Source organism: Haliscomenobacter sp. (assembly GCF_041740695.1).
Lineage (GTDB): Bacteria > Bacteroidota > Bacteroidia > Chitinophagales > Saprospiraceae > Haliscomenobacter.
This window is the reverse complement of sequence record NZ_JBGSLK010000123.1, coordinates 1-40,501: the sequence shown is the minus strand read 5'-3', so window position 1 is coordinate 40,501 and position 40,501 is coordinate 1. Positions and strand designations below refer to the sequence as shown.

Below are 40,501 nucleotides of genomic sequence, written 5' to 3'. Positions count from 1 at the left end.
CGATAATCAACAGCAGTTGATTGATCACAACGTGGCAGCCTTCGACTGTTTTTGGTAGCTCCAACTCAATGTTTTTGATGCCCTAAGATACTTTTTATTTTCATATTTAGCAGCCGCCGAAGGCGGCTGCTAAATAGTTACATTCATTCTTAAATTTAATTTTTTCAAGTATTACCTCTCCCACCAATACATCCTCCCCTCTCATCTTCCGCTCCAACAAATCCGCAATTTTTTTCACCCCCGCACCCGCCGCCTCAGCCCATTTGCCCAGGCCCAGGCTAGTGATTTGTTGCTCGGCCACCTGGCTGCCCATACCCGTCAGTATATCTTCCAGTTCCAACAATTCAGCAGGTGGCAGGGTACCATTATCCGGCAGACGCAGTTTCCAGCGCAGCTTGAGTGAGCGCCCGTCGGCGGCCACTTGCCAGACCATGAGCAGGTAGGCATTCAGGTTCAGTTTGCTGCGCAGAATGGGTTGGCGCGCAGCCGGAATTACTAGATCGGCTGGTGAATGGGCTGAAGCGGTTTTTGTGAATGACGAATAGTTCGAATGACGAATGACGAATTTGATGTTGCCCAATATTCGTCACTTCACAACACTCGCTCCAAAGCCATCCCTCTCGACCCCTTGATCAAAAAAGCTTTATTCTCCCAAACCAGTCCGGTAAACCACCCCTTCAACTCCTCCACATTGTCAAAATGCAAACAACCCAATTGCTGCGCCGCCGCTGCAAAGTGTTTACCAACCAAAACCACCCGTTCAAAACCCAAACTATTGGCCAATTGTGCAATCCGTTCGTGTTCGATCGGAGCAGCATCGCCCAGCTCAAACATATCTCCCAGGATAACCACCTTGTTTCCTGAACCACTCTCAGCAAAAGAACGCAGCGTAACTTCCATACTACTAGGATTGGCATTGTAGGCATCCAGCAAAATTGAATTGCTCCCCCAAGGCACCCACTGCGAGCGGTTCATATTGGGATGGTAATTTTCGATGGCAGCTTTGGTTTTTGCACCAGGGACTTTAAAGTATTTGCCCAGGGTGACCGCCGTTTTGATGTTTTGGAAATTGTGCCCCCCCATCAATTTGCTGTCCACTTCAATCAACTGTTCTTTTTCATCTAAAAAAGCTACCCGAATAAAGGGTTGTAATTGTAGCAGTTTGACTTCGTAGGGTTTGTGGTTGGGTGCAGGATTTTCACTTAGTTCATAAAAAATTCTTTTCCTAACGGGGGTAGAAAGTTCCAATAAAAAGGCTTCATCATTGTTGACAAAGGCCAATCCATCGGTTTCGGCCAAATAGCGGTACAATTCTGATTTGCCTTTTTTCACCCCTTCTATTCCACCAAATCCTTCCAGGTGGGCTTTGCCGATGTTGGTGATCAAGCCGTGGGTGGGTTCTGCAATGCGGCACAATTGGTCGATCTCCCCCTGGTGGTTGGCCCCCATTTCAATTACCGCTACTTCAATCCGGGGATCAAGTTGCAGCAAGGTCAGTGGCACACCGATGTGATTATTCAGGTTGCCTTGGGTATAATGCATCGGGTACTGACTGCTCAATACTGCGGCAATGAGTTCTTTAGTGGTGGTTTTGCCATTGCTTCCAGTAATGGCAATCATTGGGATGTGCAATTGGCGACGGTGGTAACGCGCCAAGTCCTGCAGGGTTTTGAGTGCATCATCGACCACTATACATTGGGCATGATTTGCCAATTCTGGATCGTCCACTATGGCGAAACTGGCACCTTTTTCCAGGGCTGCCAATGCGTATTGATTGCCATTAAAATTGTCGCCCCGCAGGGCGAAAAATAGGCATCCGGGCTCAATTTTGCGCGAATCGGTGGATACTTTGCCAGCACTAAGAAACAGTTGATAAAGACTTGAGATTTCCATGTCGTTAGGGTACACGCTATTCAGAGGGGAAAATTAAGTAAGGTTTGGCAAACTTAGTAGTAGGGCAAAAATAAATGTTCATTTTTCTTGAGCCAGAGGATTAGATGAGACACTTAAAATGAACCGTTTACTCATCTAATCCTCTGGCAAAATGAACACTTATTTTTTTATCGCCCTTACCTTACTTTGGGGAGAGATAATTTAAGAAAGTAAAAAGTGAATAGCAAGCGACAGCCTTGGGGGTAACGAAGGCAGTTGAGCAGCATACATCATGCTACTCAACTGTCGAGGAATGAGTTATTTCACACATTCAAATCCAGTGGCCTTTGAAGGGCTATCTTCCGCGGTTTGTTTGACTACAGAAAAATTCTGGTTTGATTTTAGACTCAATTGGTAGGTACCAGCACCGCCACAGCTGGTGCCCCACTCGCGGGTAATGGCAAACAAATAAATGCCATTCTGTGGTACGACAAAATCATTCACCACTTCTCCTGCCATATAATCCTTACAGCTTGTTCCTGCCGTGCAGCGACGCTCCTTCGACGACATGGTGAATAAATTGGTACTCCCCAATGCGGTACCTGGCAGATACAGGGCAATCTGTGCAACGGAACCCTCACTCACTGAGTTGACAGTAAAACTTACTTTTGCTCCTTTTTCGAGTTCCACCTGGAATACATCCTGGCAGTCGGTTCCAGAAGCGCATTCCCAAGCATAGGAAGCAGTGTAAGACTTGGTTTTTTCGGCGATAAAATCTTCACTTTCCTGCTTTTTACAGGCAAGTGTGCAGCCCAACAACAAAACCAAAGAGATGGTAGAGGAAAAACGAAAATTACTTGACATTGTCATTTTAAATTAAAGTTTTTAGGTATTTCTTCTAAGGGCGATAAAAAAATAAGTGTTCATTTTGCCAGTGGATTAGATAAGTAAGCGGTTCATTTTAAGTGTCTTATCTAATCCATTGGCCCAAAAAAAATGAACACTTATTTTTGCCCCACTACTATGTGTCAATAGCCCTATGAATCGTTCCAGAATTTTTTCAAAAAAAAAAGGAGACCATGAATGCACACGGTCTCCCTTTTTTCTGATCAAAAGATCAATGTTTATTTATAGCGACGGTCAACACGTCTTTGTTTTACTTTGAATTGGTTGCCACCCGGCTTGTCGTTGGTAGCAGAACCACCCATGCGACTCATGGCACAACGGAAACCAAGCGTACGATCGGCATCGTCTTCATCCTTGAAGCGGCGAGCACCTGGAGAAAGCCAGTAAGCACGATCGGCCCAAGAACCACCTTTGTAAACGCGAGCTTTATCACTCACAAGGGTGTGTTGCTCAAAATCGTAAAAAGCTTCGGATTCTTTGTCACCATCCCGGTAATCCAGCGCATTGCCGCGGCGAATGTTGTCGCGGGTAGCCAATTCGTCGTCTTGGAAGTAGCGGTATTTGATACGACCCAAGCTGTCTTTTTCAACTGGACGGCCATCTTCATCGGTCTCAACCGTTTTGTATTTATTACCCCGAACTGGGTTCAAATCGTGGTTGTCGGCATCACGCAGGGTTTGGCTGGTCAATGGACGATAAACGTCGACTACCCATTCGTTGACGTTGCCAGCCATGTTGTACAAGCCAAAATCGTTGGGCAAAAAGCTGCGTACAGGAGCAGTTACCGCAGCGTTGTCGTTCAACTTACCGGCAATACCCATGTAATCCCCGGCTTCTTTTTTGAAGTTGGCCAACATTTGTCCCTGGTACTTATCGTGCTTTTGATAGCGCACAGTTTGTCCGTTCCAAGGATAGTTGCGGCGGTCGGTATAGTTTTCGTCGCCTTCAGCAGATTGGTTGCCACGCAGCGCCAAAGCTGCGTACTCCCATTCTGCTTCAGTAGGCAGGCGGTATTCTGGCAACATGATACCGTCCTCAAAACGTGCTGGGCGCTCTTCGCCAGTACGGAAGTCTTTGAGGTTTTTGCGTACGTTACCTTCATACTGGCCTACTAGGTAAGAACCAGTGCTAAAGCTATCGTCGTCTTTTTGTTCGTTGTTTTCGTTCAGGATGCCTCGCTTGATGAGCAACATTTCGTTCACCCTGTCAGTACGCCAAAGGCAATATTCACTTGCCTGAGTCCAGGTAACGCCTACCACGGGATAATCGTCAAAAGAAGGGTGGCGAAAATAAGTGTTTACCATTGGCTCGTTGTACGACAAATCATCGTACCAAACCAAGGTATCTGGCACGGCCTTGCGGTATACCTCAGGATAAGTTTCGCCATACACACGACCTACCCAATAGGTATATTCGCGGTAATCGATGTTGGAAACTTCTGTTTCATCCATGTAAAAGGAAGAAACCGTAACGCGTCGAGGGACGTTGTTCCACTCATACATCACGTCTTGCTGGGTTTGCCCCATCGAGAAAGTACCACCCTCAATCGGAACGAGGTTGGGACCCGTGATTTGACCCTCATAATTCAGCTTCTCGAAGCCTCCCCATTTGGTATCATTGTAGTTCCAGCCGGTGGTGGAAGAAGTGTCCTTGCTCTTACAGGAGGTGAATATCACTGTGGCGACAAGGAGGTAAGCAGCAAACTTCAACAAGTTTTTCATTATCAATGACCAATTTTTTTTAGAGAAACGACCAACCTGAATTGGCATTATCTAAGAGCTTGTATAAATTTTCTTTCCGGGCTACAAAGACCCTCTTTTAAACAAACTCCAACTACATTCATTTGACTTTATACCGAACGCTGTGTTCGGCGAATTAGTATACGACCACAAAATTTTTGTCTTTTGTAGTTGACATTTAATTGAGGGCCAAAAATAGAGAAAATATTTATCTAAAGATTTGAAAACAGTCGTTGATGTTAACTTTTTTCCGCCGCCTTTGATTGGCGCGGCTTTCATCGAGGGTAAAGGAGAGCGAAATTTCGTGGCTACCCCCCGTACGATTCAAAGCCAGATTGGACAAAGTAGCGTCAAAGCTATACCCCAAGCGCAATACGCCATAGCGATAACCAATCAATCCTACGGCTGCATCGGGATTTTTGCCACTGTTGCGGTACCAAGCTCCGGCAAACACGGGGCCAAAGCCCCAATAACCGCCCACCATGACCTGCGAGAATTCAGCCTGCCGCACGTACAAAAAATTGGGGGCAAAAAAAACGGCATCGCCATTGCGGCCACTTCCACCCAGGTCAAATTGGCCACCACCATGTACAGAAAGCCGCATTGGGTGTCCCACCAAAAGGGAAGAGCTACCTGATGTGAGCAAGTTTTCATTAAAATTATTGAGGTGCTGTAGCGCTATCCCGCCGTAAAATTTTTTACTAAAAGCCAACAATCCAGCTGAAAAATCAATTTGATTGTTGCCCAGATTATCCGGGCGCAACTCCTCGGTACTGTTGCCCTGGCCATTGCTGCCCAAACCATCAATTGGGTCGAGCTGATCGCCAAAAACCAGTTTATCCCAAGCCAACTGGGAGCGAAAGGCTCCGGCTTCAATGCCAAATTTCAGCGCCAGATCATCGTTGGCTTTCAATTGGTAGCTGTAATACAAACTAAACTGGCGCGTTTGGTAAATGCCGTTTCCAGCGTCATCAGCAGTGATGCTTGCTCCAATCCCGCTGTTCAAAAAGGGCAGGGATTGTTCATACGCAATGGCATAGGTCTGGTAAGCATTGGGCCAGGAAGGCCATTGATTGCGGTGATTGAGCATAATGCGCGGCGCATGTGAAACACCAGCAAAGGCCGGATTGAGATGTAAGGGCGCAGCAAAAAACTGGCTAAAGACGGGATCTTGGGCAAAAACCTGCGTGATTAGCATGCTTGAAAAAAGAAAAAGTAGACTTATGCGCATAGTATGTTTTTTTTTAATCAACATTTTACCTCATTAGGGTGTCAATCAGTAGTGTACTTGACAATCCAAAAATTTGAATTGGATTACCTTTGGGAATCCAAATAGCGAAGCTGCTGTACTTATGCACTGAAGCTACTGTACTTATGCATTGAAGTTATGGTATGCATTCGCTAAATTGTCACTTCTTGTAATCAATAATACTGCGGAAACGTTTGAAATTTATGAAGAATTTCGCGATTACCTCCATTTTGACATTATTCTTAGGTCTGCTGTACGGCAATTCTCCATTTTTCATTCGAGAAGCCCTCCAGTGGAAAGCCGAGACCATGTCCACATTGCCCAAACCACTGCCCAAAGAACGTTGGGGTTTCAAGGGGGCGGTGTACGGCAAACAAAACCCCGAGCAACCCTGGTTCATCCAGGAATTTGTCGTGGATGGCCCCGGACAATTAGACATCGAATTGCTCACAGTGCGTTGGGAAGAGTTTCCTGCCCCACCCCAATGGGCAGTGGAAAGTGTGGGTGAAAGCCTGAAATTTTTCAGTCAGGTAGAAAAAGACCGGCGGCAGTTTTTTGGAAAAGTGTATTTCGTCCCGGTCATTCGTCAAGGGGGTCGATTTTTGCGGGCAGTTGAATTTGAGCTAAAAGTTACGCTGCGTCCGCAGACTAGCCCAGAGTTGCGCGCCGATCCTTATGCTGAAAATTCTGCGCTGCGCGATGGGCAAATTTTCAAGCTCGCAGTGACTCAAAACGGCGTCCACCGCCTGAGCTACGATTTTTTAAAAAACCAGCTCAAAATCGACATTGACCGTGTTGATCCGCGCAACATCAAAATATTGGGCCAAGGAGGCGGCATGCTGTCCATGGGGGTAAACGAAGCACGTTTGGATGATTTGGTCGAAAACCACGTGTTGGTCGTAGGAGAAGACGATGGCAAATTTGATTCAGGCGATTACATCCTCTTTTACGCGGAAGGCCCCGACCGCTGGGATTACCAGGCCAGCAGCCAGCGTTTTGACCTGAACAAAAACATTTACGATACCCGCAACTATTATTTTGTCAAAATTGCTTCTGAACGGGGTTTGCGCATCAGCGCCCAAAATTCGCTTGGCACCACGGCGTATACCAGCAATACTTTTGACGATTACGCCCGACTGGAAGAAGACAAAATCAACTTGCTCGAATCCTGGGAAAGCAACGCCAACAGTGTGAGCGGCTCGGGTCGCATGTGGTTTGGCACTCATTTTCGGGTGGCACGGGAAAATACCTTTACCAAAGCTTTTAATTTTCCCAATCTGGTTACTGATCAGGATGTGAAAGTAAGTGCCCGGATGGCGCTGCGAGCTTTGGATCCCACCTCCTTTAGCCTGGAGCTCAATGGAACCCGGATAAACAGCGCCAATGCAGCCAATGTATTTTACCTGGATGGCTCTGCTGCCACCGAAGTAGAATACGCCAATTGGGCCGACTTGCGCAGCAACATCCGTTTGACCCAGGATGCTGTAGATGCCATCGTTCGTTATCCAAATGTCAGTGCGGGCAGCGAGGGTTGGCTGGATTACATCCAATTGCAAGCTCGTCGGAGACTGATAATGAGCGGGGATCAAATGGCTTTTCGAGACCTTAATACACTCCAATATCCTTCAGCCAGTTATGAACTAGGCAATGCCAGTGCCGATGTTTTGGTCTGGGACATTAGTGACCCTCAACGGCCTAGAGCACAGGAAGGCACCCGGACTGCAACCCAGTTTAGCTTTGGGGCCAGCGCTGGAAGTAACTTACGTCAGTTCATTGCTTTTAATGGCAAACAAGGGTTCCTCTCCCCGGTTGCGATAGGCAAGGTTGAAAATCAAAACCTACACAACATCCGTTCGGCTGATTTGGTGATCATTTACGACGCGGCAGGAGAATTTAATGAAGCTGCACAAAAATTGGCTCAACACCGTCGGGAACATTCCAAGCTGGAAGTTCAAGTAGTCCGTGTAGATCATATTTACAATGAATTTTCTTCGGGCCGGGCCGATCCCAGTGCGATCCGCGATTTTGCCCGGATGCTATACCAGCGCGATCCCCAATTCCGCTATTTGTTGCTGGTCGGTGATGGCTCTTTTGACCAAAGGGATGTGTACAAATATGGCAACAATTTTATTCCTACCTTCCAGGAGGACTCTTTTAATCCACTGTATGCCTTTCCAGCGGACGACTTTTATGGCATCCTGGAAAACAATCAGCCCTTTGACCCACTCAATGGGCGGCTAAATGTGGCGGTGGGCCGTCTGACTGTAAACAAAGCCCAAGAAGCGCTTCAGGTAGTAGACAAAATAATCAACTACGACCTTTCACCCCAATCCATGAGCGACTGGCGCAATCGAGTACTCTTCGTCGGCGACGATGAAGATGGCAACCTGCATACCCGCGATAGCGACGATATTGCCCAAGAGATTGCTGAAAAACACCCTTCACTCAATCCTGACAAATTTTACCTGGACGCCTTTCCGCAAGTAGCTTCCGCAGGTGGGAATTTTTACCCTGCTGTCAACGAAGCCATCAACAATACCATCTTTAAAGGGACCTTGGTCATGACCTACCTGGGGCACGGCGGCCCCAATGGCTGGGCACAAGAGCGCATCTTGCAAGTCCGGGATATTCAAAACTGGACCAATTTTGAACGCCTGCCACTGGTCGTTACTGCCACTTGTTCCTTTACCGGATACGATGACGCGAGCAACTCAACGGCTGGCGAAGAAGTGTTGCTGAACCCACGAGGAGGCGCAGTTGCCTTGTACTCTACCGTGCGTGCGGTTTATGCTTCTGAAAATGCATCCTTAACCCGCTTGGCACTATTGGAACTCTTTGAAGCTGAACCAGGCAGCAGCATTGGCGACGCCATGCGCAAGGCTAAAAACCAACTAAGCGGCGGCACCTTGACCAATTCTCGAAAATTTGCCCTGATTGGTGATCCTTCCATGATCCTGGCACTGCCGCGCTACAGTGTACAAACCACCACCATCAACGGCAAAGCGGCTCAAAATAGCACAGATACCTTGCGCGCCTTGCAAAAAGTGACCATCGAAGGCCAGTTGGTTGATGGACAAGGCACCTTGCTGAACGATTTTAACGGCATAGTGTACCCCACCGTATTTGACAAAGCTTTCAAGGCCGCAACCCTGGGGCAAGACCCCAGCAGCCCCAAAGGTTATCAGTTCGAGGTACAAAAAAACGTCATTTTTAAAGGCCGGGCCAGTGTGCGCAATGGCCGGTTTAGTTTCACCTTTGTAGTGCCCAAAGACATCAACTATGCTTTTGGTTTGGGAAAAATCAGCTACTACGCCGCCGATACCGTGCGCATGGTGGATGCCACTGGAGCTTACAAAAACATCAACATTGGCGGCAATAGCCCTGGCGGTTTGGCTGATGACCAAGGTCCAGTGGTGGATGTGTACATGAATTCACTTGACTTTGTCTTTGGGGGCATCACCAACCCCGATCCCCTCTTGTTGGTGCGTTTGCGCGACGACAATGGCATCAATGTAGTGGGCAACAGCATTGGGCATGATCTGGAAGCAGTGCTGGATGACAACACCCAAAATAGCTTACTGCTCAATGACTTTTTTGAGTCCGAACTGGATGATTACACCAAAGGACAAGTGCGCTATCCAATTGCCAGTTTGACGGAGGGTTTGCACAAAATCCGGGTCAAAGCCTGGGACATTGCCAACAACTCCAATGAAGGGTACACCGAGTTCGTAGTGGCTTCCTCTGCCGATATCGCGCTCAAACACGTGCTCAATTACCCGAACCCTTTCACCGATCGCACCTGCTTCCAGTTTGAACACAGCGCCAACAACCAGCAAATCGACATTTTGGTACAAGTGTATACCATCGCGGGGCGTTTGGTCAAAACCATTGAGACCTCCCTTCTATCGGATGGTGCCCTGCGCCAAGGTGATTGTATTGAGTGGGATGGTCGGGATGATTTTGGCGATCGCCTAGCCAGGGGCGTATATTTATATAAAGTTAAAGTGCGAGCAAATTTGCCGGGTGGAAGCACCTTGAAAGGAGAAAGTAAGTTTGAAAAGTTGGTGCTGCTAAAATAAGATCGCCATTTTTTCGTACAATGAGTAAATTGCACCTTTTTTTTAACGGAACGATAACACATGATGAGAAAACGGCATGAAGTTTGTTTACTAGTTCTTGTGTATCGATCTAAAAAGATTTTTAAAATAAAAATCTCATGAAGAACTTAGTACTTCGTTTGGCAGCCCTTTTGATGCTCGTTATTGGCTCAACAAGTATCGTTGAGGCGCAGTGTTTTGCTGACGCAAATGGAAATCTTGTCAACATCGATGGAACGCCTTGTACAAACACGGTGACCTCTGCAGTTCCATTCCTGCGGATTGTAGCGGATGCGCGCTCCGGTGCCATGGGCGACGCCGGCATTGCTATCTCTGCGGATCCCAATGCCATGCATTTCAATGCTTCCAAACTGGCTTTTGCGGAAGACAAAATGGCCATGTCGGCTACTTACACGCCCTGGTTGCGCTCCTTGGGCCTCAACGATGTCTACATGGCTTACCTGACGGGCTACCGCAAACTGGACGAGCAAGCGCTGCAAACCCTCGGTTTTAGCTTGCGTTACTTCTCGTTGGGTAGCATTCAGTTCACTGACATCAATGGTACGGCGCTGAATACTGGCCGCCCGAATGAATTTGAGGTATCCATCGCTTATGCCCGTAAATTGACCGAAAAAATGTCGGCTGCGGTAACGGGTAAATTCATCTATTCCAACCTGGCTGCGGGCAACGTGGTCGGTGGGGATGTGATTGAACCAGCGATTGCTGGGGCAGCAGATTTTTCGCTGACCTACAAATCACCAATCGAACTCAAAAACGGCGATGCAGATTTGACCGTAGGTTTGGCGTTGTCCAACATCGGCAACAAGGTATCTTATACCAATAGTACTGACCGTGACTTTTTGCCTGCCAACTTTGGTTTGGGTGCGGCTTATACCATGAATCTGGATCAGTACAATAGTTTGACCTTCACTACAGATGTCAACAAATTCCTGGTACCAACCCCTTGTCAGGGTGGACCTGAAGTATGTGATCAAGACAATGATGGCACGCCTGATTACAAACAAGAATCGCCTATTGGTGCCATTTTCTCCTCTTGGGGGGATGCTCCTGAAGGGATTTCGGAAGAACTGCGTGAGTTTATGTTCTCCTTTGGTGCCGAGTACTGGTACGACAAGCAGTTTGCGGTACGCGCTGGCTATTTCAGCGAACACGTACGCAAAGGTGCCCGCAAATACCTGACGGTAGGTTTGGGCCTGAAATACAATGTGTTTGGTTTGAATTTCTCTTATCTGGTTCCTACAACCAACCAACGGAATCCATTGGACAATACGCTGCGGTTTTCGCTGTTGTTCAACTTTGCAGACCTGGAAGAATAAGAGTGAAGAGTGAAGAGTGAAGAGTGAAGAGTGAAGAGTGAAGAGTGAAGAGTGAAGAGTGAAAAATTAGGCGGTGGAATCCAAATGGTGTACCCGCTTTTCACTTTTCACTATTCACTTTTCACTCAAAAAAGTTTGCCGCAAACCGATAAGCCGGATTTTGTTCCAATACCTTGCGGTACCAGCCCCTATCATTTATCTAGTCCTGTCCTTGCGGCGCAGGATCCATCTGCCTACCCTCCTCAACATTCTTGCGAAAACAAAACGAGCAGCTTCGCCGGGCAAGCCCGATTGAGGTATACTTGACATTTCAACCCACAAGGTTTATCCACACCCGATATTGCTACCGAGCCGCGTGTGCTCTTACCACACGTTTTCACCTTTTCCGCCCCGAAGGGAGGTAGTTTCTTTTCTGTGACCCTATCTGTCCACTGTTCCAAGCCGAAGCTCAAAGCAGCAGCCCATCCGTTAGATGGTGTGGCGCTCTACGTTGTCCGGACTTTCCTCACGCTCATTTGCACGAGCCCGCGATAGAGTGGTTTGCGGCAAGGGGCAAAGATAGGAAGTGAAAAGCGAAAAGTGAAAAGTGAATAGCAGATCGCTAACGGAGAAACAGCAATGGTGTACCTGCTTTTCACTTTTCCCTATTCACTTTTCACTTACAAGACTAGCATCTTCTGCACCAGCACTGCATTTGGCGTGCGTAAGGTGTAGAGGAAAAATCCTTTGGCGTTGCCAAGTTCATTGCGTTGGAGTAAAATTTCATTGCGACCGGTGTTGCCATTCAATTGACGGGTGAGCACCCGGCGGCCTTGCTGGTCGTAGACGTTAAATTCAACATTGCCAGACTGTTGCAGGTCGTAGTAGATGAGGGCTTCTTTGTCTACGGGGTTGGGCAAGTTAGGGTGCAAAATGTCCTTGCCTCTGGGCAAAGGTGGCGCTCCTGGCAGTTGAATGAGCGGTGGGTTGGGCCGATCAACACCATTGGAGGAAGAAACGCTGACCTCTGTTTTGCAAGTATTAAAAGCTCCTACCCTATCGGTGCCCCACAATTCGACGGTGACACTGGTCAGGGTATCAACAGGGAAAAATTCCACTTGGCTTTGTAAGGGTGTCCAATACCGCGCACCCCGGCGTTCGATGTATTCACCCAGGTCGTTAATGTCGCCATCTTTGTTGAGGTCGAAGCCGTCCTGTTGATCCAGTTTGCCGTCGCCGTTGGTATCGTAACCCGCTTCTATCATGGTGGGGATTCCGGCGGGATAAAAGGCGCGTCGTACCCTGTACTGAAGAAAATGGCAATTGTCTTTGCTGCCCTTGTTGAAAAACTCGTGGTCCAGGGTCACTGCTTCGCTGCGCAAACCTGTGCTGCCCGGCAGCGTGAGGTTGAGGGCAGATGCGCAGAGCATGGTCGGCTGGCTGAGGTCTTCAATATCAAAATAAAGGGTGTCCTGGGTTCTTTGGCGGCAGCGATCCAGCAGGTTGATCACCAGGCGAAAGCGGCCAACGTTGCGGATTTCGGATTGGGTCCGGTTTTCAGAGAGGATGACCCAGCCTTCGGGTTGTACCAAAACACCTTTTACCCAGCGCCCCCAGGAGGACAATTGCACATTGCTGGACAGATAACCGCAGGGTGTTTTGAGTTCCACGCCGAAGTTTTGTTGCAAAGCTTCGGGCGTGAATTGCATGTCCAGGCCACATACATTGCTTTGTGCAGCCAGTTTGAACACCCGATCCGGGATGACAATTTCAGGCTTGGTGGAGTCCACCACAACGACAGTCGAAAAGGCTTGAAGACTAAAAGGGAGGCTAAAAAGGGCAACAATCGTAGTAAACCTGTGGCTAGTTTTTTGGTAGAAGTTTCGTGTTTTCATAAGATGGTAGATTTTTGAGTGATCAAAAAACTACCGGGCTGGAAAAGAGGTATGATTGTGGGAATAAATATAAGGGGATTAGATGTAAAAAGGGAGGATTGTGTTGGATTTTTTTGTCGGCATCCTGCCACTTTTCCCACGAATAAATTCGTGGGTTGGGTTATTGGGTTGGCTCCCACGGATGAATCCGTGGGTTGCCTCGGTTGCTCATGGGTGTCCCACGGATTAAACCATTGGCTTGGTGTGGTTAAACTGTCTGAAGAGGTACCCTGCCCGAAAACCACAACTATAGTGTCGAAGCGCTGGATAAGTATCCCCAAACAACTAAACAAGTAAGCCTTCAGACACGAACAACCAGCGGCACTAGCCGCGAAATGTCACTAGAAAGCAGCATCGAGCGTGGTTTTGGAGGTGCAGCGCACCGAAACCCGTCGAATGCTGTTCCGGTGCTCTGCACCTCCATCGACATCCTTTACCCTTTTGCTAGTGACGTTGCGCGGCTAGTGCCGCTGGTCGTAAGCTCAAGGTTAATTCTCTCTTAGTAGAAAATCCTGCCAATTCACAAATTCTCCTCTCCCACTGTAACCTTTCCCCCCACTTTTTCGTACAACCCACCAGGCATCACCAACTGGACAACTGTAAAAACATTAAGCGTAGCGTACACGCTTGGATTAGGGTTTATTTCATGAAAAAACAACTACTGACTGCCCTCGGCATTTACGCCAGTGGGTCGCTGGGTTTGAGCATTTTGGCCTGGATCATCAAGGAGGTTGTACAAAGGTATGGGGCGGATTGGAGCCTCGAACAACCTTACTTCTTGTACTGGCAAAGTTGGGGCATCATGCTGGCTTTGAGCTGGTTGTTGATGGCACTATTCGTATGCCTGTACCGTTTGGCCAAGCTGGCGCGGGGGCAAAACATTTCTTTTCACCAGCGTTTAGCTTTGATGGCGCTGGGCTCTTTGTTGGGTTTTGGCTTACACCTGCTGTTTAGCCTGAGCATTCCCATCATCGTTTTACCTTTCTTGACTTTCGCCTGCTTTTTGTTGCTGGACATGTACCTTGACGACGACGAGTTGAGTTTGACCTGGATATTGGTTACCCTCGTGATGTTGGCTGGAGTCGGTGCGGGATTTAGCGCATCCACTTTGGGCGTCACGAAGGCGCAGTTTCCACTCGTATTCACCTTGTTTGCTAACCTGTTTTTGCTCATCATTGGGCATTTGCCCATTTGGGTCTTCAGCACGGCGCGGCGCGAGGGCATTAGTTGGGGTTTGCGCATCCAGTTGGCGATTTTTTCGCTGGTAGCTGGAGCCTTGATTCTGGTATTTTTGGTGACTTATTTTTATTTCCAAAAAACCACCCAGGCCAGCGTCCACGAATTTTTGAACATCCTCACCGCCAGTTACATCTTTTTCCTCTTCATTGCCGCCGCCGTGTCCATTTGGGTGGCGCGAAGCATCACGGCGCCAATCAGTGAGATTCGGGTGGGTTTGAGCCAGTTGATTTTGGGCCAAAACCAACGCCTGACTTACCAGTACCGCGATGAACTGGGCGATCTGGTCGATGCCTACAATCAAGCGCTCAGCGACCTGGACGCCAGTGTAGAGCGCCTCAAACAAACCGAAAGAGAAATGGCCTGGCGCGAAATGGCCCGTCAGGTCGCCCACGAAATCAAAAACCCACTCACGCCCATGCGCCTGAGTGTGCAACATTTGCAAAGGGCACAAAAGCTGAGTCCAGCCGATACCCCCGAGCTGGTCGAGCGCATGAGCAAAACCCTGCTCGAACAAATCGACTCCCTCACCCGCATCGCCGATGCCTTTTCCAATTACGCCCAAATGCCCAGCCCCGCGCCCCGGGAGTTTGACCTGAGCGATTTGTTGCGCTCCATCCATACCCTATACCAACAGCAGGAACAGGGTCAAAACAACATCAACCTCCACTTGCCTGAAAAACCCGTCAGCGTTTTTGCCGACCGCGATCAATTGGCGCGGGTGGTTTCCAATCTGCTCATCAATGCACTGCAAGCCATTCCGCAGGATCGCCCAGGTAAACTAACGATCGCCTGCACGGCTGATAAAACCGCCTTGTTGATGGTGGAAGACAATGGGCGGGGCATTCCCGCAGGCATCCAGGACAAGGTATTTTTGCCCAATTTCACCACCAAGTCATCGGGCATGGGCCTGGGGTTGGCCATGTGCAAAACGATGGTGGAAAATGCGGGGGGGAAGATGGGTTTTAGTACGGTGGAAGGTGAAGGGACTAGGTTTTGGGTGGAATTGCCACTTAACCAATGAGAGTTATCAGTTGATCCAGTTGAACTACTTAAAACAGAAAAGATTTCTTGACTATGTTGTGAAATACATTGATTGATTACCCAAAAGTCAAAATGGGTTTTCAATTACTAAATATCCAGGTTGCAAATGGTCAAAATCATGATCTAAAGTAAGCAGCTTTGAACCTGTTGCATATGCTGTTGCTGCAATCCACAAGTCATTTTTTCCCATATTCTTCGATGAAAAGTGGCTAGGATAAGGTACATCAGCTAATTTACCTTGAGAATAAGCATCAATTTTAGCGTAGGTATTGATGATGCTTTTTACTTTAATTGGAATGATAATCAGGGTACCTAATACACGATTTAGTTCTTGCTTTTTCCGCTCTCCCCAATTCCACTGAAGCGCTAAAGATTCCAACTCGCCTTGAACCACAACTGAAATTGCAAACAGGTTATCTTGATCCGTATATACTTGTTTAAACTTCTCTTTCAAAGTGCGATCTCGAATCAAAGCAATCAGTATATTCGTATCCAATAATACCTTTTGCATAATCAAGCAGTAAGAGATTCGAGTAATTCTTCCAAAGACTGTTCGGCGAAAAGCTGCTGGTCTACTTTATTCAAAGCTTCAAAAAAACCTGACGTAGAATAATGTTGACCTATCGCTAGTTGCACTAAATCAATATGATCAGGAGTAACCTGATTTTTAGACCACTCATATATGTCTTCCTTTTCTACCAAGTGATCTTCTTCAATTTCCTTGATGAAAGCCTGAATTTGCAGCAATATTTGAGCATCACTTAGCTCAGCAATGTGTTTGATCAATTTTATTTTCTCGTCCTGGATATCGATCATGTACTTTAAGTTTTTTACTTTGGCAATTTAAACCAAATAGATTAATACTCCAAATAAAAACCTTCTCTCCCCATTTTTGTTACCTGACCAAAAACATCCACTTTGAAAATTGCCATTATTGGAGCCGGAATTGCGGGTCTTGCCTCCGCAGCACGGATGGCCATCCGGGGGCATGAGGTAGAAGTCTTCGAAGCCAACAGCTATCCCGGCGGCAAACTCTCCCAATTTGAACTCCAGGGTTACCGCTTCGATGCTGGGCCCTCCCTGTTTACCATGCCGCAGTATGTCGATGCGTTGTTTCAGGAAGCTGGACTCAATCCTGCCGAACATTTCCGTTACCAGCGGCTGCCCATCGTGTGTAACTACTTTTGGGAAGACCAAACCCGGCTCTCCGCCTATGCCTATGCCGGAGATTTTGCCACAGAAGTAGAAGATAAACTGGGCGTCAAAGCGGAAAAGTTACAAGCTTCCCTGGCCGATAGCCGCCATAAATACGAACTCAGCGGACGGATATTTTTAGAAAAATCCCTACACCGCTGGGATACCTGGCTCCAGTGGGATGTCCTGAAAGCCATGCTAAAAATTCCGCAGTTTGACCTCTTTACCACCATGAACCGGGTCAATGAACGGATGGTGCAGCACCCCAAGCTGGTGCAATTGCTCAATCGTTTTGCTACTTACAATGGGTCCAACCCATACAAAGTGCCCGGTTTGTTGACCATCATTCCTCATTTTGAGCACCAGATCGGTGCCTTTTACCCCGAAGGCGGCATGTACAGCATCACCAAAGCGATCCATCAATTGGCGGAATCGAAGGGGGCACGCTTTTTTTTCAACTCCACGGTGGAAGAAATTTTACTGGATAAAAACAAAGCCATTGGCCTGCGGGTAAACGGCACGGATCGGCACTACGATCAGGTCATCAGCAACATGGATGTGTTTCACGCCTACCGCCGCTTGTTGCCCAAGGCACCACAGCCGGAGAAGGTGTTGCGACAGGAAAAATCTACTTCGGCCTTGATTTTTTACTGGGGTATCCAGCGCGATTTTCCAGAGTTGAACATGCACAATATTTTGTTTAGCGAAGATTACCGCCAGGAATTCCAACTCCTCAGCAAAGGACAAGTCAGTGATGATCCCACGGTGTACATCAACATTACTTCCAAACACAGTCTGGGTGATGCGCCAGCGGGTTGTGAAAACTGGTTTGTGATGATCAATGTGCCTTACAATGCTGGGCAGGATTGGGATGCCATAATCGCCCGTTCCCGCCGGAACATCATCGCCAAAATCAATCGCATCTTAAAAGTGGATTTGGAAAGCCTGATCGCCTGTGAAGAAGTATTGGAACCACGGAGCATCGAAAGTAAAACCTGGTCGCATCTGGGCGCTTTGTACGGCACCAGTTCCAACCAGCGCATGTCCGCCTTCATGCGGCACCCCAATTTCAGTACCAAGATAAAAAATCTTTATTTTGTGGGGGGCAGTGTACACCCTGGCGGCGGCATTCCACTTTGTTTGTTGTCGGCAAAAATAGTGGATGATATCCTGCATAAACTTTGAATCCATGCGCATCAGCAAAAGTAATCTGGGCATCTTTTACCTTGGCGTCATTTATCTGGTGGGCATCGTGGGGATTTTGCTGCCCATACATCCTGAATTCATTCGGCTTACGCCACTCAATCTGCTGGTTTCCTTGGGAACAGTGCTCGTTTTTCACCCACATTGGAGCAAAAACACAGGGATCGCCTTGGGTGCTTTGCTGGTGTTTGGCTTTTTAGCGGAAGTATTTGGCGTCAATACGGGTCTATTGTTTGGCACCTACGCTTATGAAGAAGTCCTGGGGTGGAAGCTCTGGAACACCCCCTTGATGATCGGAGTCAACTGGATGTTGCTGGGCTATTGCTGTGGCGTGACAGTCAATCAGTTTTTTCCCAAATGGACCTGGTGGCAAAAAGGGCCACTGGCCTCAGCGATGATGGTTTTCCTGGATTTGTTCATCGAACCCGTAGCCATTCAGTACAATTTTTGGGAATGGCCCGGCGGAGTAGTACCTTTGCAAAACTACATTGGCTGGTACTTGGTGTCCTTGCCTTTGCTCTCACTTTTTGCCTATTTGCAGGGCCAAATTCGCAACAAAGTGGCCGTTGCCCTGTTGTTTATGCAATTGCTCTTCTTTGTAATTTTGACTTTTTTTTGAACACAAACACACTTTACATGCAAGTGCTCATCTATATTGGAATCACCCTACTGACCATTCTAGGCATGGAGTTCGTAGCCTGGACGGCGCACAAGTACCTCATGCATGGCTGGTTGTGGATTTGGCACGAAGACCACCACAAACCACACCATGAGAAACATGGTTTTTTTGAAAAAAATGACTTATTTTTTCTGGTTTTTGCCATTCCCAGCGCCATTTCTTACATAGTTGGTTTGGCTACTCCGCAGCGTTGGCTGCTATTCGTCGGCATTGGCATTTCCATTTACGGCTTGATTTATTTTTTGATCCACGATGTGTACATCCACCAACGTTTCAAATGGTTCCGCCAATTGGACAGCAAATACTCCCGCGCCATTCTGCGTGCGCACGGCGACCACCACTCCAAGACATTCAAAGAGGATGGGGAGTCATTTGGGCTGTTGATCGTCAATCCGAAGTATTTCCGCAAGCGGAGCGAGTGGAAAGCGAATAATAGAGATGAAAGATGAGAGATGAAAGATGAGAGCGGTAACTCCAAACTCGTGTCATCTTTCATCTTTAAGTATTCGCTTTTCGCTTAATAGCGCTTATCTTTGTGCGTTAAGTATACCACTAACGCATGGCACGCAACCGTTTATTAGACGCTTTCAATGAAGCCCGGAGTATTTCCCGTCAGGAGATGCCCGAGGCGGAGGACATGCAAAAATACCTCGACATCATCATTCCGCAGGTGCGGCAATGGGGTGAAGACCTGCGGGAAGACCATTTCTACGTAGGAAAATCCTGGATGGAGTTCAGAGATGACGACGGCTTTCACGACCAGGTGCTTCATTTTTTCAATGACGGTGGAGAGTACATGCGCATCGAAAACGGCGATGTAAGCAATGGCAGTTGGCGTTTGATGGATGCACCCAACCGGATGATTCTGGACTACGAAAGCACCGAGATGTACGAGTTGTCCTTTATGAATGAAAACTTTTTCATCCTGCAAAAACACGGGGATCAACTGCGTTTGGGACGGGACAAGTATTTCGTCATGGTCAACGAAAAACTGGGGAAACGCCTCCAGTGGCCCGATGCGATGGAATTGCTCTTCCGCATTAAATATGAACACAGCCGTTTTTACCAAACCCTTACTGTGATTGTACTGGTGATTGTAGTCATTGTCCTTATCTACTCGCTCATCTAATACACCATGCCTTCCAAAATCCAAGCCATCATTGATTGTGATGTGCACAATACTTACCGTTCTCAAGTTGAGCTTTATCCGTATTTGCAGGAGCCCTGGTTATCGCGTTTGAAAGAAAAAGGCTTTGGTTATCCTCTGGAAACATTTTACAGCAGTGTACACCCCAAGAGATTGGATGCCAGACCTGAAAATGGCCCCGCTGGTTCAGATTACACCTTTATGAAAGCTCAATTGCTGGATAAATTTCCCATTAATTACGCAGTGCTGACTGGCGAAGGCATTTCTGGGCTTTCTTACATGCCCGATGCGGATTACCCCGCAGCATTGGCCAGTGCATACAACCAATGGCTGGTGGAAGAATGGCTCAACAAGGACGAACGTTTTTTAGGCTCCTTACACCTCGCCATTCAAAACCCGGAAGCTGCTGCTGCCGAAATTTATCGTTGGGGAGCCCATCCCAAAGTCGTTCAGGTGAGTATTCCGACTGCCACTACCCTACCCCTTGCCCATCCTTTTTACCGCCCCATTTTGCGCGCCGCTGCGGAAATGGACTTGGTAATTGCCCTGCATTTCCGCCAACCCGGCCCAAATGCTCCCGACATTACACCGGTGGGCATGCCATTTAATTATCTGGATTATCACGCCTTGATAAGTTTGCCCTACCTATCACAATTGGTGATGTTGGTGTCTTCGGGCGTTTTGGAAGAACTACCCAAGCTGAAATTCTTGCTGATGGAGGGGGGATTCATCTGGGTCATTCACTTGTTGTGGCGTTTTGATAAGGACTACAAAGCACTACATCGTTTGGCTCCGGCACTGAAAAAATTGCCCTCGGAATACATTTACCAACATTTCAAGTTTGGGGTTCAACCCATTTACGAGCCCCGTGAGGCCAACAGGTTGCAACAAGTGATCGAAGCGGGCGAGTTGCAACACAATCTGGTTTTTGGCAGCGACTACCCCCATTGGGATGCCGATGAGCCTGATTTTATCCGGCGCTTTATCCCTGAGGAATGGGAACAAGGCATTTTTTACGACAATGCCGCCGCCTGGTACAAATTTTTCAAACAGCCCGGCGTATGAAAACCAAACACTACTTCGCTGAATTGGGGGCGCTGGAGGAAGGTCGGTTTGTCATTCGTGAGGTAGGCAATCACTCGGTGGGAGCAACTTTACTCCAGGGAAAACCAGTGGTAATATTCAATAACTGCCCTCACGCCGGAGCCCCTATTTGTCAAGGCAAAATCGTGCCAAAGCAGGTGCTTGAAGCGCCCCATCTGCTTCATCTGGATGCAGAACACCCAGTACTGCGCTGCCCTTGGCACGGCTGGGAGTTCAATTTGGAGAATGGAATGGTCAATGGTTTCGCATCGCGGCTTCGCCTGGCGCGAATTCAGTACGAACTTGAAAACGATTCTTTATACATTTGGATATGATTCATCACTCCTAATTCCCTAAGTTTTGTCCAAAAAAATCATCATCATCGGCGGCGCTGGCAAAGGCGCCTTGATCTCCCAGGTCGTTGAAGACAATCGCCATAATTTTGGCGACCTAGAATACGAAATTGCCGGGTATTGCAACGATTACGATATGGGGCAAATCATCCATGGTTATCCGGTCTTGGGTACAATTGCCGAGATTCCCCGCTTCATCGAAGAAGGCTACTACTTTGCTTTCACCATCCACATGACGAACCGGAATTACCTCACCGAGGAGGTCTTCCTGCGTTGCAATTTACCCGATGATCGCTTGCCGAACATCATCAGCAAACGCGCCTTTATTGCCCCCACGGTGGAATTGTCCCCTGGTGCTTGTGTAATGCAGTTTGCTTCCATTTCTCAAAATGCAAAAATCGGCAAATGCACTATTGTCTCCACCCATACGCTGGTGGGGCATGACACCCAGATCGGTCCACTTTGCCACATCACCGCGACCTGCGTAGTCGGCTCCCGCATTACCATTGGTAAAGCGGTAACCATTGGGCTACATGCTACGGTGATTGAGTTTTGTAAAATTGGCAATTATGCACTGGTTGGTGCTTCCGCATTGGTGATTAAAGATGTACCGGAGGGGCAAATTTGGGCGGGGCAGCCAGCGAGGTATTTTCGGGAGGTGAGGAGAGATTAAAAAGAGATGAGAGATGAAAGATGAGAGATGAGAGTGGTAACATTTCATCTCTCATCTCTCATCTTTCATCTCTTTCATTTTCTTTCCGCAACAAAAATCCCGGCCTCCCCTTCACCTCTTCATAAATCCGCCAGATGTATTCGGCTACGATTCCCAAACAAAAGAGTACCAGTCCATTAAAAAAAGCGACCAAAGTAATGATGGTCGTCCAACCGGGGATGGCAAAGCCAAACAATTCACTTTCGGCAAAAAAACGGGCATAGATCAATAGAGGGATGGCTAAAAGGCACAATAGAGAGATTCCCAGTCCGAGATAAGTGATGGCCCGAATGGGAAAAGCCGAGGAGGAGAAAAAAGTATCCATGGCCAGACCTACCTTTTTCTTCCAGGTCCAACGCGATTTGCCCGGGCGCGAAGGGCGGTCGTAAGGCACAAATACCGGATCAAAACCCAATCGCAATACTTCCACTACCGATGAAGTATGAATTGGGCGGATGCGGGTATTCATGATGTCGATGATTTCCCGATCGGCCAGAAAGCCATCTGCACCACCAGGCGGAAACGTCACCTCCGATAGGGCGTTCATGATGCGGTAATAGGTATTGGAAAAAAGATCGTTCAACCAGCCGTCGTTGCGGGAGGTGCGGTAAGAAACGACCAGTTTGTGCCCACGTTCCCAAATGCGGTAACATTCCACCATGGTCTCCAGGGGGCGTTGCAAATCGTCGGGCATAAAGGTGATACAGGCGCCCTGGCACACCGACATCCCGGCAAAATGCACGTAAGGAGAGGTGTAATTGCGACTCATTCGAAAGGGGCGCACCCGCGAATCTTCCGCCGCCAGGGTTTGCATCAGTTCCCAGGTATTGTCTTTGGAACCATCGTCGATGATGAGCATTTCAAAGGGGATGTTTTCTTTTTCCAAACAATCCCGCAGTGCCTCATAGGCTGGTCGGAGTCGCTTTTCACTGTTAAAAGCAGGAATCAGCAGCGACAATAACTTTGGATGGGTTTCGGTGTTCATGGAAAGATTTTTTTGGTTGAGGGAAGTTGAGATGGTTGAGGAAAGTTGAGGCTACCGCACGTCAAGTTGACAATGTCGCGTGCGGTAGCCTCAACCTTCCTCAACCATTCTAAACCTTCTCAACCTCTTCACAAACTATATCTTTAGTCCTCGCAAACCATTAACGATCAGCAGCCAACTAAAAAATATCAGCACTGCAGCCAGCCAAAACGGTGCGGCAGGCAACTGGATTGGAGCAGCGGCGGAAGTAAAGTAGCCAAACAATTGGGTCATGATCAAGGGCCCAACAACCGAGGTGAGGCTCATCACACTGGTGAGTGCGCCCCGCAATTCGCCCTGTTCATTCATCGGAACCTGGTTCGACATTACTCCCTGCAAAGCGGGCATAGCGATCCCTCCCAGGGAAGCGAGGGCAGTGACGGCGAACATCATCCAACCTTGATTGGCCATGGCATACAACACAAAACCAATGCAGTACAAGATCAAACCCACTGAAATGGACCGGTAATTGCCCAACTTGGGAATGATCGCCCGGGTAAGGCCACCTTGTACCAGTGCGGCCATCACCCCCACAAAACCAAGGGACAAGCCCACCATTTTTTCAGACCATCCAAATTTGTCCATGCAGTAAAAAGTCCAGGTGCTTTGGGTCGCAAAACCCGCGATCATGATCAGGACATTGGGGAAAACCAGTCCAAGCACGATGGGATAACGGCGCAAATTCAACAAGGAATTGATTGGGTTGGAACGGGACCATTCAAAGGGGCGGCGATTTTCGGGCAAAAGGGATTCTGGCAGTACAAAGTAGCCGTACAACCAGTTGATCAAAGTGAGCCCAGCCGATACAAAAAATGGGACTCTTGCCCCATATTCGCCTAAAAACCCACCCATCACCGGCCCCATGATGAAGCCCAGGCCAAACGCAGCGCCAATCAAACCAAAGTTTTGGGCCCGTTTTTCGGGTGGACTTACATCGGCAATATAGGCACCTGCGGTAGTAAAACTAGCTCCGGTAATCCCTGCAATAATCCTGCCTACAAACAACCAGCCCAAAGTAGGAGCAAAACCTAAAACTATATAGTCAATTCCAAAACCCAGCAACGAAAAAAGCAATACCGGCCTACGCCCATATTGATCACTCAATCCACCCAAAATCGGCGAAAAGATAAACTGCATGGATGCATACGCAAAAATCATCCAGCCGCCATAACGGGCAGCCGAACTCAAACTTTCTCCACTCAGCTCCATGATGAGTTTGGGCATTACCGGAATGATGATGCCCAGGCCCGTTACATCGATGAGCATGGTGATAAAAATGAAGGTAAGTGCAGAGCTTTGGCGTTTTTGACTCATGTAGCGTGCTTTTGGGCGGTCAGTTAACGAGGTGAAGATAAGCAGCGAATAACGAAAAGTAAAAAATGAGTAAGGGGCGATAAAAAATAAGTGTTTCATTTTGCCAAAGGATTAGGGAAAATGAACACTTATTTTGCCCCACTACTACGCGGATAAAACAACAAGAGCGTAAAGGTGCATTGCTACACCTTTACGCTCTTATATAAATGAATCGAAGTTTAATTATCTTCCAAGTGCTTTCAACACGGTACTCCCCAAATCCGCTGGAGAATGCACCACATGAATACCACACTCTTCCATAATTTTCATCTTTGCCTCAGCCGTATCTTCATCACCACCGATGATCGCACCTGCGTGGCCCATTTTGCGGCCTTTTGGCGCAGTTTGGCCAGCGATGAATCCTACTACAGGCTTGGTGCCATATTTTTTTACATAACGGGCCGCTTCAGCTTCCATACCCCCACCAATTTCACCAATCATGATGATGGCTTCGGTTTCAGGGTCGTTCATCAGCAGTTCAACCGCTTCTTTGGTAGAAGTCCCTACGATGGGGTCGCCACCGATGCCGATACAGGTCGATTGGCCCAGGCCAGCTTTGGTCACTTGATCCACCGCTTCGTAGGTCAATGTGCCAGAGCGGGAAACAATACCAATGCTCCCTTTTTTGTGGATAAAGCCGGGCATGATGCCACACTTGGCTTCATCTGGCGTAATTACACCTGGGCAGTTTGGTCCAATCAGGCGGCAATCGCGGTTGGCGATGTACGCCTTTACCTTCACCATATCCTGTACTGGAATCCCTTCCGTGATGCAGATGATAACTTTGATGCCCGCATCCGCAGCTTCCATGATGGCATCCGCAGCAAATGCAGGTGGCACAAAAATCACCGATACGTCGGCTCCCCCTTGCTTTACCGCTTGTTCAACGGTATCCCAAACTGGTTTGTCCAAATGTGTTGTTCCACCTTTACCCGGAGTAACTCCACCGATCAGGTTGGTCTTGTACTCCAACATTTGTGTGGCGTGGAAGGTGCCCTCCTTGCCTGTGAACCCCTGTACAATGATCCGGGAATTCTTATTAACGAGAACCGACATATGAATGAGTGTTTGGGGGATAAAGTGCTCTAGCTTCACCCTCATCGGTCACTGAGCGAAGCCGAAGTGCCGATGAGGGTGAAGCTAGAGTACTTTATCCCTTGCTATTTATTTTTCTTCTTCAATGATGAACACATCCTCCCCTTCCTTCTTCATGTAGTACTTTTCCCGGGCAAACTGTTCGCCATTTTTCTGGAGGTTTTTGCGTTGCCGCTCGGCCTCTTGAATTTTTTTAGCGTAGTAAGCCTTATCCTGCTCCAACTTGTCTTTGGTTTTTTGCAATCGCCATTGCGTGATCACATCGTGTTTGTCGATGAAGATCATCCAAAAGAAAAAAACCGTCAACACCAAAACGTAGCGATTCCGAAATGGGCCAGGAATCAGATTGATGAAGGGTTGGATTGGGTTAGTGCTCATGAATTTTCAGGTTTTATTGTTGGGGCGGCCCTTTGTGGCCGCCCGGTAGGGGCAACCACTTAGGGGCAACCACTTAGGGGCAACCACGTAGGGTTGCCCTTACCGCCAGCGGAAAATGCCCGCACCTGGATAGATCGCCGCCTCAGCCAATTCCTCCTCAATGCGCAGGAGTTGGTTGTATTTAGCGACCCGGTCAGAGCGCGACATTGAGCCCGTTTTGATTTGTCCGGTATTCAATGCAACGGCCAAATCGGCAATGGTAGTATCTTCGGTTTCGCCAGAGCGGTGGCTCATGACGGAAGTATAGGCATTACGGGTCGCCAAATCAACCGCCTGAATGGTTTCGGTCAAAGTACCAATTTGGTTGACTTTGATCAAAATCGAGTTGGCTGCATTTCTGGCAATCCCTTCACGCAAGCGCTTGGTGTTGGTCACAAAGAAGTCGTCACCTACAATTTGCAGGCGGCTACCCAATACCCTGGTCATTTCTACCCAGGTATCCCAATCGTCTTCAGCCAAACCGTCTTCGATGGATACAATCGGATATTTATCCACCCAGCTTTTCCAATAACTCACCATTTCGGATGAAGTCAACTTGTCGCCGCTGGATTTGTGGAAATGGTATACTTTTTCTTCTTCGTTGTAGAACTCGGAAGCCGCAGCGTCCATCGCAATTACGATGTCTTCGCCGGGGCGATAGCCAGCTACTTCGATCGATTGCAGTACAATCTCGATGGCCTCTTCGTTGGACTTGATGTTGGGGGCAAAACCACCTTCATCGCCTACGTTGGTAGAGTAACCGTTTTTCTTGAGTACCGTTTTCAGGTTGTGGAACACTTCTGCTCCCCAACGCAATGCCTCAGAGAAAGTGGGTGCACCAATCGGCATGATCATGAACTCCTGGAAGTCGATGCTGTTGTCAGCATGGGAACCACCGTTGAGGATATTCATCATGGGTACTGGCAGCGTAGCGGCATTTACTCCACCGATGTAGCGGTACAGCGGTTGGCCACAAGCTTCAGCTGCGGCTTTGGCTACCGCTAGGGAAACGCCCAAAATGGCATTTGCGCCCAATTTGCTTTTATTTTCGGTACCATCCAGCTCAATGAGCAGTTTATCGATGTAAACTTGCTCGGTAGCATCCAAGCCAATCAGCTCATCCGCAATTTCTTCAATTACGTTGCTTACTGCCTTGTTTACACTTTTGCCAAGGTACTGGCTTTTGTCATTGTCGCGAAGCTCTACTGCTTCGTGTTTGCCCGTTGAAGCACCGGATGGAACGGCAGCACGGCCAAAATAACCGTCTTCAGTGGTTACTTCCACTTCTACCGTTGGGTTGCCGCGGGAGTCGAGAATCTGCCGGGCGTGAACATCAACAATGGTACTCATAAGTCCTTGTGTTGTTTGGTGAAAAAGGTACGCCGAAAACTGGAGTTGTTCCAATAAAAAAACAACTTCAATACCGGCAGGTGTTTGTATTACTGCATCAATTTGACAAACTCGTCAAACAGGTAACGTGCGTCGTGTGGCCCAGGAGCTGCCTCCGGGTGGTATTGTACCGAAAAAGCTTTTTTACCCTTGACCCGAATCCCCTCAATGGTATCATCATTGAGGTTGATGTGGGTGACTTCCACGGTTGCTTCTTTGTCGCGAATCGCCTGAGGATCTACCCCAAAACCGTGGTTTTGGCTAGTGATCTCACAATGTCCAGTCAGCAGGTTTTTCACTGGGTGGTTGATGCCCCGGTGGCCGTTGAACATTTTGTAGGTTGGAATATCCAGTGCCAAAGCCAACAATTGATGGCCCAAACAAATCCCAAAAATGGGTTTTTCCTGCTTCAGGATTTCCTTGGCCGTGTTGATGGCGTAATCCATCGCGGCAGGGTCGCCAGGGCCATTGGAGAAAAAGAAGCCGTCTGGATTGAATTCCTGCAATTCAGGCATAGTCGTTTTGGCCGGGAATACCTTGAGGTAGCAGCCGCGATCGGACATACACTCCAGGATATTGCGCTTGGTGCCAAAATCCAGTACCGCCACCTTGTGCTTGGCATTGGGATCACCAATGTAATAGGGCTCGGTGGTACTCACTTTGGACGCCAGTTCCAGCCCATCCATGGAAGGCACTTTTGCCAACACTTTTTTCAATTCCACAATATCCAAAATTTCGGAAGAAATAATGGCATTCATGGCACCTTTGTGGCGGATGTGCCGCACAATAGCACGGGTATCCACGTCGGAGATGCCTACGAGGCCTTCTTTTTCGAAATAATCCTGGATGTTGTCGTCGGCTTGGTCGCGGGAATATTGAACGGTGAAGTTTTTGCAAATGAGGCCGGCAATTTTGATGCTGCCTGACTCTACTTCACTGGATTTGGTGCCGTAGTTGCCAATGTGTGCATTGGTGGTCACCAACAATTGACCGAAGTAGGAAGGATCCGTAAAAATTTCCTGGTAGCCCGTCATTCCGGTGTTGAAGCAGATTTCGCCAGTGGTGGTGCCAATCTTTCCGGCAGCCTTCCCGTGGTAAACGGTACCATCTTCCAGTAATAGAATCGCGGGGGTATAATTGGGTTCTTTACTGAACTTCTCTTCCATTGCTTTAATTTGGGTGCAAAATTAATGATTGATGGGGAAAAAGGGGAGGAAAAGTGAAAGATTGAGGATTTTTTTTTCGGGGATTACAACTTCTAATTACCCTCACAACAAAAAAGGCGACACCAGGTCTCCCCGGCATCGCCCTTTCCTGAATAATCCGTATTGGTTTATTCCTTATCTTCTGCTTCAGTAGCAGTTTCTTCAGTTGTTTCAGCAACTTCAGCAGTTGTTGCAGGAGCAGCAGCAGCTTCAGTTTTTGTCTTTGCACCACGGCCACGACGGCGACGTTTGCTATCCGTTTTGGTTTCAGCACCTTGGTTGTACAAGTCGTTGAAGTCTACGAACTCAATGATCGCCATGTCGGATGCGTCACTACGACGGAAACCAATCTTGATGACGCGCAGGTAACCACCGGGGCGATCGCCAACCTTTGGTCCAACTACATCAAACAACTCCTTGAGCGCCTCCTTGTTCTGGAGGTAGCTGAACACTACGCGGCGGTTGTGCGTAGAGTCATCTTTGGCTTTGGTTATCAGCGGCTCCAAATGCACACGCAGTGCTTTTGCCTTGGCCAATGTAGTGGTGATGCGCTTGTGAGTAATCAGCGCGATGCTCAGGTTCGCCAATAGCGCCTGGCGGTGCTCAGCCTTACGGCCAAGGTGGTTGTGTTTTTTTCCGTGTCTCATTTTATTGAGTTCTTGTCTTCGCAACACGATCGCGGGAAGCGACGGTTATTGCAAGGTGCGCGACCGAGATCACGCGGGTTACCAATCACCCACGGCAAAAGCCATGGGTTGTATCGTATGTGGGCTCCCACGGTTAAAACCGTGGGTTGCCGTACCTAAGGCTGAAGCCCTGGGCTATTCTTCGTCGAGTTTGTACTTGGACAAGTCCATGCCGAAGGTGAGTCCCTTTTCTTGGAGGAGTTCTTCGATTTCTACCAAAGACTTCTTACCAAAGTTGCGGAACTTGAGTAGCTCGTGGGTATCGTAGTGTACCAATTCGGCCAGGGTGTTGATCTTGGCAGCTTTGAGACAGTTGTACGCACGAACGGACAGGTCCAGATCTTCGAGAGAAGTTTTCAGCAGCTTACGCATGTGGAGGATGTGCTCGTCCACAATGTTGTCTTCGCGGCTGGAAGCGTCATCGAAGGTGATGTTTTCATCGGTGATCAGCATCAGGTGCTGAATCATGATACGAGAAGCTTCCTTGATGGCGTCTTCGGGGTGGATGGTTCCGTCCGTTTTCACCTCAATGGTCAACTTTTCGTAGTCGGTACGTTGCCCTACCCGGGTATTCTCGATGCGGTAAGCCACATTTTTGATCGGGGTATAGATGGCATCAACCGGAATTACGCCGATGGGTGCATCTTTAGGCAGGTTGTCGTCGGCAGGAACGTAGCCACGGCCCTTGGTGATGGTTAATTCCACCTCCAGGTTGACGAATGGCTCCATGGTGCACAACAACAGTTCAGGGTTCATCACCCGGAAAACGTTGGTGTGGTCTTCGATATCACCAGCACGAAACTCTTCCTTACCGTTGATGGTGAGGTAGACTTTTTCGGTGTTGATGTCGTCATCACCCATCATTTTCTTCAGGCGAACTTGCTTGAGGTTCAGGATGATCTCCACTACATCTTCTACAACGCCACGGATGGTACCGAACTCATGGTCGACACCAGCGACGCGCACTGCAGAAATTGCATAGCCTTCCAGGGAAGAAAGCAATACCCGGCGAAGGGAGTTGCCTACAGTTTGACCGAAGCCTGGTTCAAGGGGTTTAAACTCAAAAAGACCTTCAAAATCGTTGGCTTTTTGCATTACGATCTTGTCCGGCTTCTGGAAATTAAGAATGCTCATATGCGGATAATGGACTTTGAGAAGGATGAATTGACCGGTCTCTACACGTCAGAACGTCTTCCAACGTTGATCTTCAAACAAAGTATGTTGAAGCACTTAAAGGCTTTATTTTATACCTTCGAATTGTTCATTCTCCAGCTATAAAATAAAACCTTTAAGCACCTAAACGTTGCGATTACTTAGAGTACAATTCGACGATCAGCTGTTCATTGATCTTCTCTGGAATCATGTCCCGAGTAGGATATTCAATGAAACGACCCTCTAGTTTATCTGGGCTGAATTCCAGCCAAGTGTATCTGCGTGATTCTGGGTTACGGTTGGCAACGCTGTCCTTGATCACATCCATGCTTTGAGATTTTCCACGTACGGAAATCACGTCGCCGGGGCGAAGCTGGTGAGAAGGACTGTTGGATACGATACCGTTTACCAGGATGTGTTTGTGGCTAACCAATTGACGCGCACCGCTGCGAGTACGTGCCAAACCGATTCGGAAAACCACGTTATCCAAACGAGCTTCGAGCAACTTGAGCAACCATTCGCCGGTTACTCCGTGCTTGGCAGTTGCTCTTTCAAAGGTGCCGCGGAACTGACGTTCCAAAACACCATAGATATATTTAGCTTTTTGCTTTTCAGTTAACTGAACTGCGTAATCGGAACGCTGTTTGCGTTTGCGACTTGTGCCGTGCTGCCCAGGAGGGAACTTGCGCCGTTCAAAGTACTTATCAGGACCGTAAATGGCTTCTCCGAACGATCTTGCTTTCTTGGTCTTTGGACCCGTATATCTTGCCATTGTGATAAATTGCTTTTAAGGATTATACACGTCTACGTTTCGGAGGGCGGCAGCCATTGTGGGGTACCGGCGTTACATCTTTAATTTTCGTAACACGGATGCCAGCTTGGTCAAGCGCGCGGATAGCGGCTTCACGGCCAGAGCCCGGACCTTTAACGAAAACTTCAGCAACACGCATTCCTGCATCGTAAGCTACCTTACCTGCATCTGTCGCAGCCACCTGAGCGGCATAAGGGGTGTTCTTTTTTGAACCTTTGAACCCCGACTTACCTGCTGAAGACCAGGATATCACCTGGCCAGTTTTGTTAGTTAACGAGACAATGATGTTGTTGAACGTAGCCTGTACGAATGCGTACCCTTCCGATTCAACTTTTACATTGCGCTTCTTAACTTTCTTGTTCGCCTTTGCCATTTAATAAAAATGTTTTTGAATCAGGCACATAAAAGAACGCTGAAGGTATTTTGAAGGTTATTTTCCCACGATTGAAATCGTGGGTTGGCTCCAAAAGCTTCGACTTCTTCTATGCCGATATTACTTGGTTGCTTTCTTCTTGTTAGCCACCGTTTTACGTGGTCCCTTACGCGTACGAGCATTTGTACGAGTGCGTTGTCCACGCAGAGGTAGTCCTTTACGGTGACGCAATCCGCGGTAGCAGGCGATATCCTGCAAACGCTTGATGCTCATCGTAACTTCTGTTTTCAGTTCACCTTCTGTCTTGTACTGGGAAGTGACAATGCGAGAAATCTCGCGAATGTTGTCGTCAGTCCAAGCTTCTACCTTCGTGTCTTCACTTACACCAGCTTCAGCCAATACTTTACTAGCGGTGGTTGCACCAACGCCAAAGATATAAGTAAGGGCAATAACGCCGCGCTTGTGTCTGGGTAGATCGATACCTGCGATACGAGCCATCTTCGTGTGCTTTTAATGATCCTGGCAGCAACGGGGATTAACCCTGGCGCTGCTTAAGCTTAGGATTTTTCTTGTTAATGATGTAAACCTTGCCCTTCCTGCGTACGATCTTACAATCTACGGATCGTTTCTTAACAGATGCTCTAACTTTCATGGTTCGAGTTGTTTATCAGGTATTCCAAACAGCGGACGGCAGTTACTTGTAGCGATAAATGATGCGCCCCCGCGACAAATCGTAGGGAGACATTTCCACCGAAACTTTGTCACCTGGGAGAATACGGATGTAGTTCATACGCATTTTCCCGGAAATGGTGGCAATGATCTGGTGATCATTTTCGAGACGCACTCTGAACATTGCATTAGAGAGTGCTTCTTCAATAATTCCGTCTTGTTTGATCAAATCTTTTTTAGCCATGGTCCGATTTCGGAGTGCAAAGATAAACATGTTTGTTGATCTTTCTCCTCATTCCTTGAAAAAAATTACAGTTAATGGGCAATAAGTCAATTTAGGCGGGTTGTAACACCCCTACACCCTTTAAACTTACCTCCCTTACTTCACTATTTTTGGCAATTGCAGCCTCAATAGGTACGTGACTGGAAAGAATGTCTGCTTTTTGACGGCGGACCACCACGGTATGTTCGTAGTGAGCCGAAGGGAGGCGGTCCTTAGCGGCAACCGTCCAGCCATCTTTGGCCGTCATCACTTCTTTTTTTCCCAGGTTCACCATCGGTTCAATTGCAATGACCAAGCCGTCCAGCATTTTTATGCCTTTGCCTCGTTTGCCGTAATTGGGAACTTCGGGTTCTTCGTGCAAATTACGACCAACCCCATGTCCAACCAATTCACGTACAATACCGAGATTGAAACCTTTCTCTACGTAATTTTGAATAGCAAAGCTGATGTCACCTACGCGGTGGCCAACAACAGCCTGTTCAATCCCTTTGTAAAGCGAGGTTTTGGTTATCCGGCATAGTTCCATTACTTTTTCGCTGACATTGCCCAGCGGAAAAGTATAGGCCGCATCACCAAAAAAACCGTTCCATTGCACCCCACAGTCGACAGAGACGATGTCTCCATCGTTAAAAATGATGGATCCCGTAGGAATGCCGTGGACTACCTGCTCATTGATGGAAACACAAAGGGTGGCTGGAAAGCCACGATATCCTTTAAATGCAGGTACTGCACCGTGATCGCGAATCAATGTTTCAGCAGCGGTATCAATCTCTTTGGCGGTAATACCCGGACGAATGATAGAGGCTACATGAGCTAAAGCGTCACAAACCAGGAGACAACTTTTGCGGATGTATTCTACCTCTTCATCTGTTTTGTAATATACCATAGAGTCATTATTGAGTATGGTCAACAGTAAAAAATGACCAATTGCACTCGATCACTAGCAATTAAAGGCGACTGGCCAATTTACCAACCGCCTTTAATTGAGCGAAGTTTTGGATAAAACTCGTCTAGATTGAGTCGCCAATACCTTGGAGGCGGCTTTGTGTGGAACGGCCTTGAATCCGTCCAGACTTAGTCAAACCTTCGTACTTGCGCATCAACAAATGGCTTTCAATTTGCTGCAGGGTATCCAGAATAACGGAAATCATGATCAGCAAGGAAGTACCACCAAAGAACACAGCGAAGTTACGGTTGATGCCGATTGCAGCTGCAAATGCAGGCAGAATCGCAATAATTCCCAGAAATACTGCACCAGGCAGGGTAATGCGGGAAGTAATGGCATCGATGTAATCAGCAGTTGGTTGCCCTGGTTTTACCGAAGGAATGAAAGCGTTGTTGCGCTTGAGGTATTCCGCATAATTTTGCGGGTTGACGATCAGAGCGGTATACACATAGGTGAAAACAACGATCAACAGGAAGTAGACTACGTTGTAAGGCACACTAGTGAAGTCGTTTAAAGCAGCCAGAATACCGGTAGTTGCAGTACCACCCGTTGCACTGAATTGAGATGCCGTGGTAGGCAAAAACATCAAAGCCTGTGCAAAGATGATGGGCATAACGCCGGACGCGTTCAACTTAAGCGGAATGTAGTCCTGCTCGGAGCGCATACCAGTACCATCGTTTCTCCCGACGGCTTTTTTAGCCATTTGGATGGGTATTCGTCGGACCGCCTGAATGATCATGATCGAGAGCAAGACGACCCCAAACCAAAGCGCCATTTCCACAACAAAGAACAACAAACCATTGCTGTCCAACTGAGATTGGAATTCGAAGCCCAAAGCAAAAGGAAGACGTGCAATGATACCCGCCATGATAATCAAGGAAACACCGTTGCCCAAACCCCGATCAGTAATCTTTTCACCCAACCACATCGCGAATACCGTACCGGCAGCCAGAATGATGATGTTGGAGAACCAAAAGATACCTTGAGGAATGTTGGGATCTACTGCTTTCAAGAAGAACAAGTAGCGCAGGTAGCCGCCACCTTGTACCAAAGTAATGGCTACCGTCAACAAACGGGTGATCGAGTTAAGCTTTTTGCGGCCGGATTCCCCTTCTTTGGTTTGCAAACGTTGGAAGTAAGGAACGGCAAAGCCCAACAACTGAATGATGATCGAAGCGGTAATGTAGGGCATGATACCCAATGCAAAAACCGAAGCTTGGCTAAAGGCGCCACCGGTGAAAGCGTTGATCAACCCCAAAAGCGAGTTGTCGTCACTTTGAGATTGTGCTTCCAAAACCGAAGGAAGCACGCCTGGGAGTACAACAAAGGAGCCAACGCGGAAGATCAGGATCATTCCGAGTGTGAACAAAATGCGCGTACGCAATTCCTTGATCTCCCAAATGTTACGAAGAGTGGTGAAAAACCTTTTCATCGTTCAGAATTAAGCGATATTTACACTTCCGCCGAGTTTCTCGATGGCTTCCTTGGCAGATGCAGAACACGCGTGAGCACTTACATTCAATTTAGTGGTCAGTTCACCTGCACCCAAAATCTTTACTTTCTCAGTTCGGCTGGTATAGCCTTTTTCCAGTAAAAATGCTGCGCTAATGGTATCAACGCCGTGTTTTTCGGCGATTTCCTGAATTTGACCCAAGTTAAATGGAACGTAGCTTACGCGGTTCGGGTTCTTAAAGCCGACTTTTGGCAAACGCATTTGTAGTGGCATTTGACCACCTTCAAAGTTGCGCTTGGTGTAGTGACCAGAACGAGCCCCGTCCCCCTTGTGACCACGAGTAGAAGTACCACCGTGACCAGAACCCTGGCCACGCGCAATGCGTTTTCTACTTTTATTAGAACCTTGTGCAGGTTTCAAATTATGCAATTCCATTGCATTATGTTTTGAGCAAATCAGCGGTGAACACGCAAGTTATAAAAAATAACGATTCCCCACCGAGAGTTGCCATTCGTCAAAGAAATTATTCCTTCACATCTTCCACCTTCACGAGGTGGGCTACCACACGTACCATCCCTAAAATCTGTGGCGTAACTTCGTGCACCACAGTGGAACTTACCTTGTTCAACCCGAGGGCAGTCATGGTAAGCTTTTGATTTTTAGGACGATCGATCGTGCTTTTGACCTTGGTAATTTTGATCTTAGCCATGATCTTCTTGTTTTAAAACATGAACAAAACGATGCGGACATGGCGCCCGATCAACCATTGAACATTTTATCCAGAGAAATATTCCGTTGCTTGGCAATTACCCCTGGGTCACGCAGCAGTGAAAGTGCAGTGATGGTTGCTTTAACCACGTTGTGTGGGTTGGACGAACCTTGAGATTTTGCCAATACATTGTGTACTCCGGCGATTTCCAGTACAGCGCGCATGGCGCCACCAGCGATTACCCCAGTACCATCAGAAGCAGGTCTGATCAAAACGCTACCGGCTTTGAATTTACCTTTTACTTCATGAGGAATTGTTCCTTTGTATATAGGTACACGAACCAAGTTTTTCTTGGCATCGTCTACGGCTTTGGCGATGGCTTCGGAAACGTCGCGGGCTTTACCCAAGCCGTGACCAACTGTTCCTTTTCCATCACCTACTACAACAATTGCAGCAAAGCTGAATGTACGACCACCTTTGGTAACCTTCGCTACGCGGTTGAGCTGTACCAGCTTTTCTTTGAGTTCTGTTTCGGCAGGAGCTACCCTGTGTGCACTCTGTTTAGCCATTATCTTGTATGGTTAATGGTTTTTAGAAAGATAATCCGGCTTCGCGCGCGCCATCGGCTAACGCTTTCACCCGACCATGGTACAGATAACCGCCGCGGTCAAATACTACGGCACTGATGTTCAACTGAGTAGCACGTTCAGCTATGATTTTGCCCACAGCTTTTGCTTGCTCAGATTTATTCACAGTTTTTTCCACTGCCTCTTCAACAGAGGAAGCAGAAGTCAAGGTATGACCCGTCAAATCATCGATGATCTGGGCATAAATTGACTTGTTGCTGCGGTATACAGAAAGACGTGGTCTTGCTGCCGTGCCCGTAATTTTTTTACGAACGCGGTTGTGAATCCGCCGTCTTTTATTTTCTTTAGTGAGTTTCATATCACTTTTGGTTTATAACCTTAGTGTAGGGCTATGCTGCCAAACCCAAGGTCCTGTTTTTATTTGCGTTTGGGCGATCCTGTTGGGGCAACCCTATATGGTTGCCCATATGAGCACCCAAGGGTAACCACGCAGGGTTACCCTTACTTTTTACCGCTGGTCTTACCGGCTTTGCGGCGAATGGCTTCACCGACAAAACGAATCCCTTTGCCTTTGTAAGGCTCTGGTTTACGGAAGCCACGGATTTTGGCACATACCTGACCAAGGAGTTCTTTGTCGATGCACTCCAATTTGATGATTGGGTTCTGACCTTTATCCTGGCGGGTTTCTACCTTAACTTCCTGTGGAATGCGAAAGATAATGGGGTGAGAAAAACCCAAGCTCAGTTCTAGCCACTGTCCATTACTGGTCGCACGAAAACCTACCCCGAAAATCTCCATTTCTTTCACATAGCCAGTGGAAACACCATTAACCATGTTGTTGATCAAGGCACGGTACAAACCATGTACTTCACGGTGGCGTTTTTGGTCAGTTGGACGTTTAACTTCCAATGAGCAATCGCCAATTTCAAGTGTCAGATCTGGATCAATTTGTTGTTGCAATTGACCTTTAGGGCCCTTTACTGTAACCAGATTGCCCTTGCTGACATTTATTTCTATCCCCTTGGGAAGTTCGATCGGAGCTCTACCTACTCGAGACATCTTAGTTGATTTGAGTGGTTAATTAATAAATGTAGCAGAGCAATTCGCCACCTACATTCAACTCGCGTGCTTTCTTGTCAGACATCACGCCTTGCGAAGTAGAAACAATTGCCAAACCAAGACCATTGATAATCCGAGGAAGCCCGTCAGCTTTAGCGTACTTACGCAAACCAGGCTTAGAAATGCGGCCTAACTCACGAATCACCGGCTTACGGGTAATCGGGTCATACTTCAATGCGACTTTGATCAACCCCTGACCACCTTTACCTACGTTGTCCTCAAACTTGTATTTCAGGATATAACCTTGCTCGTAAAGAATCTCGGTGATTGCTTTTTTCAACTTAGAAGCAGGAATATCTACGATGCGGTGTCCCGCTTGCTGCGCGTTGCGAATGCGCGTCAGATAATCTGCGATAGGATCTGAAAATGCCATCGTTATGATGTTTCGCTAGCCGGTTTTCCGTTCTCTAAACCTGTTTTTCAACAAGTTATCCATAAACGCGGAACCTGACCAACTGTTAATAAATTGCTGTTTACCAACTGCTCTTGGTTATACCGGGAATTTTGCCATAAAGGGCCATTTCGCGGAATTTATTCCGGCAAAGACCAAACTGGCGCATGTAACCCTTTGGACGACCGGTCAACTGACAACGGTTGTGCATACGAATAGGGTTAGAGTTGCGGGGCAGTTTATCCAGTTCTTCCCAGTTGCCTTCCTCCTTCAGTCGCTTACGCAAATCTGCGTATTTAGCAACCAACTTGGCTCTTTTTACTTCCCGAGCGATAATTGACTTCTTTGCCACGGTATATTAGTTTGTTTTCTGGTTCTTGAATGGAAGACCCAACAGTTTCAACAATGCCAACGCTTCAGCATCGGTTTTGGCAGTAGTTACGAACGTAATGTCGAAACCAGCCATGCGGGTGATCTTTTCAATGTCGATTTCCGGGAAGATGATCTGCTCGGTAATGCCCATTGAATAGTTGCCACGACCGTCGAAACTTTTGTCGTTGATGCCACGGAAGTCACGTACGCGAGGAAGAGCAGCAGAGATCAAACGATCCAAGAACTCGTACATGCGAATATTGCGCAGGGTAACCCGAGCGCCGATTGGCATGCCTTCACGCAGTTTAAAGTTAGAAATAGAGGTCTTAGCTCTAGTAGGAACTGCTTTCTGGCCAGCAATACGCGTCATTTCTTCGATCGCATTGTCAACCATTTTTTTATCCTGGGTAGCAGCACCGATACCTTGGTTGATCGAAATCTTAACCAAGCGAGGCACTTCCATGATGGAGCTGTATTGGAACTGTTCCATCAAGGCACTGATCACCTCCTCATTGTATTTTGTCTTCAGTCTAGGAAAGTAACTCATCACTTAATGATTTCGCCTGATTTTTTAGAATAACGAACCAACTTGCCATCAACCTCTTTACGTCCTACACGAGAAGGTTTGCCTTCTTTCGGGTCTACAATCATGAGGTTGGAGATGTGGATGGGTGCCAGCATTTCTTCGATGCCGCCAGCTGCGTCTTGCGTAGCTTTGCGGTGTTTCATGCGCACGTTAACATCCTTGATCAGTGCACGGTTTTCAGCCGGATACACTTCTAGCACCTCTCTAGTCTCTGTGAGATTTTTATAGGCGCCAGCGATCACAAAGACCATATCTCCCTTCTTGATCTTAAGTTTGGGAAGATGTCTTTTTGTATTTGTTTTTTTATCTGCCATTGTTCGACGAATTGATAGCGCTTGCGACGCTTGGGTTAAAGTACCTCAGGAGCAAGAGATACAATACGCATATACTCCTTCTCGCGCAACTCACGAGCTACTGGGCCGAAAATACGGGTTCCACGTGGCTCGTCTTGGTTGTTCAACAATACGCAAGCGTTGTCGTCGAAACGGATATAGGAACCGTCTTTACGGCGAATTTCCTTTTTGGTACGAACGATAACAGCTTTGGAAACGCTACCTTTTTTGATGCCTCCTGGGGAAGCATCTTTCACGGCAACGACAATTTTATCGCCTACTGACGCGTAGCGGCGGCCTGAACCACCGAGTACACGGATGCAGAGCACTTCTTTGGCTCCGCTATTGTCGGCTACTTTGAGTCTGGATTCCTGTTGGATCATGGTTGACGTCTGGTTTTAGAGGATTTATCTCCTTTGCAGGAAGAATAAATCGTAAACACACGGATTTCAACCCAAGGCTAAAGCCATGGGTTATTTTGCTCTTTCGATGATTTCGACCAAGCGCCAGCGCTTGAGTTTGCTCAGGGGACGAGTTTCCATGATTTTCACAACATCGCCGATGCTGCAATCATTGTTCTCATCGTGGGCCATAAAACTCTTGGTCTTCTTCACGAATTTACCGTAAATAGGGTGGCGCAGCTTACGCTCTACTGTTACAGCAACGGTTTTGTTCATTTTGTTGCTTGTCACGACGCCGACACGCGTTTTTCTCAGATTCCTTTCCATCTTCCTTACTTTTTACGACGTCTTGCACGAATTTTAGAACGTAGTGCCAACTCATCCGCACTCATTGTAGCAACCTGCCGACTACGTAGCTCATTGTTGAGCCGGGCAATATTACGGCGAAGATCGCGCAGCTCCATCGGGTTTGCTAACCCTTTGATGGCATGCTCAAACTTCATTTTACGGTAGAGCGACTCGGAGTTGTCAAGTTCTTCTTGCAAAACCTCCTCAGTCAACTCTTTTAGCCCTGTTAACTTGTTGTTTGCCATTGGCTTAAAAAATTAATTTTGATATAAAGCATCGCTGCCAGATTGGGTTTCCGCACCAATGCAAGTTGCATTGCGCCAAAACTAATATCTGACAACTATCTAAATGCGTAATGCATTAAACGGTAGCATCGGGACGAGTCACGATTTTGGTCAATACTGGCAATTTTTGCGCAGCAAGACGCAGTGCTTCGTGGGCTACTTCAGCAGTAACGCCGTCGAGCTCAAACATGATGCGACCTGGTTTTACCTGTGCTACCCAGTGATCCACGGCGCCCTTACCTTTACCCATCCGCACCTCTTGAGGTTTCTTGGTGATGGGTTTGTCGGGGAAAATGCGGATCCACACTTTACCTTCACGTTTCATAGAACGAGTCATTGCAATACGAGCCGATTCGATCTGACGGTTGGTAAGCCGTGCACCTGTAATTGCCTTAAGGCCAAAAGTCCCAAATGCTATTGTGCCGCCCTTGATGGCCAGACCTTTCATTCTGCCCTTCTGCTGCTTGCGGTATCTCGTTCTCTTAGGCTGTAACATTGTTTATGTATTTAGCAGAATTTCAGTAAAATAGCCAAAACCTGCCAGCTTTTTGAAAAAGTCTGGCAAAGGTACTGCTTTGGATTGAAATATTCTAAGCCCAGCTTTAAATTTTTTTTCGTAGCAAGTTTTAGCTTCCCGCGAAAAAAAATTTAAAGCATTTGCTTATTGCTTAACGTTTGCGTGGGCCACCAGCTCCGCCGCCACCGCGGTTGTTGCCGCCGCCGCCGCCAGTGTTGCCACCACCGCCGCCGCC

Annotated in this window: 46 protein-coding genes and 1 other RNA gene; 10 read left to right on the top strand and 37 right to left on the bottom strand. The window is 47.7% G+C overall.

Features of this window, described 5'->3' with window-relative positions:
- Positions 1 to 106: 106 nt before the first annotated feature.
- The 5 genes from ACEW9O_RS25120 to ACEW9O_RS25100 form a co-directional block, all read right to left on the bottom strand.
- A complete protein-coding gene (locus ACEW9O_RS25120; protein WP_373552976.1) occupies positions 107 to 580 on the bottom strand; it encodes a hypothetical protein in 474 nt (157 codons plus the stop codon).
- Between the two features lie 11 nt (positions 581 to 591).
- Complete coding sequence (murF, locus tag ACEW9O_RS25115; RefSeq protein WP_373552975.1) at positions 592 to 1,893, bottom strand: UDP-N-acetylmuramoyl-tripeptide--D-alanyl-D-alanine ligase; 1,302 nt, start codon at positions 1,891 to 1,893, stop codon at positions 592 to 594.
- A gap of 297 nt (positions 1,894 to 2,190) precedes the next feature.
- The gene (locus ACEW9O_RS25110; protein WP_373552974.1) at positions 2,191 to 2,736 is read right to left on the bottom strand and encodes a hypothetical protein; all 546 of its coding nucleotides are present in this window, start codon (positions 2,734 to 2,736) and stop codon (positions 2,191 to 2,193) included.
- Between the two features lie 260 nt (positions 2,737 to 2,996).
- Positions 2,997 to 4,499, bottom strand: a complete 1,503-nt coding sequence (locus ACEW9O_RS25105) for an SUMF1/EgtB/PvdO family nonheme iron enzyme (RefSeq protein ID WP_373552973.1) — start codon at positions 4,497 to 4,499, stop codon at positions 2,997 to 2,999.
- 226 nt (positions 4,500 to 4,725) lie between these two features.
- Positions 4,726 to 5,748: a PorP/SprF family type IX secretion system membrane protein gene (locus tag ACEW9O_RS25100; RefSeq protein ID WP_373552972.1), complete on the bottom strand. Its 1,023-nt coding sequence runs from the start codon at positions 5,746 to 5,748 to the stop codon at positions 4,726 to 4,728.
- Positions 5,749 to 5,969: 221 nt separating this feature from the next.
- Between ACEW9O_RS25100 and porU the strand changes: the two genes are divergently transcribed.
- Both porU and porV read left to right on the top strand, forming a co-directional pair.
- The gene (gene porU / locus ACEW9O_RS25095; RefSeq protein ID WP_373552971.1) at positions 5,970 to 9,845 is read left to right on the top strand and encodes a type IX secretion system sortase PorU; all 3,876 of its coding nucleotides are present in this window, start codon (positions 5,970 to 5,972) and stop codon (positions 9,843 to 9,845) included.
- Between the two features lie 137 nt (positions 9,846 to 9,982).
- On the top strand, positions 9,983 to 11,200 hold the full coding sequence (porV, locus tag ACEW9O_RS25090; RefSeq protein ID WP_373552970.1) for a type IX secretion system outer membrane channel protein PorV: 1,218 nt from the start codon (positions 9,983 to 9,985) through the stop codon (positions 11,198 to 11,200).
- Between the two features lie 133 nt (positions 11,201 to 11,333).
- Here the strand turns inward: porV and rnpB are convergent.
- Positions 11,334 to 11,747, bottom strand: an RNA gene (rnpB, locus tag ACEW9O_RS25085) — RNase P RNA component class A.
- A gap of 112 nt (positions 11,748 to 11,859) precedes the next feature.
- The gene (locus tag ACEW9O_RS25080; RefSeq protein ID WP_373552969.1) at positions 11,860 to 13,074 is read right to left on the bottom strand and encodes a T9SS type A sorting domain-containing protein; all 1,215 of its coding nucleotides are present in this window, start codon (positions 13,072 to 13,074) and stop codon (positions 11,860 to 11,862) included.
- Positions 13,075 to 13,759: 685 nt separating this feature from the next.
- Between ACEW9O_RS25080 and ACEW9O_RS25075 the strand changes: the two genes are divergently transcribed.
- Complete coding sequence (locus ACEW9O_RS25075; protein WP_373552968.1) at positions 13,760 to 15,373, top strand: PAS domain-containing sensor histidine kinase; 1,614 nt, start codon at positions 13,760 to 13,762, stop codon at positions 15,371 to 15,373.
- 87 nt (positions 15,374 to 15,460) lie between these two features.
- On the opposite strand, the gene ACEW9O_RS25070 is transcribed toward ACEW9O_RS25075, so the two are convergent.
- Complete coding sequence (locus ACEW9O_RS25070) at positions 15,461 to 15,904, bottom strand: type II toxin-antitoxin system VapC family toxin (protein WP_373552967.1); 444 nt, start codon at positions 15,902 to 15,904, stop codon at positions 15,461 to 15,463.
- Between the two features lie 2 nt (positions 15,905 to 15,906).
- Positions 15,907 to 16,209, bottom strand: a complete 303-nt coding sequence (locus tag ACEW9O_RS25065; protein ID WP_373552966.1) for a hypothetical protein — start codon at positions 16,207 to 16,209, stop codon at positions 15,907 to 15,909.
- A gap of 102 nt (positions 16,210 to 16,311) precedes the next feature.
- On the opposite strand from ACEW9O_RS25065, the gene crtD reads away from it, so the two are divergent.
- The 7 genes from crtD to ACEW9O_RS25030 all read left to right on the top strand — a co-directional run bounded on the left by crtD (position 16,312) and on the right by ACEW9O_RS25030 (position 21,725).
- Entirely contained in the window at positions 16,312 to 17,772 is a 1,461-nt protein-coding gene (gene crtD, locus ACEW9O_RS25060; RefSeq protein WP_373552965.1) for a 1-hydroxycarotenoid 3,4-desaturase CrtD, read from the top strand.
- Between the two features lie 4 nt (positions 17,773 to 17,776).
- On the top strand, positions 17,777 to 18,409 hold the full coding sequence (locus tag ACEW9O_RS25055) for a carotenoid biosynthesis protein (protein WP_373552964.1): 633 nt from the start codon (positions 17,777 to 17,779) through the stop codon (positions 18,407 to 18,409).
- A 17-nt stretch (positions 18,410 to 18,426) separates the two neighbouring features.
- Entirely contained in the window at positions 18,427 to 18,918 is a 492-nt protein-coding gene (locus ACEW9O_RS25050; protein ID WP_373552963.1) for a fatty acid hydroxylase, read from the top strand.
- Positions 18,919 to 19,028: 110 nt separating this feature from the next.
- A complete protein-coding gene (locus tag ACEW9O_RS25045; RefSeq protein WP_373552962.1) occupies positions 19,029 to 19,598 on the top strand; it encodes a hypothetical protein in 570 nt (189 codons plus the stop codon).
- Between the two features lie 6 nt (positions 19,599 to 19,604).
- Complete coding sequence (locus tag ACEW9O_RS25040; RefSeq protein ID WP_373552961.1) at positions 19,605 to 20,681, top strand: amidohydrolase family protein; 1,077 nt, start codon at positions 19,605 to 19,607, stop codon at positions 20,679 to 20,681.
- Positions 20,678 to 21,034, top strand: a complete 357-nt coding sequence (locus ACEW9O_RS25035; RefSeq protein WP_373552960.1) for a Rieske (2Fe-2S) protein — start codon at positions 20,678 to 20,680, stop codon at positions 21,032 to 21,034. The genes ACEW9O_RS25040 and ACEW9O_RS25035 overlap by 4 nt, the downstream gene beginning before the upstream one ends.
- Positions 21,035 to 21,059: 25 nt before the next feature.
- Positions 21,060 to 21,725, top strand: a complete 666-nt coding sequence (locus ACEW9O_RS25030) for a sugar O-acyltransferase (protein WP_373552959.1) — start codon at positions 21,060 to 21,062, stop codon at positions 21,723 to 21,725.
- Between the two features lie 58 nt (positions 21,726 to 21,783).
- Here the strand turns inward: ACEW9O_RS25030 and ACEW9O_RS25025 are convergent, their stop codons facing one another.
- The 28 genes from ACEW9O_RS25025 to rplP form a co-directional block, all read right to left on the bottom strand.
- Positions 21,784 to 22,749, bottom strand: a complete 966-nt coding sequence (locus tag ACEW9O_RS25025) for a glycosyltransferase family 2 protein (RefSeq protein ID WP_373552958.1) — start codon at positions 22,747 to 22,749, stop codon at positions 21,784 to 21,786.
- A 135-nt stretch (positions 22,750 to 22,884) separates the two neighbouring features.
- Positions 22,885 to 24,102: a TCR/Tet family MFS transporter gene (locus ACEW9O_RS25020; RefSeq protein ID WP_373552957.1), complete on the bottom strand. Its 1,218-nt coding sequence runs from the start codon at positions 24,100 to 24,102 to the stop codon at positions 22,885 to 22,887.
- 222 nt (positions 24,103 to 24,324) lie between these two features.
- A complete protein-coding gene (gene sucD, locus ACEW9O_RS25015; RefSeq protein ID WP_373552956.1) occupies positions 24,325 to 25,197 on the bottom strand; it encodes a succinate--CoA ligase subunit alpha in 873 nt (290 codons plus the stop codon).
- A gap of 108 nt (positions 25,198 to 25,305) precedes the next feature.
- Entirely contained in the window at positions 25,306 to 25,614 is a 309-nt protein-coding gene (locus ACEW9O_RS25010) for a septum formation initiator family protein (protein ID WP_373552955.1), read from the bottom strand.
- A gap of 99 nt (positions 25,615 to 25,713) precedes the next feature.
- Positions 25,714 to 27,003, bottom strand: coding sequence for a phosphopyruvate hydratase (gene eno / locus ACEW9O_RS25005; protein WP_373552954.1), 1,290 nt, complete (start codon positions 27,001 to 27,003; stop codon positions 25,714 to 25,716).
- An 89-nt stretch (positions 27,004 to 27,092) separates the two neighbouring features.
- The gene (gene carA / locus ACEW9O_RS25000) at positions 27,093 to 28,208 is read right to left on the bottom strand and encodes a glutamine-hydrolyzing carbamoyl-phosphate synthase small subunit (RefSeq protein WP_373552953.1); all 1,116 of its coding nucleotides are present in this window, start codon (positions 28,206 to 28,208) and stop codon (positions 27,093 to 27,095) included.
- Positions 28,209 to 28,375: 167 nt separating this feature from the next.
- Positions 28,376 to 28,894, bottom strand: coding sequence for a 50S ribosomal protein L17 (rplQ, locus tag ACEW9O_RS24995; RefSeq protein ID WP_373552952.1), 519 nt, complete (start codon positions 28,892 to 28,894; stop codon positions 28,376 to 28,378).
- Between the two features lie 174 nt (positions 28,895 to 29,068).
- Entirely contained in the window at positions 29,069 to 30,067 is a 999-nt protein-coding gene (locus ACEW9O_RS24990) for a DNA-directed RNA polymerase subunit alpha (protein ID WP_373552951.1), read from the bottom strand.
- A 175-nt stretch (positions 30,068 to 30,242) separates the two neighbouring features.
- On the bottom strand, positions 30,243 to 30,857 hold the full coding sequence (gene rpsD / locus ACEW9O_RS24985) for a 30S ribosomal protein S4 (RefSeq protein ID WP_373552950.1): 615 nt from the start codon (positions 30,855 to 30,857) through the stop codon (positions 30,243 to 30,245).
- A gap of 22 nt (positions 30,858 to 30,879) precedes the next feature.
- The gene (gene rpsK, locus ACEW9O_RS24980; RefSeq protein WP_013767138.1) at positions 30,880 to 31,269 is read right to left on the bottom strand and encodes a 30S ribosomal protein S11; all 390 of its coding nucleotides are present in this window, start codon (positions 31,267 to 31,269) and stop codon (positions 30,880 to 30,882) included.
- 120 nt (positions 31,270 to 31,389) lie between these two features.
- Positions 31,390 to 31,767, bottom strand: coding sequence for a 30S ribosomal protein S13 (gene rpsM, locus ACEW9O_RS24975; protein WP_373552949.1), 378 nt, complete (start codon positions 31,765 to 31,767; stop codon positions 31,390 to 31,392).
- A gap of 37 nt (positions 31,768 to 31,804) precedes the next feature.
- Positions 31,805 to 31,921, bottom strand: a complete 117-nt coding sequence (gene rpmJ / locus ACEW9O_RS24970) for a 50S ribosomal protein L36 (RefSeq protein ID WP_044234117.1) — start codon at positions 31,919 to 31,921, stop codon at positions 31,805 to 31,807.
- A gap of 42 nt (positions 31,922 to 31,963) precedes the next feature.
- Complete coding sequence (gene infA / locus ACEW9O_RS24965) at positions 31,964 to 32,182, bottom strand: translation initiation factor IF-1 (protein ID WP_013767136.1); 219 nt, start codon at positions 32,180 to 32,182, stop codon at positions 31,964 to 31,966.
- Between the two features lie 91 nt (positions 32,183 to 32,273).
- A complete protein-coding gene (gene map / locus ACEW9O_RS24960) occupies positions 32,274 to 33,107 on the bottom strand; it encodes a type I methionyl aminopeptidase (protein WP_373552948.1) in 834 nt (277 codons plus the stop codon).
- Between the two features lie 124 nt (positions 33,108 to 33,231).
- Positions 33,232 to 34,599, bottom strand: a complete 1,368-nt coding sequence (gene secY, locus ACEW9O_RS24955; RefSeq protein ID WP_373552947.1) for a preprotein translocase subunit SecY — start codon at positions 34,597 to 34,599, stop codon at positions 33,232 to 33,234.
- A gap of 9 nt (positions 34,600 to 34,608) precedes the next feature.
- Positions 34,609 to 35,055: a 50S ribosomal protein L15 gene (rplO, locus tag ACEW9O_RS24950; RefSeq protein ID WP_373552946.1), complete on the bottom strand. Its 447-nt coding sequence runs from the start codon at positions 35,053 to 35,055 to the stop codon at positions 34,609 to 34,611.
- Positions 35,056 to 35,143: 88 nt separating this feature from the next.
- Positions 35,144 to 35,329 carry a 50S ribosomal protein L30 gene (gene rpmD, locus ACEW9O_RS24945; protein ID WP_373552945.1) on the bottom strand — a complete coding sequence of 62 codons (186 nt, stop codon included), beginning with the start codon at positions 35,327 to 35,329 and terminating at the stop codon, positions 35,144 to 35,146.
- A gap of 50 nt (positions 35,330 to 35,379) precedes the next feature.
- On the bottom strand, positions 35,380 to 35,898 hold the full coding sequence (rpsE, locus tag ACEW9O_RS24940; RefSeq protein WP_373552944.1) for a 30S ribosomal protein S5: 519 nt from the start codon (positions 35,896 to 35,898) through the stop codon (positions 35,380 to 35,382).
- A gap of 22 nt (positions 35,899 to 35,920) precedes the next feature.
- The gene (gene rplR / locus ACEW9O_RS24935) at positions 35,921 to 36,274 is read right to left on the bottom strand and encodes a 50S ribosomal protein L18 (protein ID WP_373552943.1); all 354 of its coding nucleotides are present in this window, start codon (positions 36,272 to 36,274) and stop codon (positions 35,921 to 35,923) included.
- A gap of 143 nt (positions 36,275 to 36,417) precedes the next feature.
- On the bottom strand, positions 36,418 to 36,975 hold the full coding sequence (rplF, locus tag ACEW9O_RS24930; protein ID WP_373552942.1) for a 50S ribosomal protein L6: 558 nt from the start codon (positions 36,973 to 36,975) through the stop codon (positions 36,418 to 36,420).
- A 22-nt stretch (positions 36,976 to 36,997) separates the two neighbouring features.
- Positions 36,998 to 37,408 carry a 30S ribosomal protein S8 gene (gene rpsH / locus ACEW9O_RS24925; protein ID WP_373552941.1) on the bottom strand — a complete coding sequence of 137 codons (411 nt, stop codon included), beginning with the start codon at positions 37,406 to 37,408 and terminating at the stop codon, positions 36,998 to 37,000.
- A 100-nt stretch (positions 37,409 to 37,508) separates the two neighbouring features.
- Positions 37,509 to 37,778 carry a 30S ribosomal protein S14 gene (rpsN, locus tag ACEW9O_RS24920; protein ID WP_373552940.1) on the bottom strand — a complete coding sequence of 90 codons (270 nt, stop codon included), beginning with the start codon at positions 37,776 to 37,778 and terminating at the stop codon, positions 37,509 to 37,511.
- A 6-nt stretch (positions 37,779 to 37,784) separates the two neighbouring features.
- The gene (gene rplE / locus ACEW9O_RS24915) at positions 37,785 to 38,345 is read right to left on the bottom strand and encodes a 50S ribosomal protein L5 (RefSeq protein WP_373552939.1); all 561 of its coding nucleotides are present in this window, start codon (positions 38,343 to 38,345) and stop codon (positions 37,785 to 37,787) included.
- Positions 38,345 to 38,698, bottom strand: coding sequence for a 50S ribosomal protein L24 (gene rplX, locus ACEW9O_RS24910; RefSeq protein WP_373552938.1), 354 nt, complete (start codon positions 38,696 to 38,698; stop codon positions 38,345 to 38,347). The genes rplE and rplX overlap by 1 nt, the downstream gene beginning before the upstream one ends.
- A 35-nt stretch (positions 38,699 to 38,733) precedes the next feature.
- Complete coding sequence (gene rplN / locus ACEW9O_RS24905) at positions 38,734 to 39,099, bottom strand: 50S ribosomal protein L14 (protein ID WP_373552937.1); 366 nt, start codon at positions 39,097 to 39,099, stop codon at positions 38,734 to 38,736.
- 90 nt (positions 39,100 to 39,189) lie between these two features.
- Positions 39,190 to 39,444, bottom strand: coding sequence for a 30S ribosomal protein S17 (rpsQ, locus tag ACEW9O_RS24900; RefSeq protein WP_373552936.1), 255 nt, complete (start codon positions 39,442 to 39,444; stop codon positions 39,190 to 39,192).
- A gap of 5 nt (positions 39,445 to 39,449) precedes the next feature.
- Positions 39,450 to 39,710, bottom strand: a complete 261-nt coding sequence (gene rpmC / locus ACEW9O_RS24895; RefSeq protein WP_373552935.1) for a 50S ribosomal protein L29 — start codon at positions 39,708 to 39,710, stop codon at positions 39,450 to 39,452.
- Positions 39,711 to 39,825: 115 nt separating this feature from the next.
- Entirely contained in the window at positions 39,826 to 40,245 is a 420-nt protein-coding gene (rplP, locus tag ACEW9O_RS24890) for a 50S ribosomal protein L16 (RefSeq protein ID WP_373552934.1), read from the bottom strand.
- Positions 40,246 to 40,501: the final 256 nt, after the last annotated feature.

Excerpts from the sequence above, each read along its gene's own strand:
- murF (WP_373552975.1), bottom strand. The coding sequence starts at position 1,893 with ATGGAAATCTCAAGTCTTTATCAACTGTTTCTTAGTGCTGGCAAAGTA.
- ACEW9O_RS25110 (WP_373552974.1), bottom strand. The coding sequence starts at position 2,736 with ATGTCAAGTAATTTTCGTTTTTCCTCTACCATCTCTTTGGTTTTGTTG.
- ACEW9O_RS25105 (WP_373552973.1), bottom strand. The coding sequence starts at position 4,499 with ATGAAAAACTTGTTGAAGTTTGCTGCTTACCTCCTTGTCGCCACAGTG.
- ACEW9O_RS25100 (WP_373552972.1), bottom strand. The coding sequence starts at position 5,748 with ATGCGCATAAGTCTACTTTTTCTTTTTTCAAGCATGCTAATCACGCAG.
- porU (WP_373552971.1), top strand. The coding sequence starts at position 5,970 with ATGAAGAATTTCGCGATTACCTCCATTTTGACATTATTCTTAGGTCTG.
- porV (WP_373552970.1), top strand. The coding sequence starts at position 9,983 with ATGAAGAACTTAGTACTTCGTTTGGCAGCCCTTTTGATGCTCGTTATT.
- ACEW9O_RS25080 (WP_373552969.1), bottom strand. The coding sequence starts at position 13,074 with ATGAAAACACGAAACTTCTACCAAAAAACTAGCCACAGGTTTACTACG.
- ACEW9O_RS25075 (WP_373552968.1), top strand. The coding sequence starts at position 13,760 with ATGAAAAAACAACTACTGACTGCCCTCGGCATTTACGCCAGTGGGTCG.
- ACEW9O_RS25070 (WP_373552967.1), bottom strand. The coding sequence starts at position 15,904 with ATGCAAAAGGTATTATTGGATACGAATATACTGATTGCTTTGATTCGA.
- ACEW9O_RS25065 (WP_373552966.1), bottom strand. The coding sequence starts at position 16,209 with ATGATCGATATCCAGGACGAGAAAATAAAATTGATCAAACACATTGCT.
- ACEW9O_RS25055 (WP_373552964.1), top strand. The coding sequence starts at position 17,777 with ATGCGCATCAGCAAAAGTAATCTGGGCATCTTTTACCTTGGCGTCATT.
- ACEW9O_RS25050 (WP_373552963.1), top strand. The coding sequence starts at position 18,427 with ATGCAAGTGCTCATCTATATTGGAATCACCCTACTGACCATTCTAGGC.
- ACEW9O_RS25045 (WP_373552962.1), top strand. The coding sequence starts at position 19,029 with ATGGCACGCAACCGTTTATTAGACGCTTTCAATGAAGCCCGGAGTATT.
- ACEW9O_RS25040 (WP_373552961.1), top strand. The coding sequence starts at position 19,605 with ATGCCTTCCAAAATCCAAGCCATCATTGATTGTGATGTGCACAATACT.
- ACEW9O_RS25035 (WP_373552960.1), top strand. The coding sequence starts at position 20,678 with ATGAAAACCAAACACTACTTCGCTGAATTGGGGGCGCTGGAGGAAGGT.
- ACEW9O_RS25025 (WP_373552958.1), bottom strand. The coding sequence starts at position 22,749 with ATGAACACCGAAACCCATCCAAAGTTATTGTCGCTGCTGATTCCTGCT.
- ACEW9O_RS25020 (WP_373552957.1), bottom strand. The coding sequence starts at position 24,102 with ATGAGTCAAAAACGCCAAAGCTCTGCACTTACCTTCATTTTTATCACC.
- sucD (WP_373552956.1), bottom strand. The coding sequence starts at position 25,197 with ATGTCGGTTCTCGTTAATAAGAATTCCCGGATCATTGTACAGGGGTTC.
- ACEW9O_RS25010 (WP_373552955.1), bottom strand. The coding sequence starts at position 25,614 with ATGAGCACTAACCCAATCCAACCCTTCATCAATCTGATTCCTGGCCCA.
- eno (WP_373552954.1), bottom strand. The coding sequence starts at position 27,003 with ATGAGTACCATTGTTGATGTTCACGCCCGGCAGATTCTCGACTCCCGC.
- carA (WP_373552953.1), bottom strand. The coding sequence starts at position 28,208 with ATGGAAGAGAAGTTCAGTAAAGAACCCAATTATACCCCCGCGATTCTA.
- rplQ (WP_373552952.1), bottom strand. The coding sequence starts at position 28,894 with ATGAGACACGGAAAAAAACACAACCACCTTGGCCGTAAGGCTGAGCAC.
- ACEW9O_RS24990 (WP_373552951.1), bottom strand. The coding sequence starts at position 30,067 with ATGAGCATTCTTAATTTCCAGAAGCCGGACAAGATCGTAATGCAAAAA.
- rpsD (WP_373552950.1), bottom strand. The coding sequence starts at position 30,857 with ATGGCAAGATATACGGGTCCAAAGACCAAGAAAGCAAGATCGTTCGGA.
- rpsK (WP_013767138.1), bottom strand. The coding sequence starts at position 31,269 with ATGGCAAAGGCGAACAAGAAAGTTAAGAAGCGCAATGTAAAAGTTGAA.
- rpsM (WP_373552949.1), bottom strand. The coding sequence starts at position 31,767 with ATGGCTCGTATCGCAGGTATCGATCTACCCAGACACAAGCGCGGCGTT.
- rpmJ (WP_044234117.1), bottom strand. The coding sequence starts at position 31,921 with ATGAAAGTTAGAGCATCTGTTAAGAAACGATCCGTAGATTGTAAGATC.
- infA (WP_013767136.1), bottom strand. The coding sequence starts at position 32,182 with ATGGCTAAAAAAGATTTGATCAAACAAGACGGAATTATTGAAGAAGCA.
- map (WP_373552948.1), bottom strand. The coding sequence starts at position 33,107 with ATGGTATATTACAAAACAGATGAAGAGGTAGAATACATCCGCAAAAGT.
- secY (WP_373552947.1), bottom strand. The coding sequence starts at position 34,599 with ATGAAAAGGTTTTTCACCACTCTTCGTAACATTTGGGAGATCAAGGAA.
- rplO (WP_373552946.1), bottom strand. The coding sequence starts at position 35,055 with ATGGAATTGCATAATTTGAAACCTGCACAAGGTTCTAATAAAAGTAGA.
- rpmD (WP_373552945.1), bottom strand. The coding sequence starts at position 35,329 with ATGGCTAAGATCAAAATTACCAAGGTCAAAAGCACGATCGATCGTCCT.
- rpsE (WP_373552944.1), bottom strand. The coding sequence starts at position 35,898 with ATGGCTAAACAGAGTGCACACAGGGTAGCTCCTGCCGAAACAGAACTC.
- rplR (WP_373552943.1), bottom strand. The coding sequence starts at position 36,274 with ATGAAACTCACTAAAGAAAATAAAAGACGGCGGATTCACAACCGCGTT.
- rplF (WP_373552942.1), bottom strand. The coding sequence starts at position 36,975 with ATGTCTCGAGTAGGTAGAGCTCCGATCGAACTTCCCAAGGGGATAGAA.
- rpsH (WP_373552941.1), bottom strand. The coding sequence starts at position 37,408 with ATGGCATTTTCAGATCCTATCGCAGATTATCTGACGCGCATTCGCAAC.
- rplE (WP_373552939.1), bottom strand. The coding sequence starts at position 38,345 with ATGAGTTACTTTCCTAGACTGAAGACAAAATACAATGAGGAGGTGATC.
- rplX (WP_373552938.1), bottom strand. The coding sequence starts at position 38,698 with ATGGCAGATAAAAAAACAAATACAAAAAGACATCTTCCCAAACTTAAG.
- rplN (WP_373552937.1), bottom strand. The coding sequence starts at position 39,099 with ATGATCCAACAGGAATCCAGACTCAAAGTAGCCGACAATAGCGGAGCC.
- rpsQ (WP_373552936.1), bottom strand. The coding sequence starts at position 39,444 with ATGGAAAGGAATCTGAGAAAAACGCGTGTCGGCGTCGTGACAAGCAAC.
- rpmC (WP_373552935.1), bottom strand. The coding sequence starts at position 39,710 with ATGGCAAACAACAAGTTAACAGGGCTAAAAGAGTTGACTGAGGAGGTT.
- rplP (WP_373552934.1), bottom strand. The coding sequence starts at position 40,245 with ATGTTACAGCCTAAGAGAACGAGATACCGCAAGCAGCAGAAGGGCAGA.